Origin of the sequence: Caulobacter sp. 17J65-9 (assembly GCF_010975005.1) — a bacterium.
Lineage (GTDB): Bacteria > Pseudomonadota > Alphaproteobacteria > Caulobacterales > Caulobacteraceae > 17J80-11.
In genome coordinates this window covers 1-53986 of record NZ_JAAIVC010000007.1, presented here as the reverse complement: position 1 = coordinate 53986, position 53986 = coordinate 1, and the positions used below count along the sequence as shown (strand labels likewise).

The 53986-nt window shown below is 69.9% G+C and carries 59 protein-coding genes and 1 other RNA gene (1 of these 60 cut by a window edge); 19 read left to right on the top strand and 41 right to left on the bottom strand.

Annotation, left to right across the window (positions count from 1 at the left end; translation table 11 throughout):
- The 3 genes from G3573_RS02715 to G3573_RS02705 all read right to left on the bottom strand — a co-directional run.
- On the bottom strand, positions 1 to 507 hold the start of the coding sequence (locus G3573_RS02715) for an ATP-binding protein (protein WP_163259312.1). It extends 1743 nt beyond the left edge of the window; the window shows 507 of its 2250 coding nt (coding positions 1-507); the start codon lies at positions 505 to 507; the stop codon falls past the left edge of the window.
- A 137-nt stretch (positions 508 to 644) separates the two neighbouring features.
- On the bottom strand, positions 645 to 2153 hold the full coding sequence (locus G3573_RS02710) for an aldehyde dehydrogenase family protein (RefSeq protein WP_163259311.1): 1509 nt from the start codon (positions 2151 to 2153) through the stop codon (positions 645 to 647).
- Positions 2154 to 2213: 60 nt separating this feature from the next.
- The gene (locus tag G3573_RS02705; protein ID WP_163259310.1) at positions 2214 to 2603 is read right to left on the bottom strand and encodes a group III truncated hemoglobin; all 390 of its coding nucleotides are present in this window, start codon (positions 2601 to 2603) and stop codon (positions 2214 to 2216) included.
- A 102-nt stretch (positions 2604 to 2705) separates the two neighbouring features.
- Here G3573_RS02705 and G3573_RS02700 point away from each other — a divergent pair, with 102 nt between their 5' ends.
- Positions 2706 to 3398, top strand: a complete 693-nt coding sequence (locus tag G3573_RS02700; RefSeq protein ID WP_163259309.1) for a hypothetical protein — start codon at positions 2706 to 2708, stop codon at positions 3396 to 3398.
- 238 nt (positions 3399 to 3636) lie between these two features.
- Positions 3637 to 4524, top strand: a complete 888-nt coding sequence (gene rpoH, locus G3573_RS02695; RefSeq protein WP_163259308.1) for an RNA polymerase sigma factor RpoH — start codon at positions 3637 to 3639, stop codon at positions 4522 to 4524.
- A gap of 81 nt (positions 4525 to 4605) precedes the next feature.
- Here the strand turns inward: rpoH and G3573_RS02690 are convergent, their stop codons facing one another.
- The 5 genes from G3573_RS02690 to G3573_RS02670 all read right to left on the bottom strand — a co-directional run bounded on the left by G3573_RS02690 (position 4606) and on the right by G3573_RS02670 (position 8925).
- A complete protein-coding gene (locus G3573_RS02690; protein WP_163259307.1) occupies positions 4606 to 4956 on the bottom strand; it encodes a hypothetical protein in 351 nt (116 codons plus the stop codon).
- A 6-nt stretch (positions 4957 to 4962) separates the two neighbouring features.
- Complete coding sequence (locus G3573_RS02685; protein WP_163259306.1) at positions 4963 to 5775, bottom strand: response regulator; 813 nt, start codon at positions 5773 to 5775, stop codon at positions 4963 to 4965.
- 88 nt (positions 5776 to 5863) lie between these two features.
- Positions 5864 to 7153, bottom strand: a complete 1290-nt coding sequence (locus G3573_RS02680; protein WP_163259305.1) for an adenylosuccinate synthase — start codon at positions 7151 to 7153, stop codon at positions 5864 to 5866.
- Between the two features lie 139 nt (positions 7154 to 7292).
- Positions 7293 to 8462, bottom strand: a complete 1170-nt coding sequence (locus tag G3573_RS02675; protein ID WP_163259304.1) for a phosphoserine transaminase — start codon at positions 8460 to 8462, stop codon at positions 7293 to 7295.
- Between the two features lie 154 nt (positions 8463 to 8616).
- The gene (locus G3573_RS02670; protein WP_163259303.1) at positions 8617 to 8925 is read right to left on the bottom strand and encodes a hypothetical protein; all 309 of its coding nucleotides are present in this window, start codon (positions 8923 to 8925) and stop codon (positions 8617 to 8619) included.
- A 199-nt stretch (positions 8926 to 9124) separates the two neighbouring features.
- Here G3573_RS02670 and G3573_RS02665 point away from each other — a divergent pair, with 199 nt between their 5' ends.
- Positions 9125 to 11077 (top strand): methyl-accepting chemotaxis protein, encoded by a 1953-nt coding sequence (locus G3573_RS02665; RefSeq protein WP_163259302.1) that lies wholly within the window; start codon positions 9125 to 9127, stop codon positions 11075 to 11077.
- A gap of 182 nt (positions 11078 to 11259) precedes the next feature.
- The gene (locus G3573_RS02660) at positions 11260 to 11628 is read left to right on the top strand and encodes a hypothetical protein (protein ID WP_163259301.1); all 369 of its coding nucleotides are present in this window, start codon (positions 11260 to 11262) and stop codon (positions 11626 to 11628) included.
- Positions 11629 to 11699: 71 nt separating this feature from the next.
- Here G3573_RS02660 and G3573_RS02655 read toward each other — a convergent pair whose 3' ends face one another.
- Both G3573_RS02655 and G3573_RS02650 read right to left on the bottom strand, forming a co-directional pair.
- A complete protein-coding gene (locus tag G3573_RS02655; RefSeq protein ID WP_163259300.1) occupies positions 11700 to 12509 on the bottom strand; it encodes a PhzF family phenazine biosynthesis protein in 810 nt (269 codons plus the stop codon).
- A gap of 23 nt (positions 12510 to 12532) precedes the next feature.
- Positions 12533 to 13075, bottom strand: coding sequence for a surface-adhesin E family protein (locus G3573_RS02650; protein WP_163259257.1), 543 nt, complete (start codon positions 13073 to 13075; stop codon positions 12533 to 12535).
- Between the two features lie 138 nt (positions 13076 to 13213).
- On the opposite strand from G3573_RS02650, the gene G3573_RS02645 reads away from it, so the two are divergent.
- Positions 13214 to 13663, top strand: coding sequence for a GNAT family N-acetyltransferase (locus G3573_RS02645; RefSeq protein WP_163259299.1), 450 nt, complete (start codon positions 13214 to 13216; stop codon positions 13661 to 13663).
- A gap of 62 nt (positions 13664 to 13725) precedes the next feature.
- On the opposite strand, the gene G3573_RS02640 is transcribed toward G3573_RS02645, so the two are convergent.
- The 17 genes from G3573_RS02640 to ruvC form a co-directional block, all read right to left on the bottom strand.
- Positions 13726 to 14298 (bottom strand): nucleotidyltransferase family protein, encoded by a 573-nt coding sequence (locus G3573_RS02640; protein WP_163259298.1) that lies wholly within the window; start codon positions 14296 to 14298, stop codon positions 13726 to 13728.
- Positions 14295 to 15113: a bifunctional hydroxymethylpyrimidine kinase/phosphomethylpyrimidine kinase gene (gene thiD, locus G3573_RS02635; protein WP_163259297.1), complete on the bottom strand. Its 819-nt coding sequence runs from the start codon at positions 15111 to 15113 to the stop codon at positions 14295 to 14297. Before thiD ends, G3573_RS02640 begins: the two co-directional genes overlap by 4 nt.
- 65 nt (positions 15114 to 15178) lie before the next feature.
- Positions 15179 to 15988, bottom strand: coding sequence for a dihydropteroate synthase (gene folP / locus G3573_RS02630; protein ID WP_240454471.1), 810 nt, complete (start codon positions 15986 to 15988; stop codon positions 15179 to 15181).
- Positions 15989 to 16064: 76 nt separating this feature from the next.
- Entirely contained in the window at positions 16065 to 16538 is a 474-nt protein-coding gene (locus G3573_RS02625; protein WP_163259296.1) for a YbjN domain-containing protein, read from the bottom strand.
- A 132-nt stretch (positions 16539 to 16670) separates the two neighbouring features.
- Positions 16671 to 18593 carry an ATP-dependent zinc metalloprotease FtsH gene (ftsH, locus tag G3573_RS02620; protein WP_163259295.1) on the bottom strand — a complete coding sequence of 641 codons (1923 nt, stop codon included), beginning with the start codon at positions 18591 to 18593 and terminating at the stop codon, positions 16671 to 16673.
- The gene (gene tilS, locus G3573_RS02615) at positions 18593 to 19945 is read right to left on the bottom strand and encodes a tRNA lysidine(34) synthetase TilS (protein WP_163259294.1); all 1353 of its coding nucleotides are present in this window, start codon (positions 19943 to 19945) and stop codon (positions 18593 to 18595) included. The genes ftsH and tilS overlap by 1 nt, the downstream gene beginning before the upstream one ends.
- A complete protein-coding gene (locus G3573_RS02610) occupies positions 19936 to 20805 on the bottom strand; it encodes a tetratricopeptide repeat protein (RefSeq protein ID WP_163259293.1) in 870 nt (289 codons plus the stop codon). Before G3573_RS02610 ends, tilS begins: the two co-directional genes overlap by 10 nt.
- A 110-nt stretch (positions 20806 to 20915) precedes the next feature.
- Positions 20916 to 21455: a peptidoglycan-associated lipoprotein Pal gene (gene pal / locus G3573_RS02605; RefSeq protein ID WP_163259292.1), complete on the bottom strand. Its 540-nt coding sequence runs from the start codon at positions 21453 to 21455 to the stop codon at positions 20916 to 20918.
- A gap of 113 nt (positions 21456 to 21568) precedes the next feature.
- Positions 21569 to 22900: a Tol-Pal system beta propeller repeat protein TolB gene (gene tolB, locus G3573_RS02600; protein ID WP_163259291.1), complete on the bottom strand. Its 1332-nt coding sequence runs from the start codon at positions 22898 to 22900 to the stop codon at positions 21569 to 21571.
- A 92-nt stretch (positions 22901 to 22992) separates the two neighbouring features.
- On the bottom strand, positions 22993 to 23796 hold the full coding sequence (locus G3573_RS02595) for a hypothetical protein (RefSeq protein ID WP_163259290.1): 804 nt from the start codon (positions 23794 to 23796) through the stop codon (positions 22993 to 22995).
- 9 nt (positions 23797 to 23805) lie between these two features.
- Positions 23806 to 24276, bottom strand: coding sequence for a protein TolR (gene tolR / locus G3573_RS02590; protein ID WP_163259321.1), 471 nt, complete (start codon positions 24274 to 24276; stop codon positions 23806 to 23808).
- 9 nt (positions 24277 to 24285) lie between these two features.
- A complete protein-coding gene (gene tolQ / locus G3573_RS02585; RefSeq protein ID WP_163259289.1) occupies positions 24286 to 24999 on the bottom strand; it encodes a protein TolQ in 714 nt (237 codons plus the stop codon).
- 71 nt (positions 25000 to 25070) lie between these two features.
- Positions 25071 to 25529, bottom strand: a complete 459-nt coding sequence (gene ybgC / locus G3573_RS02580) for a tol-pal system-associated acyl-CoA thioesterase (protein ID WP_276208663.1) — start codon at positions 25527 to 25529, stop codon at positions 25071 to 25073.
- Between the two features lie 2 nt (positions 25530 to 25531).
- The gene (locus G3573_RS02575) at positions 25532 to 25930 is read right to left on the bottom strand and encodes a hypothetical protein (RefSeq protein WP_163259288.1); all 399 of its coding nucleotides are present in this window, start codon (positions 25928 to 25930) and stop codon (positions 25532 to 25534) included.
- A gap of 38 nt (positions 25931 to 25968) precedes the next feature.
- Positions 25969 to 26994 carry a Holliday junction branch migration DNA helicase RuvB gene (gene ruvB, locus G3573_RS02570; protein WP_163259287.1) on the bottom strand — a complete coding sequence of 342 codons (1026 nt, stop codon included), beginning with the start codon at positions 26992 to 26994 and terminating at the stop codon, positions 25969 to 25971.
- The gene (ruvA, locus tag G3573_RS02565; protein WP_163259286.1) at positions 26991 to 27608 is read right to left on the bottom strand and encodes a Holliday junction branch migration protein RuvA; all 618 of its coding nucleotides are present in this window, start codon (positions 27606 to 27608) and stop codon (positions 26991 to 26993) included. The genes ruvB and ruvA overlap by 4 nt, the downstream gene beginning before the upstream one ends.
- Positions 27605 to 28108: a crossover junction endodeoxyribonuclease RuvC gene (ruvC, locus tag G3573_RS02560; RefSeq protein ID WP_163259285.1), complete on the bottom strand. Its 504-nt coding sequence runs from the start codon at positions 28106 to 28108 to the stop codon at positions 27605 to 27607. The genes ruvA and ruvC overlap by 4 nt, the downstream gene beginning before the upstream one ends.
- Positions 28109 to 28220: 112 nt before the next feature.
- Here ruvC and G3573_RS02555 point away from each other — a divergent pair, with 112 nt between their 5' ends.
- Positions 28221 to 29630, top strand: coding sequence for a M20/M25/M40 family metallo-hydrolase (locus G3573_RS02555; RefSeq protein WP_163259284.1), 1410 nt, complete (start codon positions 28221 to 28223; stop codon positions 29628 to 29630).
- Positions 29631 to 29652: 22 nt separating this feature from the next.
- Here G3573_RS02555 and G3573_RS02550 read toward each other — a convergent pair whose 3' ends face one another.
- Positions 29653 to 30345 (bottom strand): MgtC/SapB family protein, encoded by a 693-nt coding sequence (locus G3573_RS02550; protein WP_163259283.1) that lies wholly within the window; start codon positions 30343 to 30345, stop codon positions 29653 to 29655.
- A 153-nt stretch (positions 30346 to 30498) separates the two neighbouring features.
- On the opposite strand from G3573_RS02550, the gene dcm reads away from it, so the two are divergent.
- Positions 30499 to 31638 carry a DNA (cytosine-5-)-methyltransferase gene (gene dcm, locus G3573_RS02545; RefSeq protein ID WP_163259282.1) on the top strand — a complete coding sequence of 380 codons (1140 nt, stop codon included), beginning with the start codon at positions 30499 to 30501 and terminating at the stop codon, positions 31636 to 31638.
- Here dcm and G3573_RS02540 read toward each other — a convergent pair.
- Together G3573_RS02540 and G3573_RS02535 are read right to left on the bottom strand one after the other, a co-directional pair.
- Entirely contained in the window at positions 31635 to 32210 is a 576-nt protein-coding gene (locus G3573_RS02540; RefSeq protein WP_205598030.1) for a hypothetical protein, read from the bottom strand. The two genes, dcm and G3573_RS02540, sit on opposite strands and share 4 nt — an antisense overlap.
- 377 nt (positions 32211 to 32587) lie before the next feature.
- Positions 32588 to 33361 (bottom strand): YebC/PmpR family DNA-binding transcriptional regulator, encoded by a 774-nt coding sequence (locus G3573_RS02535; RefSeq protein WP_163259280.1) that lies wholly within the window; start codon positions 33359 to 33361, stop codon positions 32588 to 32590.
- A gap of 150 nt (positions 33362 to 33511) precedes the next feature.
- Here G3573_RS02535 and G3573_RS02530 point away from each other — a divergent pair, with 150 nt between their 5' ends.
- Positions 33512 to 33697 carry a hypothetical protein gene (locus G3573_RS02530; RefSeq protein WP_163259279.1) on the top strand — a complete coding sequence of 62 codons (186 nt, stop codon included), beginning with the start codon at positions 33512 to 33514 and terminating at the stop codon, positions 33695 to 33697.
- A 4-nt stretch (positions 33698 to 33701) separates the two neighbouring features.
- Here the strand turns inward: G3573_RS02530 and G3573_RS02525 are convergent, their stop codons facing one another.
- The 5 genes from G3573_RS02525 to G3573_RS02505 form a co-directional block, all read right to left on the bottom strand.
- On the bottom strand, positions 33702 to 34538 hold the full coding sequence (locus G3573_RS02525) for a TIGR00282 family metallophosphoesterase (protein ID WP_163259278.1): 837 nt from the start codon (positions 34536 to 34538) through the stop codon (positions 33702 to 33704).
- Complete coding sequence (locus tag G3573_RS02520; RefSeq protein ID WP_163259277.1) at positions 34539 to 35129, bottom strand: 5-formyltetrahydrofolate cyclo-ligase; 591 nt, start codon at positions 35127 to 35129, stop codon at positions 34539 to 34541.
- 51 nt (positions 35130 to 35180) lie between these two features.
- A non-coding RNA gene (gene ssrS / locus G3573_RS02515) (6S RNA) lies at positions 35181 to 35344 on the bottom strand.
- Positions 35345 to 35559: 215 nt separating this feature from the next.
- The gene (locus tag G3573_RS02510; RefSeq protein WP_163259276.1) at positions 35560 to 35886 is read right to left on the bottom strand and encodes a cell division protein ZapA; all 327 of its coding nucleotides are present in this window, start codon (positions 35884 to 35886) and stop codon (positions 35560 to 35562) included.
- A 4-nt stretch (positions 35887 to 35890) separates the two neighbouring features.
- On the bottom strand, positions 35891 to 36157 hold the full coding sequence (locus G3573_RS02505) for a DUF4164 family protein (RefSeq protein ID WP_163259275.1): 267 nt from the start codon (positions 36155 to 36157) through the stop codon (positions 35891 to 35893).
- Positions 36158 to 36260: 103 nt separating this feature from the next.
- Here G3573_RS02505 and tkt point away from each other — a divergent pair, with 103 nt between their 5' ends.
- Together tkt and purT are read left to right on the top strand one after the other, a co-directional pair.
- The gene (tkt, locus tag G3573_RS02500; RefSeq protein ID WP_163259274.1) at positions 36261 to 38267 is read left to right on the top strand and encodes a transketolase; all 2007 of its coding nucleotides are present in this window, start codon (positions 36261 to 36263) and stop codon (positions 38265 to 38267) included.
- A 78-nt stretch (positions 38268 to 38345) separates the two neighbouring features.
- Complete coding sequence (purT, locus tag G3573_RS02495) at positions 38346 to 39545, top strand: formate-dependent phosphoribosylglycinamide formyltransferase (protein ID WP_163259273.1); 1200 nt, start codon at positions 38346 to 38348, stop codon at positions 39543 to 39545.
- A gap of 4 nt (positions 39546 to 39549) precedes the next feature.
- Here purT and G3573_RS02490 read toward each other — a convergent pair whose 3' ends face one another.
- Positions 39550 to 40497 (bottom strand): S41 family peptidase, encoded by a 948-nt coding sequence (locus G3573_RS02490; protein ID WP_163259272.1) that lies wholly within the window; start codon positions 40495 to 40497, stop codon positions 39550 to 39552.
- 358 nt (positions 40498 to 40855) lie between these two features.
- On the opposite strand from G3573_RS02490, the gene gap reads away from it, so the two are divergent.
- From gap to G3573_RS02470, 4 genes are all read left to right on the top strand, one after another.
- A complete protein-coding gene (gene gap / locus G3573_RS02485) occupies positions 40856 to 41863 on the top strand; it encodes a type I glyceraldehyde-3-phosphate dehydrogenase (RefSeq protein ID WP_163259271.1) in 1008 nt (335 codons plus the stop codon).
- 71 nt (positions 41864 to 41934) lie between these two features.
- On the top strand, positions 41935 to 43128 hold the full coding sequence (locus G3573_RS02480) for a phosphoglycerate kinase (protein WP_163259270.1): 1194 nt from the start codon (positions 41935 to 41937) through the stop codon (positions 43126 to 43128).
- A gap of 56 nt (positions 43129 to 43184) precedes the next feature.
- Positions 43185 to 44204: a class I fructose-bisphosphate aldolase gene (locus G3573_RS02475; protein ID WP_163259269.1), complete on the top strand. Its 1020-nt coding sequence runs from the start codon at positions 43185 to 43187 to the stop codon at positions 44202 to 44204.
- A gap of 114 nt (positions 44205 to 44318) precedes the next feature.
- The gene (locus tag G3573_RS02470) at positions 44319 to 44945 is read left to right on the top strand and encodes a DUF2799 domain-containing protein (protein ID WP_163259268.1); all 627 of its coding nucleotides are present in this window, start codon (positions 44319 to 44321) and stop codon (positions 44943 to 44945) included.
- A 3-nt stretch (positions 44946 to 44948) separates the two neighbouring features.
- Here G3573_RS02470 and G3573_RS02465 read toward each other — a convergent pair whose 3' ends face one another.
- The 3 genes from G3573_RS02465 to G3573_RS02455 form a co-directional block, all read right to left on the bottom strand.
- Positions 44949 to 45515 (bottom strand): TspO/MBR family protein, encoded by a 567-nt coding sequence (locus G3573_RS02465; RefSeq protein WP_163259267.1) that lies wholly within the window; start codon positions 45513 to 45515, stop codon positions 44949 to 44951.
- Positions 45516 to 45647: 132 nt separating this feature from the next.
- Positions 45648 to 46148 carry a bacterioferritin gene (gene bfr, locus G3573_RS02460; protein WP_163259266.1) on the bottom strand — a complete coding sequence of 167 codons (501 nt, stop codon included), beginning with the start codon at positions 46146 to 46148 and terminating at the stop codon, positions 45648 to 45650.
- A 13-nt stretch (positions 46149 to 46161) separates the two neighbouring features.
- A complete protein-coding gene (locus G3573_RS02455; protein WP_163259265.1) occupies positions 46162 to 46347 on the bottom strand; it encodes a (2Fe-2S)-binding protein in 186 nt (61 codons plus the stop codon).
- 167 nt (positions 46348 to 46514) lie between these two features.
- Between G3573_RS02455 and thiE the strand changes: the two genes are divergently transcribed.
- From thiE to G3573_RS02435, 4 genes are all read left to right on the top strand, one after another.
- On the top strand, positions 46515 to 47180 hold the full coding sequence (gene thiE / locus G3573_RS02450) for a thiamine phosphate synthase (protein WP_163259319.1): 666 nt from the start codon (positions 46515 to 46517) through the stop codon (positions 47178 to 47180).
- A gap of 58 nt (positions 47181 to 47238) precedes the next feature.
- Complete coding sequence (locus G3573_RS02445) at positions 47239 to 48921, top strand: HAMP domain-containing sensor histidine kinase (protein ID WP_163259264.1); 1683 nt, start codon at positions 47239 to 47241, stop codon at positions 48919 to 48921.
- Between the two features lie 130 nt (positions 48922 to 49051).
- A complete protein-coding gene (efp, locus tag G3573_RS02440) occupies positions 49052 to 49618 on the top strand; it encodes an elongation factor P (RefSeq protein ID WP_163259263.1) in 567 nt (188 codons plus the stop codon).
- Positions 49619 to 49672: 54 nt separating this feature from the next.
- The gene (locus tag G3573_RS02435; protein WP_163259262.1) at positions 49673 to 50479 is read left to right on the top strand and encodes an inositol monophosphatase family protein; all 807 of its coding nucleotides are present in this window, start codon (positions 49673 to 49675) and stop codon (positions 50477 to 50479) included.
- A gap of 4 nt (positions 50480 to 50483) precedes the next feature.
- Here the strand turns inward: G3573_RS02435 and G3573_RS02430 are convergent, their stop codons facing one another.
- Positions 50484 to 51458 (bottom strand): glycosyltransferase, encoded by a 975-nt coding sequence (locus G3573_RS02430; protein WP_163259261.1) that lies wholly within the window; start codon positions 51456 to 51458, stop codon positions 50484 to 50486.
- Between the two features lie 80 nt (positions 51459 to 51538).
- Positions 51539 to 53377: an ABC transporter transmembrane domain-containing protein gene (locus G3573_RS02425; RefSeq protein ID WP_163259260.1), complete on the bottom strand. Its 1839-nt coding sequence runs from the start codon at positions 53375 to 53377 to the stop codon at positions 51539 to 51541.
- 105 nt (positions 53378 to 53482) lie between these two features.
- Here G3573_RS02425 and rpmE point away from each other — a divergent pair, with 105 nt between their 5' ends.
- Positions 53483 to 53707, top strand: a complete 225-nt coding sequence (rpmE, locus tag G3573_RS02420) for a 50S ribosomal protein L31 (RefSeq protein ID WP_163259259.1) — start codon at positions 53483 to 53485, stop codon at positions 53705 to 53707.
- The last annotated feature ends 279 nt before the right edge of the window (positions 53708 to 53986 follow it).

The window sequence follows — 53986 nt, the reverse complement described above, 5'->3', positions numbered from 1 at the left end:
GGCGATGGCCAGGATGTAGGGGCGCCCGCCCGGTCCCTCGGCCAGGGTGGCGAAGGCGATGACGCGGCCCTTCTCCACCATGCCCTGCAGCAGGTCGGAGACGTAGGTCTCCCGCTCGCGCAGGTCGATGTCGGCCGGCAGCCGCATGCGCGGCAGGGGCTCGCCCGGCTTGGCCAGGGTGTTGACCAGTTGCTGGCCGTCGAGGTCGGCGACCACCACCCACTTGTCGTCGTGCGGCACCGCCCTGCGGGCCTGGCTCTCGAAGGCGGCGAGATCGCCCGCCTTCAGGTGCGGCGACAGGGCCAGCACCTGCAGCACGCCGGTCACCTCACGAGCCTTGCCGTCGATGGCCAGGGACATGGCCCCGGCCGTCTCTGAGATCTGCCGCTCGGTGGAGGCGCGGTGGCTGCGGTAGGCGTCGACGATCAGCAGGGTCGCCGCCAGGGCCGCGGTCAGCACCAGGGCGATGGTGAGCAGGGTCAGGCGGCCGCGGACCGAGCCCAGCAACTGGCGCCACCGCGAAACGCGGACCGGCGGGCGTTCCGCTTCTGTCGCTTGCGTGGCGCCCGTCGCCGTCATGCACAATCCGATCTCGACGAAGGACCCTATCCCGGACTGGAACAGTGTTCGACCGGGATAACGCCTCAGACGTCGAAACGGACTCCCTGAGCGAGCGGCAACTCCTTGGAATAGTTCACCGTCTGCGTCTGGCGACGCATGTAGGCCTTCCACGCGTCCGAGCCGCTCTCGCGACCGCCGCCGGTCTCCTTCTCGCCGCCGAAGGCGCCGCCGATCTCGGCGCCGGACGGGCCGATGTTGACGTTGGCGATGCCGCAGTCGCTGCCGGTGGCCGACAGGAAGGCCTCGGCCTCGCGGACGCTGTCGGTGAACACGCAGGACGACAGACCCTGGGGCACGGCGTTCTGCAGCTCGATCGCCTCGTCGAAATCGGTCCAGGTCAGGACGTAGAGGATCGGCGCGAAGGTCTCGTGGCGGACGATGGCGCTCTGCGCCGGCATGCGCACGATGGCCGGTTTCACATAGGCCCCGCCGAGGCCGGTGTCGGCCCGGCCGCCGCCGACCACCACCTCGCCGCCCTCGGCCTTGGCGCGATCCAGCGCCGCCTCGAATGCCGTGGCCGACGCCTCGTCGATCAGCGGACCGACCAGGGTGTCGCCCTCCAGCGGGCTGCCGATCTTCAGGGTGGTGTAGGCGCCCTTCAGGCGCTCGACCAGGGCGTCGGCGACGCTGGCGTGGACCAGCAGGCGGCGCAGCGTGGTGCAGCGCTGGCCGGCGGTGCCGACGGCCGAGAAGGCGATGGCGCGCACGGCCATGTCGAGATCGGCCGACGGCGTGACGATCATGGCGTTGTTACCGCCCAGCTCCAGCAGGGAGCGGCCGAAGCGCTCGGCCACGCGCGGGGCGACGGCGCGACCCATGCGGGTCGAGCCGGTGGCCGAAACCAGCGGCACGCGCGGGTCGTCGACCAGGGCCTCGCCCACGGCCTGGGCGCCGACCAGCACCTGCGACAGGTGGGCCGGGGCGTCGCCGAAGCGGGCGGCGGCGCGGTCGAAGATCGCCTGGGTGGCCAGCGCCACCAGCGGGGTCTTCTCCGACGGCTTCCAGATCACGCTGTCGCCGCAGACCAGTGCCAGAGCGGCGTTCCAGCACCACACGGCGACGGGGAAGTTGAAGGCCGAGATCACCGCGACCGGGCCCAGCGGCTGCCAGCGTTCCAGCATGTGGTGACCGGGGCGCTCGGACGGCATGGTCAGGCCGTACAGCTGGCGCGACAGGCCCACGGCGAAGTCGCAGATGTCGATCATCTCCTGGACTTCGCCCAGGCCCTCGGAGCGGATCTTGCCGGATTCCAGGGTGACCAGCAGGCCCAGGTCGTCCTTGGCCTTGCGCAGTTCCTCGCCCAGCAGGCGGACCAGCTCGCCGCGGCGCGGGGCCGGGACCTTGCGCCAGGCGCGGAAGGCGGCGTCGGCGCGGCCGACGGTGTCAGCGACCTGGGCGGCCGACTGGGTGCGGACCGCGGCGATCTCGGCGCCGTCGACCGGAGAGCGCACGGCCAGGTCGCCGCCTTCGAAGGCGGCCCGCTCGACGCCGAGACGGTCCAGAATTTCGCGCGCCTGTTCAGCCGTGGTCATGTCGCCTCTCCGATACTCCGGGTGAGGGCTTAGCGGTCCACGGGCGATTCCGGTAGCCCGTCAGTCGCCCTTGGGCCGGACGTCCTCGGGACGGAAGAACATGGCCAGGCTCAGGCTCTGGCCGATGCGCGCGGCCTTCTCGCGCAGGACCTGGGCCTGGGCGGGCGCGAACAGCTCGTCGGCGGTCTCGCCCCATAGAAACAGCCAGCGATCGAACATGCGCGGCTCCAGCGGCAGCTTCATGTGCGCCGGCATCGGCCGGCCGCGATACCGGCCGGTGGCGAGCGTCACCGACGACCAGAAGTCGGTCAGCTTGGCCAGGTGCTCGGGCCAGTCGTCGATCGCCGCCTCGAACACCGGGCCGATCAGCGGGTCGCGGCGGACCTTGTCGTAGAAGCGCTCCACCTGCAGGGCGAGGGCTTCGTCGGTGATCTCGGTCGCGGGCGTCATGGCCGGCCGCTTCCCACACCGCGCGCGCGACCGCAAGCGAGCCCCTTGCGCGCGCCGCCGGGCGAACGATGATACGGCCGAGCTCCCACCCTCGGATGTCCGATGCGCGCCGCCGTCGCCCTCGCCTGCCTGTTGTTCGTGACCGTCGACACCTGCGCGAGCGCGTCAGCGCCCCTGCCGACACCGAAGCGGCCGCCGACGCCCAGTCCGGCCGGGCTGGTGCCCCTGCCCTGCGACGGCTCCGAGCCCTTGCGCCCGGCCCACGGCTTCTACTGCCTGGGCGACCGCAACTACGTCACCCCCCAGGCGCGCCAGGCGATCATCCGGACGGCGCGAGCGGTCCACAAGGCCTATCCCGACACGGTCGTGACCTTCATGGACGCCTCGTGGCCCAGCGGAAAGAAGCCGTTCCCGCCGCACCTGAGCCACGGCGACGGCCGCCAGATCGACCTGGCCCTGTTCTACGAGAGCAAGGACGGCCGTCGCCTGCCGAAGCCGCCAGGCTCCATCAACGGCTACGAAGACTTCGAGCCGCGGCCCGTGGCCGAACCCGATCCGTGCCCGGGCAAGTGGAAACACCGTCGGCCCGATCCGCCCAAGTCGCGGACCTGGCGGCTGGACGAGGGGCGGTCGGAGTTCCTGACCCGCACGCTGATCAAGGAAGGCCAGGTGCGCCGGGTGCTGATCGAGCCGCACCTGGAAAAGCGGTTCGGCCTGTGGGGGAACGCCAAGGCGCGCTTCCAGGGCTGTCACGCCGCCCGCCACGACGACCACCTGCACGTCGACTTCAGATAGGGTGCGGCAAGGTGCGTCTTGAATGAGAACGCACCATCCTGTAATAATCTCAGTTGCAGTTTCGAAGGCACGATTTCGGCAACACCGAACGTGACTTATTTTCGAAGCGGCGCCTTAAACCGCACGCAACCATCCCTATCTTGGGTCGTTGACGGGGAACGGGCGACTGACCGCGCTGGGGTGGCGCGGCCGGCTTCACGGCTCTCCCGACCACGTGACCGCCCGGGGAGTAAGGTCCATGGCCAACAATTCGCTCGCCGTCATCTCGCCGGAAGGCGGGCTGTCTCGGTATCTCACCGAGATCCGCAAGTTCCCGATGCTGACCAAGGACGAGGAGTTCATGCTCGCCAAGCGTTGGCAGGAGCACGAGGATCCTACGGCCGCCCACAAGCTCGTCACCTCGCACCTGCGCCTCGTGGCCAAGATCGCCATGGGCTATCGCGGCTACGGCCTGCCGATCGGCGAAGTGATCTCGGAAGGCAACGTCGGCCTGATGCAGGCCGTGAAGAAGTTCGATCCGGACAAGGGCTTCCGCCTGGCGACCTACGCCATGTGGTGGATCCGCGCCTCGATCCAGGAATACATCCTGCGCTCGTGGTCGCTGGTGAAGATGGGCACGACCGCCGCGCAGAAGAAGCTGTTCTTCAACCTGCGTAAGGCGAAGAGCCAGATCAGCGCCTTCGAGGAAGGCGACCTGCGTCCCGACCAGGTCGAGACCATCGCGACCAAGCTGGGCGTGACCCACGACGACGTCATCTCGATGAACCGGCGCCTGGCCGGTCCGGACGCCTCGCTGAACGCGCCGCTGCGCTCGGACAGCGAGAGCGAGTGGCAGGACTGGCTGGCCGACGACACCCAGGTGTCGCAGGAAAGCCAGATCGCCGAGAGCGAAGAGCGCAGCCTGCGCATGGGCCTGCTGCAGGAAGCCATGCAGGAGCTGACCGACCGCGAGCGGCACATCCTCACCGAGCGCCGGCTGAAGGACGAGCCGACCACGCTGGAGGAACTGGCTTCGCAGTACGGCGTCAGCCGCGAGCGCGTGCGCCAGATCGAGGTGCGCGCCTTCGAAAAGCTGCAGAAGGCCATGCGCGCCGCCGCCACCGAGCGGAACCTGGTCGACGCGTAAGCTTCAAGCCCGACTGAAACGGAAAGGGGCGCGCCGCCGGCGCGCCCCTTTTTCTTTGTCCTCACCGAAACCCGTCCGCGGTCAGCACGCCGAAACCGATCTGGTCTTGCCGGTGGCCAGCATGATCCCTGCGCTGCACGCGTAAGTGCCGTCGCTATGGCTGAAGCACTCCAGCCCTCCGGCCGACTTCTGCCTCATGCCTTCTTCGCAGGGGCTGTCGACGGCCTTGGCCTGCATCGCGTCATAGACGCGCTTCGCGCTCTCCCCGTCCCAGAACAGCCCGACGCGATCGGACTTCTGGTCGGGCGCGGGATCAGTCATGGACTCGCCGGTGATGACGAGCTGACCGGTCAGCTTCGAGAGTTCGTTGGGCTGGGCCGGCGTCGTATCCTGAGCCGCCAAAAGGGCCAGACCGATCAGCACGCCGCGCATGTCGGCTTACGCCACCCGCGCCTGCTGCGGGGCGTTGGCGGCGAACAGGCCGGTGACGGCGCCGACCGGGCCTTCGACGTCGGCGCGGGTCAGGCGGTCGCTGGCCAGAGCCAGGTCGAGCTGGGCGGCGGCGACGGCCAGTTGCACGTGGCTGCCCTCGACGGCCAGCTGCTTCAGGGTGACGGCCTGCTGGCGCAGGGCGCGGATCGCCTGGCCGGGGTCCTGGTCGAACTGATTGACCGCGGCGCGCAGGATGCGGACGGCCTGGTCCATGGCCTGGGCCTGGGCTTCGCCGGGGGTCTTGGGCTTGTCGGCGTTGCGCTTGCGCGGGCCGGCGTATTCGGCGGAGTTGAAGCGGCGGCGGTCCGGGCCGACGTAGCCGACCGCCTCGATCCAGTCGCGCGGCTTCAGCGACACCGCCTCCAGCCGCTTCAGCAGGTCGCCGGCGGTGAAGGGCTTGCGCAGGAATTCGTGCACGCCGACGTCGCGGGCGCCCTTGATCGACTGAACGGTCGCCTCGGCGGTGACCATGATCACCGGCGCGCGGCGGCAGGCCATGTCGCTGCGGCGCAGCTTGCGGGTGAAGGCCAGGCCGTCCAGCCGCGGCCCCGCGAACTCGATGAAGACCAGGGTCGGGTCGAAGTCGCGGGCCAGGCTGAGCGCGGTCTTCTCGTCCGGCTCGATCATCAGGTTCTTGCCGCCGAGCGCGCGCGCCAGATCGGCCAGCACCTTGGCCGAGGCCGGCTGGGGATCGACGATCAGCACGCTGCGCAGATGCGGCGCAAAGTGCTGAATGAGTTTCGGATCGGCCGCGAACACGGGGAGACTCCCTTACACGGACGTAGGGATACCCGCGTACGGTAAAGACGGCCTTTACGACTGGCCCGCCTTTGCGACTGGGCCGCCTTTACGACTGGAAGGGGTCGCGCATCAGAATCGTGTCGTCCCGCTCGGGGCTGGTCGACAGCAGCGCGACCGGCGCGCCGATCAGCTCCTCGATGCGGCGGACGTACTTCACCGCATTCCCCGGCAGCTCGACCCACGAGCGGGCCCCCACCGTGCTCTCCGACCAGCCGTCCATTTCCTCGTAGATCGGCTCGACCGAGGCCTGGTCCTTCATGCCGGCCGGCAGGTAGTCCAGGGTGCGGCCGCCCACGCGGTAGCCGACGCAGATCTTCAGCTTTTCCAGGCCGTCCAGCACGTCCAGCTTGGTCAGGGCCACGCCGTGGATGCCGTTGATGGCCACCGACTGGCGCACCAGCACCGCGTCGAACCAGCCGCAGCGACGCGCCCGGCCGGTGACGGTGCCGAACTCGCGCCCGCGCTCGCCGATCTGGCGGCCGATGTCGTCGTGCAGTTCGGTCGGGAACGGGCCGCCGCCCACGCGGGTGGTGTAGGCCTTCACAATGCCCAGCACGTAGCCGACCGCGCTCGGGCCCAGGCCCGAGCCGGCCGCGGCCTGGCCGGCGACGGTGTTGGACGAGGTGACGAACGGATAGGTGCCGTGGTCGACGTCGAGCAGCGAGCCCTGCGCGCCCTCGAACAGGATCTTCTTGCCCTCGCGGTGGGCGGCGTCGAGCACGCGCCAGACCGGCTGGGAATACGGCAGCACCTTCGGCGCGATCTCGAGCAGGGCTTCGATCAGGCCCGGGCCGTCCACTTCCGGCAGGTCCAGCCCGCGGCGCAGCGCGTTGTGGTGCGCGAGCAGGCGCTCGACCTTGATCTCCAGGGCGGCGCGGTCGGCCAGGTCGGCGACGCGCACGGCGCGACGGCCCACCTTGTCTTCGTAGGCCGGGCCGATGCCGCGGCCGGTGGTGCCGATCTTGCCGGCCCCGGCGGCCTTCTCGCGCGCGGCGTCCAGATCGCGGTGGATCGGCAGGATCAGGCAGGCGTTGTCGGCCAGGCTGAGCACCTCGGGCGTGATCTTCACGCCCTGGGCCTCGATGCGGCCGATCTCATCCAGCAGGGCCCAGGGGTCGACCACCACGCCGTTGCCGATGATCGACGGCTTGCCCTGCACCAGCCCGGAGGGCAGCAGCGAGAGCTTGTAGGTGATGTCGCCCACCACCAGGGTATGGCCGGCGTTATGGCCGCCCTGGAAACGCACCACCACGTCCGCCCGGTTCGACAGCCAGTCGACGAGCTTGCCCTTGCCTTCGTCGCCCCACTGGGCGCCGACAACCGCGACGTTCGCCACCTTCGCTCCGATCGCTGATCAAATTCCACACACGTCGAGCCGCTCGGCCAGGGGCCGGCGGCGCACGCGGGGCGAGCCTATAGACCAGTCTCGCGCCGCTGTCCTCCCGTCGCGGCCCTATTGTCCACCGAAGCGGCGATCAGGCCGGCTGCGGCTCCACCATCGAGGCCGCGAAAGCCCAGTCCAGCCAGGGCGTCAGCGCCTCGACGTCGGCCGCGTCGACCGTGCAACCGCACCAGACCCGCAGGCCCGGCGGGGCTGAGCGATGGCCGGCGATGTCGAGCGCGACCCCTTCCCGCTCAAGGGCCGAGCAGAACCGCTTCACGAAGGCCGTGCGTTCCTGGTCGTCCAGGCCGGTCACCCGCGGATCGACGAACTGCAGGCAGACCGAGGTCTCCGACCGGACCGTCGGGTCGGCGGCGAGGAAGTCGATCCAGGGCGTGCGCGCCACCCACTCGGACAGAATCTCGAAATTCGACTGGGTGCGGCGGATCAGCTCGGGCACGCCGCCGACACGGGCGGCCCAGCGCAGGCCGTCCAGCCAGTCCTCGACCGTCAGCAGGGAGAAGGTGTTGATCAGCGCGCCTTCGAAGATCGCCTCGTCGGCGCGGCCGTCCTTGCGCAGGCGCAGGACCTTCGGGATCGAGCGGCCGGGATCGAAGGTGTTCAGCCGCTCGACCGCGCGGGGCGACAGCACCATGAAGCCGATGCCGGCCTCGCCGCCCAGCGCCTTCTGGAAGGAGAAGGTGGTCACGTCCAGCCGGTCCCAGGGCAGGTCCATGGCGAAGGCCGCCGAGGTGGCGTCGCAGATGGTCAGGCCGGTCCGGTCGGCGGCGATGAAGCCCGGGCCGGGCATGCGCACGCCCGAGGTCGTGCCGTTCCAGGGGAACACCAGGTCGGCGTCCGGGCGCACCTTGGACAGATCCGGGACCTGGCCGTAGGGCGCCTTCAGCACCTCGGCGTCGATCTTCAGGTGCTTGACCACGTCCTCGGCCCAGGTGTGGCCGAAGTTTTCGAAGTCCAGCACCTGCACCGGGCGCTCGCCCAGCATGTTCCACAGCGCCGCCTCGACCGCGCCGGTGTCGGAACCGGGGATCAGCGCCACGCGGAAATCGTCGGGAATGCCCAGGACCTGTCGGGTCAGGTCGACCGACTGCTGAACGCGGGCCAGCGCGGACGGCGCGCGGATGCCGCGCCCGACCAGGGCCCCGGCCAGGGCGTCGGGCGACCAGCCCGGGCGCTTGGCGGTCGGGCCGGACGAGAACCACGGCCGCTCGGGCCGACGCGAGGGTTGGGCGGACGGGTTCATGGCTTTGGCGTTCCCTGGGGAGAGAGTCGGCTGCGCCTGAACCTAGGCGCACGAGCCCCTCAGGGACAGAGGCCGCGCCAAATGAAAAGCGCCCCCGCACGTTCGCGCGGGGGCGCCTTCATACTTAACAGCTTCGCGGCAGAGCCGCGTCAGATCAGTTGCCGCCCGGGAACTTCAGCGGAACCTTCACCACGCCCGACTTGCTGCCCATCGGCAGGGCGTCGGCGATGCACAGGGCGGCCTTGTCGAAGCCCTTGCCCGCGGCGCTGTCCTCGACGACCTTGCAGCCCGAGAGCTTGCCGGCGTCGGCGGTGCACTCCAGCATCACGCTGGCGGCGTCCTTGGTGTTGGCGAAGCGCGACAGACAACGGTCCATCTGCTCCTGGAAGTTGGCAGCGTTGACCGACGAACCGGCGAACAAAGCACTGGCGGCGATAAGGCCGGCGACGATAGACTTCTTCATGATGTGGCTCCCCTACTAGAAGCTGTTGCTTTCCAGTGGAGGGATGCCACGGTCATCTTAAAAAAACCCTGACGCAACGCGGCCATTTCACGGCAATTTATGCCTAACGGAGGTATGAATTCGTTAGGGATGTTAGGGTTAAGTCCTCCCTGAAATCCTAGAGTCGCTCGCGCGCGGCTCACCGGGGGGAGAAGAAATTATGCGTCTGGTACGGCTCGCCGACCTGCCTTTGATCGTGAAGGTCGGCTTTGCGCCCGCTTTCGCAGTCGTCATGCTCGCCGCCATGGCCGGCGGCGCGGTTTGGACCCAGAAGTCCCAGTCGGCCGAGCTGGCCGGCGTCGTCCAGACCGACATGCCCCGCAGCCTGAAGCTGAAGGACATCTCGGAGCGGATCACCGCCGTCAACGGCGAGCTCTACGCCGCCATGACCAAGAAGGCGACCGCCACCGATGAAGGCCAAACCGGCGCGCGCATGAAGGCGCTGCTCGCCCAGATGGACGGCATCGACAAGGACCTGAAGTCGCTCGAGGCCAGCTCGCCGGCCGACCAGAAAAAAGCCATCACCCAGCTGCGCAAGGACCTCTCCGACTGCCGCAGCGGGATCGAGATGGTGGAAGGCATGCTCGACGTCGATGTCGGCATGGCCAGCAGCTACCTCAGCGCCTTCGAAGACAGCTACAAGGCGATGAACAAGACGCTCGGCAAGGTCGTGAGCTCGGCTCAGGCCGCCACCGACAAGCGCGCCGCGCACAGCCTGGAAAGCGCCGAAGGCGCGGTCGGCCTGATGATCATCGGCGCCGTGCTGACCCTGCTGACCGTGGGCGGCATCGCGACCTTCCTGGTGCTGAACCTGCGCCGTGAAGTCCGCCGCATCGCCGCCGCCACCGAGGCCCTGGCCCGCGGCGACGACCGCGTCGAGCTGGACCGCCTGCAGCGCAAGGACGAGCTGGGCGCCGTCGTCAGCTCGCTGGTGGTGTTCCGCGACAACCAGCGCAACCTGGCCGAACTGAAGGCCCAGCAGGACAGCGAACGCGCCGCGGCGGAAGCCAAGCGCCGCGTGGACGAGCAGACCGCCGCCGCCTCGGCCGAGTCCCAGGCCTTCGTGGTCAACTCCCTGGCCCAGGGCCTGGAGAAGCTGGCCTCCGGCGACCTGACCTTCCGCCTGAACGATCAGTTCGACGGCGACTACGACAAGCTGCGCGGCGACTTCAACGCCGCCGTCGGCCAGCTGGAACAGACCATCCGCACCATCACCGCGGCGACCTCGAACATCCAGTCGGGCACCGGCGAGCTGTCGGAAGCCGCCTCGGACCTGTCGCGCCGCACCGAGCACCAGGCCGCGACCCTGGAGCAGACCGCCGCCGCGGTCGAACAGATCACCGCCACGGTCAACGGCACCGCCGAGGGCGCCTCGCACGCCCGCGAAGCGGTGGAGACCGCCAAGGTCGACGCCGAGCAGTCGCGTGAAGTCGTGGGCCGCACGGTCGAAGCCATGAGCGCGATCAACGCCTCCTCGCGCCAGATCAGCCAGATCATCGGCGTGATCGACGAGATCGCCTTCCAGACCAACCTGCTGGCGCTGAACGCCGGCGTGGAAGCGGCCCGCGCCGGCGACGCCGGCAAGGGCTTCGCGGTCGTGGCCTCGGAAGTGCGCGCCCTGGCCCAGCGTTCGGCCGAAGCCGCCAAGGAGATCAAGTCGCTGATCTCGGCCTCCTCGACCCAGGTCGAGCAGGGCGTGTCGCTGGTCGGCGAGACCGGCAAGACGCTGGAGCGCATCGTCGCCCGGGTCATCGAGATCAACGGCGTCGTCGCCGAGATCGCCGCCTCGGCGCGCGAGCAGGCGTCGGGCCTGGCCGAGGTGAACACCGCGGTCAACGAGATGGACCGCGCCACCCAGCAGAACGCCGCCATGGTCGAGGAGACCACCGCCGCGACCGCCTCGCTGGCCCAGGAAGCCGGCGAGCTGTCCCGCCTGGTGGCCCAGTTCCGCGTCAACGGCCTGGAAGCCCGTCAGCGCACCGCGCCGCGCGCCCCGGCCGCCGACATGCGCCGCCCGGCTCCGCAGGCTCCGGTCATGCGGGCGGGCGCCGGGCGCGCGGCCACGGCCGCCAAGCTGGCCTACGCCCCGGACGAGGGTTGGGAAGACTTCTGATCGCCCCAAAGGCGCGGAAATGAGAAGGCCCCGGCGGACCACCGCCGGGGCCTTTCTCTTTTCGCCGACCGGAGAAATCTGAACGTAAGCTGACTATGCGGGTTCAGGTTCGGGTCAGCCGCACCGTGGTCATCTGCTCTCGAAGCCGCCACGGAGGCGGCCCGATCCGAAGGAGTAGACCCATGAAGAAGGTTCTCGCGTCCGTCCTGTTTGTGTCCGCCCTGGCCACCGCCGCCCCGGTCCTGGCCGCCCCCGGCGGTTGGCAGTCGATCAACGAGCGTCAGGCCCGCCTCGACCAGCGCATCGACGTCGGCGTGCGCAACGGCTCGCTGAGCCGCAACGAAGCCCGAAGCCTGCGCGCCGAGTTCAACCAGATCGCCCGCCTCGAAGCCCGCTATCGCCAGACCAACCACCGCCTGGAGCAGTGGGAACGTCGCGACCTCGACGCCCGCTTCGATCGCCTGAGCGCCCGCATCAAGGTCGAGCGCAACGACCGTGACGGCCGCGGCGGCTACCACGACGACCGCTACGACCGTCGCGGCCGCCCCTGATCGGAATCCCCTGGGCTTAAGCCCTTCGAACTGAGCGCCGCCGCGGTCTCCCCACCGCGGCGGTTTTCATTTCAGAGCCGCAGCCGGCTCTCGATGACCGTGACCGCCTGGCCGCGCAGCAGCACCCGTTCGCCGCGCATGGCGGTGGAGATCTCCCCGCCCCGGCCCGGGAAGGCCTGCAGGAAGCGAACCTCGGGCCGGCCCAGCTTGTCGGTGTAGAGCGGCGCCAGGATGCAGTGGGCCGAGCCCGTGGCCGGGTCCTCCGCCACGCCCGAGCCCGGCGCGAAGAACCGGTCGATCACGTCGAAGGCCGCATCGTCCGACAGGGCGGCGACCACGATGTTGCCGGGTCCGCCCGTGGCCTCGCCGGCGATCCGGTTCAGCGCGGCGATGTCGGGATCGAGCCCGCGCACCGTCGCCGCACTGTCCAGCACCGCGATCAGATAGGCGCCGGCCCAGACTTCCACCGGCGCCACGCGCAGCGCCTCGGCCAGACCGGCCGGGACGTTGGTGCGCCGCGGGGGATCGGCCGGGAAGTCCATTTCGTAGCCGTCGGCCGAGCGGCGCACGATCAGCGGCCCGGAGCGGCTGTCGAAGGTCAGGGCCTCGGCGTCCACGCCCAGCTCGGCGAACAGCACGTGGGCCGACCCCAGGGTCGCGTGCCCGCACAGCGGCACCTCCATCCCCGGGGTGAACCAACGCAGGCCGAACCGGTCGGGCAGGTCGGTCTTCAGCAGGAAGGCCGTCTCGGCCTGGTTGTTCTCCTTGGCCAGCGCCTGCATCCAGGCGTCGTCGGGCCAGGCCTCGAACGGCTCGACCACGCAGGCCGGATTGCCGCGGAAGGGGGCGGCGGCGAAGGCGTCGACAGTCCACTGGCGCATGCCCGCGCCATAGCATTGCGGCGTTACTTGGCGAAGCGCTTCTGGAACTCGGCCACGATGTCTTTCAGCGGGCCCTCGGCCAGTTTGGCGTCGGGCGTCGCGCCCTTGCAGGCCAGGGCCTGGAAGCCGGCCTCGGTCGACTTCGGCTCGACCGCCTGCCACTCGCCGACCGTCTCCTCCGAGGCGACCGGCTTGCCGCTCGCGTCCAGCCCCAGCACCGCGCCCTCGCGCCGGCGCGGCTGGGTGCAGTCGTACTCGTTGTTGGCGACCAGGAAGTGGACCGGCGCGCCGTCGCGCGACATCGGTGCCTTGGTGGCGAACAGGGTGGCGATCTGGGCTGAGTTTCCGTCCGGCGCGCGGCGGATCGAGCCGGCGTCGTAGGCGGCGCCGCCGGTCGCGTCGGCGGCGACGATCACCCAGCTGTTGCGCGGCGTCGGCGCGGCGACCACGGACGAGGCGGCCTCCACTGCGGGCGCGGGCGCCGGGGAAGGCGCCGCGATCGGGGCCGGAGCGTTCGCAGGCGTGGCGGCGAGGCCGGCCAGCGCGGCGAGAACGATCAGATACATCTGGGCCCCTCACGATTGCCGCCGGCATCAGGCGGCGGCTTCGCGGCCATAGTGAGGCCGCGCGCGCACAGTTCAATTGCGCCGCACCTGCGACGAGGGCGGTGGCGCCAAGGGAGCGGCCGCGGTAGGCCCCGTTCCATGACCGACGAGTTGATCCTCACCGACGACCGCGCCCGCATCGACCTGGCCCGCGCCTTCCGCTGGATCTCCGGCGAAAGCTACTGGGCCAAGGACATTCCCTTCGCCGTGTTCCGGCGCGCGGCGGAGAACTCGCTGTGCGTCGGCGCCTTTCAGGGGCGGGAGATGGTCGGCTTCGCGCGCGTGGTGACCGACCGCGCTACCTTCGCCTGGCTGTGCGACGTCTGGGTGGACGCGCCGGCCCGCGGACGCGGGGTGGGCAAGCGGATGATGGCGTATCTCGCCGACCATGCCGACCTGCAGGGCCTGCGCCGCTGGTCGCTGGCCACCCGCGACGCCCACGAGCTGTATCGCCAGTTCGGCTTCACGGCGGCCAACGCCGAACGCGGCATGGAACGGCTGGACCCGCAGATCTACGCCCGCGCGCTCGGCCGGCCAGACGTCCGCTAGAGCGCGACAGCCAAAAGTGGACGCCGGTTTCGGCGGCCATCGCGCTCTACCTAAGAAGGCCTCTAGGCCAGGACGGCGATCTCCGGCCAGCGCGCCCGGGCCGACGCCACCGCCGGCGCCCAGCCGCGCGCGAGCGGCCGGTTCGGGTTGGGCCGCAGGCGTAGCGCGAAGACGTCCTCCAGCCCGAACGGCGCGGCGACGCTGACGCGGTCGTCCGCCTCCAGGCGCACGCCCACGGCGAAGGTCGGCGATACGAACCGCTCCAAAGCCTCGGCCGTATGGGTCAGCGGCGTGTAGGCCTCGCCGAACTTGCCCTCGAACCACAGGTGCACGCGCGCCTGGTTGCGCAGCTCGACCATGTCCGCCAGCGGCTCGGCGAAGGCCGCCGACGCCCGCTTGATGAACACGTCCTCGGCGTCCCACGAGGTGTCCGGATCGAAGTAGCCGACGTCGTAATCCTTCACCCCATAGTCCGGGTCGCGGCCGGTCAGGGCGTTCCAGACGGTCTGGTAGACCGCGCCGGAGAAGATAAGCCAGTCGGGCAGGTCGAGGCCCCGCACCGTGCGCAGCACGTGCATCAGCCGCGGGCTGGCGCGCACCAGGTCGGCCAGCCGCCCTTCCAGCTCGGCGCTCATCGCGCGTCGCGCAGCGGCCAGGCGTGGTCCAGCGGGCCGTGGCCCTTGCCCAGGCCCGGCGCGCGTCGGATGGCCTCGGCCGTGTAGGCCCAGGCGTTGGCGACCGCCTCGGTCAGGTGCAGGCCCTGGGCCAAACCGGCCGCGCAGGCCGAGGCCAGGGTGCAGCCGGTGCCGTGGGTGTTGCGGGTGTCCAGCCGCTCGCCTTCGAAGGTGGTCTCGCCGGCGGGGGTGACCAGAACGTCCACCACCAGCTCGCCCGGCACGTGGCCGCCCTTCATCAGCACGGCGTGGGCGCCCAGCTCCAGCAGCCGCTCGCCGACGCGGCGCTGGTCGTCCAGCGAGGCGACGCTCAGCCCGGTCAGGGCCTCGGCCTCCGGCGCGTTGGGGGTCAGCAGGGCGGCGCGCGGGACCAGCAGGCTGCGCACCGCCTCCACGGCGCGGCTCTCCAGCAGCGGCGAGCCGCCCTTGGCGATCATCACCGGGTCGATCACCGCCGGCACGCCGTGCGCCGGTCCGTCCAGCAGGCGGGCGACCAGCTCGACCACCTCGACCGTGGCCAGCATGCCGGTCTTGATCGCGTCGGCGCCGATGTCGTCCAGCACGACGCGCGCCTGGGCCTCGATCACGTCCAGGGGAATGGGGTGCACGCCGTGGACGCCCAGGGTGTCCTGCACGGTGATGGCCGTAACGGCGGTGGCCGCGAAGCCGCCCAGCGCGGTCACGGACTTGATGTCGGCCTGGATGCCGGCGCCGCCGCCGGAATCCGATCCCGCCACGATCAGGACGCGGCCTTTGAAGTCCACAGAGTCTGACATGGGCGCGTTCTACCTACACCGGCGCCGAATGCGAGAGGGGAACGCGAGGCGGGCCGATCGGCTCCTTAATCCGCCTGCAGCGCCGCCCACGTCTTCACCGCCTGGGCGGTCTCGCGCACGTCGTGCACCCGAACCGCCGCCGCGCCCTGGGCGACGCCGTACAGCGCCGCGGCCAGCGAGCCGCCCAGCCGGTCGGTCGCCGTCGTCGCCGACGGGTCCAGCGCCTGCACGAAGCGCTTGCGGCTGACGCCCAGCAGCACCGGGAAGCCCAGGTCGCAGATGCGGTCGAGGTTGCGGATGAGCGCAAGATTGTGGGCCGGCGTCTTGCCGAAGCCCACGCCCGGATCCAGCCAGATCTTCTCGCGCGTCACACCGGCCGCCATCACCCTCTCGGCGCGCTCCGCCAGGAAGGCGCGGACCTCCGCGACCACGTCGTCGTAGTGCGGGGCGTCCTGCATGGTGCGCGGCTCGCCCTGCATGTGCATCAGCACCACCTCGCAGCCGAGCGCCGCGGCGACGGCCGGGGCCTCCGGCGCGAAGCCCAGGGCGGCGACGTCGTTCCACATGTCCGCGCCGGCCTCGACCGCCGCGCGAGCCACGCCCGGTTTCATGGTGTCGATCGAGATCCGCACGTCGCTTTTCGCCCGGACCGCCGCGATCACCGGGACCACGCGCGCGATTTCCTCGGCCTCGTCGACGGCGGGGGCGCCGGGCCGGGTGCTCTCGCCGCCGATGTCGAGGATGTCCGCCCCCTGCCCGACCAGCTTCAGGGCGTGGGCGACCGCCGCCTCGTGATCGAGGAAGCGCCCGCCGTCGGAGAAGCTGTCGGGCGTGACGTTGACGATGCCCATGACCAGCGGGCGGGAGGAAGGCATGCGAACTCGTCTGCGGCGCGATCGGGCCCGGTCCTTCTAGGCCCGATCAGCGCCTGCGCAAACGCCCGGCTTGGGGTCAGCGCCAGTCGATGAACTCGGCGAAGTCGCCCAGCATGCCGGTCCACACCGAGAAGTCGTCGTCGAGGCCGGACATGGTGCGCCCGGCGTTCACGTTGACGTCGTACTGGACGTAGGGGTCGCTATCGTCGTCGAGGTAGACCTTGAGATAGCGGTTCTTGCGGTTCCATTCGTTGGCCTTGGCGAGCGAAAGGCCGTTCTTCAGGTCGAACCCGGCCGAGAACTGGATCGCTTTGCAGCGCGGCCCCTCGCAATCGTAGAAATAGACCTTGAAGTTGATCCCTTCGGCCGCGCTGTCGATCATGGGATCGCCGGCGTCGTCCTTGGACAGTTCGGCGCGGTAACCCTTGTCCTTGAGCCAGGCGGCGACTTCCGGGCCGGTCATCCCGCCGTCATGGATGGTGGCGGCGCTCGCGGTTCCAGCGGCGAAGACGGCGGCGGCCACGGCGAGGCCGGCGACAGCAAATTTCATGATGTGTCCCCCCGGCGCGGTTACGGCGCCGCAAGCAACTTAGCAGCGAGGGGGCGCGCGCGCCAACGCGGCGAAAATGCAGAAGGGGCGGCCCGTCAGGACCGCCCCTCCGTCAGTTCAGCAATCGGACCTTCAGGCCTTGGGCGCTTCCTCGGCCTTGGCGGGTTCCGCCACCGGCTCCGGGGTCGCCACCGGGGTGATCGGCACCGCCACGGCCGGGCCGGCCGGCGCGGCTTCCTCAGTCTCTTCGCGGTTGGGCTTCACGCCCTTGAAGAGGTTGAGGATCTCGTCGCCGCTCAGGGTCTCGTACTCCAGCAAGGCCTTGGCCAGGGTGTGCAGGTCCTCGATACGCTCGTTGAGGATCCGCTTGGCCTCGTCCCAACCTTCCTGGACCAGGCGCTTGACCTCGTTGTCGATCTTGCGCGCGGTCTCCTCGGAGACGTTCTGGGTGCGAGCCACCGAGTGACCCAGGAACACCTCGTCCTGGTTCTCGCCGTAAGCGACCACGCCGAGTTCGTCGGAGAAGCCCCAGCGGGTGACCATGGCGCGGGCCAGCTTGGTGGCCTGCTCGATGTCCGATGAGGCGCCGGAGGTGACGTTCTCCTTGCCGAAGATCAGCTCTTCAGCCACCCGGCCGCCCATCATGATGGCCAGGCGCGAGGTCATCTGCTGGTACTTCATCGAGTAGCGGTCGCCCTCGGGAAGCTGCATGACCATGCCCAGCGCGCGGCCGCGCGGGATGATGGTGGCCTTGTGCACCGGGTCGGCCGAGGGGACGCTCAGCGCCACCAGGGCGTGGCCGCCCTCGTGGTAGGCGGTGTTCTTCTTCTCGTCCTCGCTCATCGCCATCGACTTGCGCTCGGCGCCCATCAGGACCTTGTCCTTGGCGTCTTCGAAGTCGCGCATGGTGACCATGCGGCGGTTGCGGCGGGCGGCCATCAGGGCGGCTTCGTTGACCAGGTTGGCCAGGTCGGCGCCGGAGAAGCCCGGGGTGCCGCGGGCCATGGTCTTGACGTTGACGTCGGCGGCGAGCGGCACGTTGCGCATGTGCACGCGCAGGATCTTCTCGCGGCCGTTCAGATCGGGGTTGGGCACGACCACCTGGCGGTCGAAGCGGCCGGGGCGCAGCAGCGCCGGGTCCAGCACGTCCGGACGGTTGGTGGCGGCGATCAGGATGATGCCTTCGTTGGCTTCGAAGCCGTCCATCTCGACCAGCAGCTGGTTCAGCGTCTGCTCGCGCTCGTCGTTGCCGCCGCCCAGACCGGCGCCGCGGTGACGGCCGACGGCGTCGATTTCATCGATGAAGATGATGCACGGCGCGTTCTTCTTGGCCTGCTCGAACATGTCGCGCACGCGGCTGGCGCCGACGCCCACGAACATTTCGACGAAGTCCGAGCCGGAGATCGAGAAGAACGGCACGCCGGCCTCGCCGGCCACGGCGCGGGCCAGCAGCGTCTTACCGGTGCCCGGAGGTCCGACCAGCAGGGCGCCCTTGGGAATCTTGCCGCCGAGGCGCTGGAACTTGGCCGGATCCTTCAGGAAGTCGACGATCTCGGTCAGGTCTTCCTTGGCCTCGTCGACGCCGGCCACGTCCTCGAAGGTGACGCGGTTCTTGTTCTCGGTCAGCAGCCGGGCCTTGGACTTGCCGAAGCCCATGGCGCCACGGGCGCCGCCCTGCATCTGGCGCATGAAGAAGATCCACACGCCGACCAGCAGCAGGATCGGCAGCAGGCCGCTCAGCACCTGCAGGAAGAACGAGGGGCGCGACGACTGGAACTTGATGTCCGCGCCGGCCTTTTCGAGCCGCTGCAGCAGGTCGTCCTGCACCATCGGCGCGCCGACCGTCAGCTTCTCGTTGGTCTTGGTCGTGGCGGTGACGGTGTCGCCCTTCACCACGACGTCCTTGATATCGCCCTTGTCGGTGCGAGCCAGGAGTTGCGAGTAGCTGACTTCCTTGACGGCGTGCTGTCCGCCGACGCCCTGGCTCATGACGCTCCAGAGCCCGAGAAGGACCAGACCGATCACGCCCCAGATGGCGAGATTACGCAGGTTCATTAAGACCTCGACCGTTGTTCCCCGGCGACCGGGGGTGTCTCAGGCTCCGAACATAGGGATACGAGCCTTAAGACGCTATGCGCCGAAACGCCGTTCTCTCGTTCGTGTGCGATCACGCCGCAGGCCCGGAACAATCTCGACTGGGCCAAAGCGCGAACCCACGCCCCCCGCGCTGCAAGAACCGGGCGAGCCTGGCCGTCCCGAACCAGCACCGGCACGCCGGGCCGGGCCGCGGCGGGCACAGCTCTTAGCGCCGCCCGGTCGGCGGCGTCCAGCCGGGCCGCCAGCCCTTTCAGCGGACGGACTTCGCAGGCGTGGTCGGCGACGATTTCGAACCGGCCGTCCCAAACCGAGGCGACGCCGGGGGCGAGCGTGACCGGCCTCAGCCCGCCGCGCGCCGTCTCGCCGGCGTCGCGCAGGATCCGAAGTCGGGCCTTTTCCGCCTCGACCCGCGCCCCGGCCAGGGTGGCGGTGAAGACATCCTCTGCGGCCAGGCGGGCGAGCAGGGCGTCGAGCCTCGCCCCGCGCGGCGGCCGCGCACCACCCGAGGCGCAGACCAGGGCGGCGGACAGGAAGACGCGTCGAGCTTCGGGATCACAATCGGTCAGGGCGGTGCGGGCGATCGCGAGGCCGCCGGCGCCGTCGTCCGCGCAGGCCCGCGCCAGGGTCTTCACCCGGTCGTCCCGGCCCGGGGCGATTTCAGGACGCGCTTTCGCCGGGGTGAGATCACCCTCGGACAACCGCTGGCGCGCGCGGGCGCGGGCGAAGCGCGGGTCGGCGTTGGCGGGGTCCTCGATCCACCGCAGCCCCCGCTCGCGCAGGACATCCCGCAGCTCGGCGCGCGACACGCCCAGCAGCGGCCGCAGCAGCATGACCTCCCGCCCCTCGGGCCAGGCCGGCGAGGGCGACCATTCCCGCACCGCGCCCAAGCTGGAGCCCTCGGCCCGCATGGCCTCGCCTTCCACGACGTCGTCGGCGGTGTGGCCCAGCAGGATCACGCCGGCGCCCTCGGCCCGGGCGGCCTGCGCCAACAGCGCATGGCGGGCGGCGCGGGCGGCGGCGGGCAGGCCGGTCTGGGGCTTCTCGCCGGTCCAGGCCAGGGCGCGGTGAGCCGCCCCCAGGCGTTCGGCGGTTTCGGCGGCGAAGCGGGTCCAGGCGGCGCTGTCGGGGTTCAGCCCGTGGTCGACGCTCAGCGCCAGCACCGGGCGGGCGCGCGGGCGCGCCCAGTCGAGCGTCAGGGCCAGCAGCGCAACGGAATCGCCGCCGCCCGAGAGGGCGACGGCGATGGGAGCCTTGCTGCGATGGTCCAGCCGGCCGTCGAGGACGGCCGCGACGTGCTCGGTCAGACGCACTTGGCCTTGGTCTTGGCCGCGGTCGCGCGGGTCTTGAGCGCGGCGCTGGCGCCTTCGGCGTAGCGCTTGTTGTATTCGGCCAGGGCGGCGCAGGCTTCCTTGTTGCGGCCGGCGCCGGCGAGCGCGGTCGAGAACTTCACGGCCGCTTCCGGCGCCCACTTGGTCTTGGGCCAGCCCTTCAGGGCGTAGGCGTAGGCCACGGCGGTGGCTTCGCGGTCCGAGCCGGTGAAGCGGATTTCGCCCAGGTTGTACCAGGCCTCCGCCGTCTCCGGGCTGTCCGTCCAGGCCTCCACGAAGGTCTCGAAGGCCTTCTCGGCGGCGGCGTAGTCGCCCTCCAGCATCATCTGCTTGGCGGCCTTGAAGTCCGACGCCGAGCTGCCGGTCGACTTGGCCGGGGCCGGCGCGGCGGCCGTGTCCATGGTCGCCATCTTGCTCTCGAGCGCGGCGATGCGGGCCAGCAGCGGGTCGATCTGGGCGGCCGAGGCGTTCTGGGCCTGCCGGGCCTTGGTCAGCTCGAAGTTGGAGCTCTCCAACTGGCCGTTGACGCGCTGCAGCGCCTCTTCGAGGTCGGCGACCTTGCCGGACAGGCTGGCGACCTGCCCCTGCAGGGCCACGACTTCCGGATCGGGCTGGATGACGAAGGGTTCGCCCTGCTCGTTATACTGGCCGAGCGCCTTCTCCATCTTGCGGACGTTCTTCTCCAGCCGCTCGAGGCGCTTCTTGTCCCACTCGATGGCGGGCGGCTCGACCGCCTGCACGGCGACGGGCTTGGTCTGAGCGGCCAGCGGGCCGGCGGCCAGGGTCGCGGCCAGCACCGCGCCCAGAGTCAGGACCGAGATGGAGGAAAGAGCTTTTCTCATGGACCTGGAGGCTCCCACGGCTTTCAGACGACTTTGCGGCACGGCCGCGCCCAAGAAAAGAGGGGGCCGGATCGCTCCGGCCCCCTCCCCGTCTCATTCCGTCGTGCGGATTAGCGCGCGCCGGAGGTGATGGCGGTGTGGGCGTTCCGGTTGCGGGCCCAGGCGTCCTCGTTGGAGCCCGGATCGATCGGACGTTCCTTACCGTAGGAGATGGTCTCGATGCGCGAGGCCGAAACGCCGCGGCTGACCAGGTAGTCGCGCACGGCGTTGGCGCGGCGGGCGCCCAGGGCCATGTTGTATTCGCGGGTGCCGCGCTCGTCGGCGTTGCCTTCGATGCGGACGGTCACGCCCGGGTAGCGGGCCAGCCAGGCGGCCTGGGCGTCCAGAACGCCGCGGGCTTCGTCGCGCACGGAGTACTGGTCGAAGTCGAAGTACACGCGGTCGCCGGCGTTGATGACGAAGTCCTGCTCCGAGCCCGGGATCGGGCCGACCGGCTGCTGCTGGACCGGCGGCTGCGGCTGCGGCTGCGGCTGTTCGACCGGCGGCTGCGGCTGCGGCTGGATCGGCTCCGGGGTCGGCTTCTTGGCGCAGGCGGCCATCGAAGCGGCCATCAGCGCGACCAGGGCGACGCGAGAAACGACGTTTTTCATTTTTTTACTCTCCTTGTTCCCGAGTTTCCGACCGAGCTTACACACAGTCGGCGACGGTTCCGTCACGCTTGAGCTACGTTCTTAGAACGCGGTTTCGGAATCTTCAAATCCACTTAGTCGAGCAGCGGCGACCAGGCCGGGTCCGAGGCCGAGCCCGAATAGGGGGCCTGGCGCTCGATCCGCCCGGTGACGTCCACGATCCAGAGGCGCGGCGGCACGCCCGGAGCTTCGCGGTGAAACATGATGTAGCGGCCGTTGGGGGCCCAGGTCGGGCCTTCCTCGAAGTAGCTCGAGGTCAGGATGCGCTCGTCCGAGCCGTCCGGCTTCATCACCCCGATGTGGAAGCGGCCGCCCTCCTGCTTGGTGAAGGCGATCCAGTCGCCCTTCGGGCTCCACACCGGCGTCGAATAGCGGCCGTTGCCGTAGGAGATCCGGCGCGCGCCCGAACCGTCGGCGCCCATGACGTAAAGCTGCGGGCTGCCGCCGCGGTCGGAGTTGAACACGATGGAGCGGCCGTCCGGCGAATAGGACGGCGAGGTGTCGATGGCCGGGTCCGCGGTCAGGCGCGAACGCGCCCGCGTGCGCAGGTCCATGGTCCAGATGTCGGAGTTGCCGGCGCGTTCGATCGAGAACGCCACCTTGCTGCCGTCCGGCGAGAACCGCGGGGCGAACACCGCGCCCTCGAACTGGCCCAGCGACTCCTGGCGGCCGGTCTCGATGTCGAAGAGGTAGATGCGGGTGAAGTTGTCGCCCAGCGCCATGTAGGTGATCTTCTGGTCCGAGGACGAGAAGCGCGGCGTCATCACCTGGTAGGTGCCGTCGGTCAGGTACTGCGGGTTGGCGCCGTCCTGGTCCATGATGCCCAGCACCTTGCGGCGCTTGGTCTTCGGACCGCTCTCGGCCACGAACACGACCCGCGTGTTGAAGTAGCCGCCCGCGCCGGTCATCTGCTCGTAGAGCCGGTCCGAGATCATGTGCGCGATCTTGCGCCAGTTCTCCGGGGTCGAGGTGAACTGCAGGCCCGTCGGCTCCTGCCCGGGCTTGCCGGCGAGGTCGACGCCCTTCTCGCCCGCCACGTTCCAGAGGCGGAAGTCGACCCGCAGCCGGCCGTCGGCGTCGACGACGGAGCGGCCGTTGACCAGGAACTCGGCGTTGATCACGCGCCAGTCGGCGAAGCGCGGCTGGACGCTGATGTCCAGATTGCGCTCGATGAAGGCGTTCGGATCGATCGGGCGGAAATAGCCGGAACGTTCGAGGTCGTCGGAGACCACCTTGGCGATCTCGGCGCCGTACTGCCCCTGGAAGGCCGGGATGGCGATCGGAACCGGCTTGATCACGCCCTGCGTGACGTCGACCTCGATCTGCGCCCAGGCTGTCGCGGGCGCGAAGGTCCCGAACACGGCGAGCGTGGCGAACAGGGCGACGAGCGGGCGGGGCAGGCGCATAGGCTGGCGTATCCTCGTTTTCTCGACCTTAGCAGCCAAGGCGAATTGGTGGAGTCGGAAAGCGGCGAAGATTGGGCGCGACGGCGCCGCGCTCAGCAGGCGTTCTTGCCGATGAAGTTCACGGTGATCTGCTGATTGAGGAGCTCCGAGGGCAACTCGGTGTACGGTTGCCCCTTGCCGATCGCAGCGTCCGCGCGATCGGCCGCCGCCATCCAGACAGCATCGTTGTTCCGGTTGACCCAGCGCGGCCCGTCGCTGATGCGGCCGGTGTTCGACAGCTTGAACTGCATCTTGATCACGACCTGATCGACGCCTTCAGCCGCGCAGTTCACGTTCCACAGGTCCTGGAGCTTGGCGACAAGCCCGTTCAGCGCCGGCCCCGTGTCGACCTGGGCCGTGCCGGTGCGCGACGTGCCCTTGGCCGCATTCGGGTCCTGGCTCGACTTCGGCTTCGAGCTCGAGCGCGACAGGTCCTTCACGAAGTCGAGCGGGCTGGTCTCCGCCTCCTTCACCGGCTTCTTCACCGGCGCCTTGTCGGCCTTGGCCGGCTTCGGCTCGGGCTTGGGCTCCGGCTTCTTCGGCTCAGGCTTGGGCGGAACCGGCTTGGGCTCGGGCTTGGGCGGGACCGGCTTCGGCTCGGGCTTGGGCGGCTCCGGCGTCGGCGGGGTCGGCTCCGGCGCGGGCTCCTCGGCCGCCGGCGCGGGCGTCTCGTCCATCTCCGGATGATCGGCCGCGGGCGCGGGGGCCAGGGCCGGCATGTCGGAGACGATCTGCACCGGGACGGCGTTCAGCACCTTGCGCGTCTCGTCCGGCCACTTCAGCAGCGCGAAGCCGAACACGGCCACATGCAGCAGGGCCGATCCGATCAGGGCCGGGGTGAGACCGTTCTTGCGCATCGCCACGCGTTAGCCGGCGTCCGGCTTGGACGCCTTGTCGGCGCCGTTGCCGGCCGTGTCGGTGATCAGGTTGATCTTGGTGAAGCCCGAGGTCGACAGCTTGGCCATGACGCGGGCCACGGCCTCGTACGGCGCGCCGCCGTCGGCGCGCACGTAGATCGGCTTGTCGAGAACCTCGCCGGCCAGGGCGGTCAGGCGCGGGGCCAGCTCCGCATAGTCGATGGCGGTCTCCTGGATGAAGATCGCGCCGTCGCGGCGGATGGAGACGGTCAGCGGCTCTTCCTTGGAGTCGGAGAGCGCCTGGGCCTCGGTCTTCGGCAGCTCGACCTCGACGCCCACGGTCAGCAGCGGGGCCGAGATCATGAAGATGATCAGGAGCACCAGCATCACGTCGACCAGCGGCGTGACGTTGATTTCAGACAGGGTCTGGCGGCGGCGGATGCGCCGGCGGCCACGCCCGTCGCCGCCCTGCAACGACATGCCCATGGATCAGGCCGCCCGCTCGTTGAGGCGGTCGCCCAGCTTCTTGGCGACGGCGACGCCCAGGTCGTCGGCGAAGCTCTCCATGCGGCCGGCGAACTTCGACGCGTCCAACGAGAACTTGTTGTAGGCGATGTAGGCCGGGATGGCCGCGCCCAGGCCGATGGCGGTGGCGAACAGGGCTTCGGCGATGGCCGGGGCCACGGTGGCCAGGTTGGTGTTGCCCGACGCGGCGATGGCGTCGAAGGCGTGCATAATGCCCCACACCGTGCCGAACAGGCCGATGAACGGCGAAGAGGTGGCGACCACCGCCAGCACGCCCAGGCCGTCTTCGATCTTGCGGTTCTCACGCGCGATCACGGCGTCCAGCGCCCGGTCGATGCGCTGCATCAAGAGCGCCGTCTGGGTGTCGCTGAGCGGGCCGCGGGCGCGGGTCTCGCGCCAGTCCTTCAGCGCGGTGACCAGCAGCAAGGGCAGCGGGTGGCGCGGGCTGTCGCCCGCCTGGGCGGCCAGGTCGTCCAGCGAACGACCGGTTCCGGCCGCGGCCTCGAAGGCGTCGGCCTGCCGGTTCAGGGCGCCGAAGCGGACGGTCTTGTCCAGGATCACGGCCCACGACCACAGCGAGGCGATCGCCAGCCCGATCATGACCAGTTTCACGACCCAGTCGGCCTGCATGAACAGGCTGATGATGTTCAGGGTGTCAGGGTTCACGCCCTCGGCCATGAACAGCTCCCGTATGAAGTTCGCCAGGTCGGCTAAGCGCGACCATATTCAACAGATCGAACGCGACAAATCTACGGCGCGTCGGGCAGAAGCCACGGTCGCAGATTGTCGATCATCTGCCTGGGCGGTCTGCGCGGGCGCCCCTGCAGGTCGATGCAGGCCGCGTCGACCTTCGCACGACACACGATTTCGCCTGCCCGTTCAATCGATTGCGAAATGATAAGGCGCGGCCCTTTGACCCGGTCGTAGGCGGTGCGCACCACCAGGGCGTCGTCGATGCGCGCGCCGCGCAGATAATCGATCTCCATGCGCACGACCACGAAGGCCAGCGGATCCTCGCGTTCCAGCAGCTCGGTGTGGCCCGAGGACACGACCCGGAGGAAATCCGACCGGCCGCGCTCGAAATAGCGCAGGTAGTTGGCGTGGTAGACCAGCCCGGTGAAGTCGGTGTCCTCGTAATAGACCCGGACCGGCAGCAGGTGGTCACGGCCGACGAAATGGCCGGCCGTGGCGACGAGATCGGCGCTCATGCTCAGGGCTGCGCCGTCCAGGCCGCGCCGCAGGTCGCCTTCTGGAAGGCGTTCCACGCCGCGCCCTTGTCGGCGCCCAGGACCACCTGGCCGTTCTGGAACACGAAGCTGGACGCGCGCACCGGCTGGCCCGGCTTGGTCGCCTTCAGGCCGTAGTAGCCGCACACCACCTGGGCGCCGGGCTCGGTGACGTAGAGCAGGTCGACGTCCTTGCCGAGGCGGGTCTTCAGCGCGCCGCGGGCCTGTTCGGCGCCGGCCGACAGGGCCACGGCCGGACGCTGGGCGGCGGCGCGCTTCGCGGCGCCCTGCTTCAGCACCCACACGCCCACCGCGGCGGCGGCGAGCAGCCCGAAAATCAGGATCCAGGTCCGCCGGGTCGGCTTCACGGTCATCTTGCGCATACGGTCCTCCTGCGGCCGGCGCGAACCGACCATATTCGTCAGTCTTCGAAAAGACCCGCCTGCCCGGGCTTGGGCGCCGGGGCGGTCAGGCCCAGGTGCGCGTAGGCCTTGGCGCAGGCCATGCGCCCGCGCGGCGTGCGCTGGATGAAGCCCTGCTGCAGCAGGTAGGGCTCGATCACGTCCTCGACTGCGTCGCGCGCCTCGGCGATGGCGGCGGCGATGGTGTCCATGCCGACCGGCCCGCCGCCGTAGTTCTCGATCAGGGCGCGCAGGTAGCGGCGGTCCAGGCTGTCCAGCCCGACCTCGTCGACGTCCAGACGGGCCAGCGCACGCGCGGCGCACAGCCGATCGATCACCTCGGCGCCCTCGGCGCTGGCGAAGTCGCGCACCCGGCGCAGCAGCCGCCCGGCGACGCGCGGGGTGCCCCGGGCCCGGGTGGCGATCTCCGCCGCGCCTTCGTCGGACAGGGGCGCGCCCATCTTGCGCGCGGCCCCCAGGATCACCCGCTTCAGCTCGTCGGGCGTGTAGAACTCCAGCCGCAGGGGAATGCCGAAGCGGTCGCGCAGCGGCGTGGCCAGCAGGCCCGCCCGCGTGGTCGCGCCGACCAGGGTGAAGGGGGCCAGGTCGATGCGCACCGAGCGCGCCGACGGCCCCTCCCCGATCACCAGGTCCAGCACGTAGTCCTCCATCGCCGGATAGAGGATCTCCTCGACCGCCGGGGCCAGGCGATGGATCTCGTCGATGAACAGGACGTCGCGCGGCTCGAGGTTGGTCAGGATGGCCGCCAGGTCGCCGGCCTTGGCCAGCACCGGGCCGGCGGTGGCGCGGAAGTTCACGCCCAGCTCGCGCGCGACGATCTGGGCCAGCGTGGTCTTGCCCAGGCCCGGCGGGCCGAACAGCAGCACGTGGTCCAGGGCTTCACCGCGGCCGCGGGCGGCGTCGACGAACACCTGCAGGTTGGCCTTGATCGGCTCCTGGCCGACGAACTCGCTGAGCGTCTGGGGCCGCAGCGCCTTATCGTAGGTCTCGCCGCCCTGGGCTTCCCCGGAGATCAGCCGGCTCACCGCCCCAGCTCCTGCAGGGCGGCCTTGATGACGGCCGAGATGGCGGCGTCCTCACCCAGGCGGATCAGCGCCTGGTCGACGGCGCGGCGCGCGTTCGGCTCGGACATGCCCAGGCCCAGCAGGGCGGCGACCGCCTCGCCCGAGACCGACGGCGCGGCCGGCGTTGCGGCGGCGGACGGCAGCGCGCTCGGCTGGAACGCGCCGACCTCGGTCAGCTGCTTGTCCTTCAGCTCGACGACGATGCGCAAAGCGAGCTTCGGCCCGACGCCGTTGGCGCGGCCGACGGCGGCCTTGTCCTCGCGCGCGACCGCCTGGGCCAGTTCGGCCGGACTCAGCACGTCCAGCACGCCCAGCGCCGCCTTCGGACCGACCCCCTGGATGCTCTGCAGCGCCCCGAAGGTGCGCCGCTCGTCGCGGGCCAGGAAGCCGTAGAGCCTGGGACCCTGGTCCTGCGACCACTGGGTCTCGACGTGCAGCAGCACCTCTTCGCCCGGCGCGGGCAGGCGCGAGAGGGTGCGCACGCCGCAGCGCACGACGTAGCCCACGCCGCCGGCGTCCACGAGCGCCTCTTCGTCGCCGACCTCGGCCAGCACGCCTCTCAGACGACCGATCACGCCGCACTCCCGAAATTACGAACCTTGCGCGCATGCGCATGCGCCACGGCGACGGCCAGCGCGTCGGCGGCGTCGGCCTTCACGTCGCCGGCGGTGGGCAGCAGCCGTTTGACCATGAACGCGACCTGGGTCTTGTCGGCGCCGCCGGTGCCGACCAGCGCCTTCTTCACTTCCGTCGGCGCGTACTCGGCCACCGACAGGCCGGCGCGGGCCGGCGCGATCAGGGCGCAGGCGCGGGCGTGGCCCAGTTTCAGGGTCGAGGATCCATTGACGTTGACGAAGGTCTCTTCGACCGCGGCCTCGTCGGGCGTCCAGGTCTCGATGACGTTGGTAATCTCTTCGAACAGATGAAGCAGGCGCTCGGCGAAGGGCGCGCTCTCGTCCGGCGCGATGACCCCGTGGGCGACCCAGGACAGCCGCGAGCCCTCGCTGCTGACCACGCCCCAACCGGTGCGGCGCAGGCCGGGGTCGAGCCCCAAAATTCGAATCTTGTTCGCCATGTGTTCCTGCATAAAGCCCCAGCTTGGCTAACCGGAAGTAAAAACGGCGAGGCCTTGCGCAGGCGGGGCGGTCGGGCGTTACATCCCCCCACAATTCGGGGGAGTCCCACCAATGAAGTTCTGGATGAAGGCGGCGGTCGCGACCGCGGCCCTGATGCTGCCCGCCGCGGCCAACGCCCAGGCGCCGCGCGCCGACCAGCAGGCGTTCCGCGGCCTCTACAAGGAGATGGTGGAGATCGACTCCTCGCAACCGAACGGCAGCTGCACCGCCGTCGCCCAGGCCATGTCCGCGCGCCTGAAGGCGGCCGGCTTCGCCGACGCCGACCTGAACGTCGTCACTCACCCCGATCATCCGAAGGAAGGCAACCTGGTCGCCGTGCTGCACGGCACGGACGCCAAGGCCAAGCCGATGCTGCTCCTGGCCCACATCGACGTGGTGGCCGCCAAGCGCGAGGACTGGACCCGCGATCCCTTCGCCCTGATCGAGGAGAACGGCTGGTTCTACGGACGCGGCACGAGCGACGACAAGGCTCAGGCCGCGATCTGGACCGACAGCCTGATCCGCATGAAGCAGGAGGGCTTCAAGCCCAAGCGCGACATCAAGATGGCGCTGACCTGCGGCGAGGAGAACGGCGCCTACAACGGCATCTCGCACCTGATCGCCGAGTACCGGCCGCTGATCGACGCCGGCTTCGCCCTGAACGAGGGCGCCGGCGGCCTGCTGGACGCGAACGACAAGCCGGTGTCGCTGGAAGTGCAGTCGGGCGAGAAGGTCTATCAGGACTTCCAGCTGGTCTCGACCAATCCGGGCGGCCACTCCAGCCGGCCGGTGAAGGACAACGCGATCTACCACCTGTCGGCGGCGCTCTCGAACATCGGCGCCTACGAGTTCCCGATCCGCTTCAACGACACCACGCGCGGCTACTTCACCCGCATGGCCCCGCTGGTCGATCCCAAGGCCGGCGCCGCCATGAAGGCCCTGGTCGCCGATCCGGCCAACGCGGACGCGCTGGCCGAAGTGACCAAGGATCCGATGTGGAACAGCATGCTGCGCACCACCTGCGTGGCCACGCTGGTCAACGCCGGCCATGCGCCTAACGCCCTGCCCCAGCGCGCCACGGCCAACGTCAACTGCCGCATCCTGCCGGGCACCCAGGTCGAGGAGGTCCGCAAGACCCTCGAGCAGGTCGCCGGCGATCCGAAGGTCAGCGTCGCGGTCAACGGCCCGATCAGCCCCGTCGGCCCGGCCCCGGTGCTGACGCCGGAGATGATGAAGCCGCTGGAGCGCGAAGCCGCCAAGCTGTGGCCGAACGTGCCGATCGTCCCGATCATGCAGACCGGCGCCACCGACGGGAAATACCTGATCGCCGCCGGCATCCCGACCTACGGCGTGGAAGGCCTGTTCACCAGCTCGGACGGCGACGGCATTCACGGCCTGAACGAGCGGGTGCGGGTGAAGTCGCTCTACGACGCGCGCGACTTCCTCTACGCCCTGGTCAAGGACTACGCCGTCTCGAAGTGAGGCCCGAACTCACCCCGCGCGATCAGTCGTCGCGCGGGGTGATGGCGTATTCGACCACGGCCGGGTCGGCGCGCAGCGACGTCGACAGGCCCCGGACGCACTCGCGCGAACCGCGCACCTTGGCCGAGTGCGTGATCAGCCGTCCGTGCTCGATCAGGCGATGGGCGACGCCGGAGCAGCGGCAGTCGCGATCGCGAAGGTACTGAACGAATTCGGCGTCGCTGGGGGCTTCTTCACGCGCGTAGCTGACCTCCAGCACGACCGTGGTCTTGCGTGGCAGGTTCTCGTCGATCCAACGCCAGCCGACCAGCACCAGCAGGACCACAGCGGTCCCCACGCAGGCCAGCGGATAGAGCCCGATCCCGAAGAGCACGCCGATCGCCGCCGACGCCCACAGCGACGCCGCTGTGGTCAGCCCTTGCACCGAAAAGCCCTGCTGGAAGATCACCCCGCCGCACAGGAAACCGATGCCGGTCAGTATGCCGTGCGCCATGCGGGTGGGGTCGGCGGTGATGTTCTCGCCGGGGATGAACCCCACCGACCAGCGCCCCTGATGGGCCGCGGCCACCATCAGCAGCGCCGAGGTCACGCACACCAGGGTGTGGGTGCGCAGGCCGGCCGGACGTCCGCGCACCTCGCGCTCGAAGCCGATCAGGCCGCCGCCGATCAGAGCAGCGACGACGGGCCAGATCAGGTCCGGCTCAAGCTCCCACATCCGCCGCTCCTCTCCGGCGGTGAACGGCGCCGCTCGCAGCGGCGTTCCGCGAACCAAGGGAGATCGAATTTGAGTGAAGCCGTATCGCGAATCCCAACAAACTGGGCAGCACTCGCATTGACGAGAACGGAACAAGAACGTAGCGTCACAACTATGAAGATCACGGGGCTGTTTGCTGGGATCGGTGGACTTGAGCATGGCCTTGCTCAAGCCGGTCACGAGACGGTCGCAGTCTCAGAAATTTGGGATCCCGCCTGCACCGTGCTGCGGGCGCGAGTTGATGCTCCGAACCTCGGCGACGTTACGGACATCAAAGCCATTCCAGCGGAAACGGAACTCCTGACTGCGGGATTTCCCTGCCAGGACTTGAGCCAGGCGGGAAAAACAGCCGGCATTGAAGGTCGGCGATCGGGCCTCGTCGGAGCCGTGTTCGATATTCTGGACCGGCAACCCGTCCCGTGGGTTTTGCTGGAGAATGTCTCGTTCATGCTTCGGCTGGAAAGAGGCGCAGCAATGCACCGGCTCGTGACCGAGTTCGAAGAGCGCGGGTATCGGTGGGCTTACCGCGTTATCAACTCGCTTGCGTTCCTGCCGCAGCGCCGGGAACGGGTGTTCTTCCTCGCCAGCCGTGAGGGGGACCCGAGCAGCGTGCTTTTCGACGGCAATGAGAGCCCGCTAGAGACGCCGACCAGCCTCGCTCAGCTCGCGCACGGCTTCTATTGGACCGAAGGGATTCGGGGGCTCGGTTGGGCGGCTGATGCGATCCCCACATTAAAGAACGGATCGACCATCGGGATCGCATCCCCGCCCGCCATCTTGCGTCCGACTGGCGAGTTGATCACCCCCGACATTCGAGATGCTGAACGCCTTCAAGGGCTGCCTGAGGACTGGACGAAGCCCGCTGAACTCACCGGCCGCGCATCTTGGCGCTGGTCGCTTGTAGGAAATGCAGTGAGCGCACCTGTCGCAGAATGGGTGGGCACACGTCTTTTGGGCACCCAGGGGCGCACTGATTTCATTTCAGCCGAGCTACCGCAGTCTTGGCCTCGCGCCGCCTACTATGACGGCAGCGAACGTCGCGCTGCGCTCGTGAGCGATTTCCCGGTCGTTCGTGCGCGCGCGCCTTTGCATGACTTCTTGAACTATCCAGGAAAGCCGCTTTCAGTACGAGCGACAGCTGGCTTCCTGGAGCGTACAGGGCGTAGCCAGCTTCGCTTTCCAGCCGGCTTCCTCGATCGCGTGCACCGGCATCTGTCCGCAATGCAGGCCGCCGGGCTCGCGAGGGCCGCTTAAAGCTCCTTGAACCGACTAGCGTACAGGGCGGCCAGACGGTCGATCATGCGCTCGTAGTGATCGATGTCAGCCTTCGTCGGCGCGGGCGGACCTTCAACCACGCTGACCGGCGAACCATCGTTTCGACAGTCCACGACCACCACGCCAAGCGCGTCGTATCCATCTTCGTCGATCTTCGCGCGACGCGGCAGTTCCCGGACCTTAGCCAACGTGCGGGCCGTATCCGCCGGTTGGCGATGAACATTCGTCCTGCCGTTCGAAGGCGTGACGAACGTCGTCGCGGCGTTGATCATGACGAAACCGGCGGCCAGCGCCTCTTGGGACGCGCCATGGACAGTCTGCTGACTGGAGTTCAGCTCATCATAGAGCCGGGGCAACGCCTTAACATGAGCCGTCATGCACGCCTTTGCCTCCAGCGCCACCAAGACGGCTCCAACAGGCGCTCGACGCAACGCCCCCGCAAGTTTCACCTGATCCGCCGGAAGGTCCGCCGCAATGCCGTATGAAGCCGCAAGATCGAACAGGCTCGTATCCGTCGCCTGACCGGCCGCAGTGCACAGGACGAAGTCCAAGTCTTTCTTTCGTGAAAGGCGGAAGTCCCGCATTTCATGGTTTAGACCGAAAAAGACCCGACCATCCCGCGCGTGGCGAGCCAACAGCGGGCATCGCTCAATGAGGTCAGCCAACACAAAGACACAGGCGATCTTCGAATGGTGATCGCTTCGTGAATGGTATTGCCACCAGCGACCCGTAGCCCGCTCCAGGACGTTAGGTCGGCTTAGCGCGGTGGCGATGCGTGCAGGCCCGCTCAAGAATCACCCCTAGATTGCGCCCGAACGCTGGACTGCTTCGCGACCTCAGCCAAGCCGGTCCACCACGCCGTTCCCGAAACGAAAAAGGCCCCTCCGGGCGGAGGGGCCTTCTCGAAACGCTGTGAAACCGTCTCGCCTCAGCCGGCGAGGCGCTCCAGGTCCTCGTCGCTGATCTCGAAGTTGGCGTAGACGTTCTGGACGTCGTCGTCGTCGTCCAGCGCGTCGACCAGCTTCATGACCGTGGCCACCGCGTCGCCGGTCACCGGGGTCAGCGACTTCGGCTTCCAGATGATGGCGGTCGACTTCGGCTCGCCCAGCTTGGCGGTCAGGGCCTCGACCACCTCGTTGAGGTCTTCGAAGGCGGTGTAGATCGTGTGGCCCGGCGCGTCCTCGTAGATGTCCGGCTTCACCAGGTCGCTCTCGACGTCCTGGGCGCCGGCCTCGATGGCCGCCTCCATCACCGCCTCTTCGCCGCCGGCTTCGGCGCGATAGACGATCTGGCCCACGCGGTCGAACATGAAGCTGACCGAGCCGGTCTCGCCCAGGTTGCCGCCGTTCTTGCTGAAGGTGGAGCGCACGTTGGACGCCGCGCGGTTGCGGTTGTCGGTCAGCACTTCGACGATGACGCCGATGCCGCCCGGGCCGAAGCCTTCGTAGCGGATTTCCTCGTAGGCGTCGGCGTCGCCGCCGGCCGCCTTCTTGATCGCCCGCTCGATGTTGTCCTTCGGCATGGACTCGGCCTTGGCGTTGTTCACCGCCAGGCGCAGCCGCGGGTTCATGGCCGGGTCGGGCATGCCCGACTTGGCCGCCACGGTGATTTCGCGCGACAGGCGCGAGAACAGCTTGGAACGGACGGCGTCGGCGCGTCCCTTCCGGTGCATGATGTTCTTGAACTTAGAATGCCCGGCCATGTGGTCGCTGTCTGAGCTCTTTGCTGGGTTTCCAGGCGGCCCCCGCCGCCCGGTGAAGGGTTTCGGAGCCTAAGTAGCGAACCGGAACCGCGCGCGGAACCCCCGTGCGACCACGGGGTTCAGACAAAGGCCCCGCCCGGAGACGCGTACATGACCCCGATCGACGCCGATTACATGGAAGAGCTGGCCGGTCCGGAGATCGTGCACTGGTACGAGCGCCCCGGCTGGCCGCTGGGCGACGTGACGCCCGCGGTGGCGCTGGCGTCCGCCTTCGCACTGGGCGCCCTGGTCGGCGCCGGCGTGCTGCTGGCGGTGGAGCGCCTGCGCCACCACTGAACGGTCAGGCGAAGGCCGCCGCCACTTCCGGAACGTGCTGCGACAGCCGACCGCCCACGCGGATCGGCTCGACGCGCACGGCCAGACCCGTGCGGTCGTCGGTCTCGACATAGACGCCGCAGATGGTCGCCGGCCCCGAGGCGGGCGTGTAGCGGCTCTGCGAAATGCGGGTGGTGAACCGGCGCAGCGGCTCTTCCTTCTCGTTGCCGATCACGCTGTCGTAGTCGGCGCACGCGCCGGCGTCGGTCTGATAGGCGGTGCCGCCGTTCAGGATCTGGCAGTCGGCGGTCGGCACGTGGGTGTGGGTGCCCACCACCAGGCTGGCGCGCCCGTCGCAGAAGTGGCCCATGGCCATCTTTTCCGCGGTCGCCTCGGCGTGGATGTCGACGATCACGGCGTCGGCGGCCAGGCCCAGCGGGCAGGACTCCAGCTCCTTGTCGACGGCGGCGAACGGGTCGTCCAGCGCGTCCATGTGCACGCGGCCCAGCGCGTTGATCACCAGCACCCGCTTGCCGGACTGGGTCTCGTAGAGGTTCGCGCCGCGGCCGGGCGCATGCGACAGGCGCGGATAGTTGGCGGGCCGGATCAACCTGGGCTCACGCTCGATGTAGGTGAGCGCCTCCTTCTGGTCCCAGGAGTGGTTGCCCAAGGTCAGGCAGTCGGCCCCGGCCTCGAACAGGTCGCGCGCGGTGGCCTCGGTGATGCCGAAGCCGGCCGCCGCGTTCTCGGCGTTGATCACCACGAACTCTAGCCCCAAGCGGCGGCGCAGGGCGGGAAGGTGGTCGGCGAGACCCTCGCGGCCGGAGCGGCCCACGACGTCTCCGAAAAAAGCGATACGCATTCAGTCGTCCTCTCGGACCGCAATATAGCCGAGCTCGGTGACGACGCCGTCCAGTTTCTGGTCGTGCGCCTCGATCGGCGTTTGGTCGATTTCCTGGGCGGCGTAGGCCAGGCCCACCGCCACCACGGGCTTGAACGCGCGCAGGGCTTCCAGGGTCCGGTCGAAATGGCCGGCGCCGTAGCCCAGCCGCCCGCCGAAGCGGTCGAAGGCCAGCAGCGGCACGATCACCAGGTCGGGGACCAGGACGGGCGCGTCCTCCAGCGGTTCATGCACCTTGAAGTGCCCGGGCGCGAGCTCGGCCTCGGGGCGCCAAAGGCGAAAGGTCAGCGGATCGTGCGAGCCGCGCGGCGGCGTGGCCGGCAGGGCCAGGCGCGCGCCCAGCCGCATCAGCCGGCGCATCAGCGGACGCGGGTCGATCTCGGTGCGGAACGGCCAATAGCCGGCCACCACCGCGCCGGGCGCGGGAATCCAGAACGCGGGAAACAGCGCCGCCGCCGTCTCGCCGGCCATCGGGTTCAGCGCGAACGCCTGGGCGCGGGCCTCGGCGGCGTGGGCCCTGGCGGCCGCTTTGGGATCGGGGAAATCGGTCATCGGCGCGTTCGGCGAAGCTGTACGCCTGGAACGCGTCCGGAAGAAGAGGGTGGCGGCGCCGCGTAGAACCGTGAAGGCGGTTTCAATCCCCTCGGACCTGGATAGCCAGGTGGGCGCCGTGTGCGCGGGTCCACGGACCCGAACAGGGACAGCTCCCTTCGAGGATGATTAAGGTCCCCGGGATGTGAAGCCTTCGACGTGAGCCGCAGCAAGACCCGCCGGACGTCCAAGGTAGGGGGCGGGGGAAACGATCACAACCCTGCGCGCTGTCGCAATTGAACTTCCGTCATCCCGGCCGCAGCGCAGCGAAGAGCCGGGACCCAGCCCGCGCCACGCCTGTTGCAGGCCGCCATCGCAGCTTCGGGGCCGCGCTTGCTGGGTCCCGGATAAGCGCTGCGCGCTTTCCGGGATGACGGAAAAGGGATGGCCGCTACTCCGCCAGCAGCTTCTCAAGCCGCCCGGCCGCGGCGTTGAGCGCGTCGGCGGCGCGCTTCTCCACGGTTTCGGAACCGGCCATGGTCCGGTCGTGCTCGGCGCGCAGGCGGTTCAGCTGGGTGCGGATGTCCGACAGCTCGTCGGCGACCAGCAGGGCGGCCATCAGGAACAGGCGGATGTCGCCGACGTGGCCGACGTCCTGGGCCACCTGGCGGACGTTGTCGTCGAACTGGCGGGCCAGGGCGCGGACGCGCTCCTCCTGGCCGTCGGCGCAACCGACGTTGTAGGGGCGGCCGTTGATCTCGACGGTGACGGTGGCCACGGGACTATTCCTCGGCGGTCAGGATCAGACGGACGTGTTCGGCGGCGCGACCCAGAGCCGCAGACGCCTCGGCGGCGGCGTCCTCGAGGTCGCGGGCGCGGGCCCGGGCGCGATCGAGGTCATCGGCCAGGCGCGCGCGGTCCTGATCGAACAGATCGCCCTCGCCGCCACGGCTCTGCGCCTTGAGCGCACGGAAGCGCCCCTCCAGCGCGGTCAGCGCCTGGTCAAGCCGGCCGGCCGCGGCGTCCAGTTCACTGGTCGAGTCCGCCATCACGCCCCTCCACCCAAATCCTGACACGAATCTGTATAGAACGCGCGCCGTGCGTCAGGTAAAGCGCGCGCGCCCTGTTTTCCTCGTCTCCGGAGTCCGTTTCATGGCCGACGACCTCGTCCGCGCCCCCGCCCGCACGTCGGTTTCGCCGCAGCGCATGGCCGACGCCATCCGCGTGCTGTCCATGGACGGCGTCGAGCAGGCGGCCTCCGGCCACCCCGGCATGCCGATGGGCATGGCCGACGTGGCCACCGTGCTGTTCACCCGCTTCCTGAAGTACGACGCGCGCAAGCCCGAGTGGCACGACCGCGACCGCTTCGTGCTGTCGGCCGGCCACGGCTCCATGCTGATCTACTCGCTCCTGCACCTGACCGGGGTGAAGGAAGTGACGGCCCAGGAGCTGAAGAACTTCCGCCAGTGGGACTCCAAGACCCCGGGCCACCCCGAGTACGGCCACACGCCGGGCGTCGAGACCACCACCGGCCCGCTGGGCCAGGGCCTGGCCACCGCCGTCGGCATGGCCATGGCCGAGCGCCACCTGGCGAACCGCTTCGGCGACGAGCTGGTCGACCACCGCACCTGGGTGGTCGCCGGCGACGGCTGCCTGATGGAAGGCGTCAGCCATGAAGCCATCGGCCTGGCCGGCCGCTTCAAGCTGAACAAGCTGACCGTCCTGTGGGACGACAACGAGATCACCATCGACGGCGACGTCCGCATCTCGGAAACCGGCGACCAGCTGGCCCGCTTCAAGGCGTTCGGCTGGGCGGTGAAGCGGATCGACGGCCATGACATGGACCAGATCCGTCGCGCCCTGACCTGGGCCACTCGCCAGGACCGCCCGACCCTGATCGCCTGCCGCACCCGCATCGGCAAGGGCGCGGCCACCATGGAAGGCAGCCACAAGACCCACGGCGCGGCCCTGGGCGCGGCCGAAATCGCCGCCACCCGCCAGAAGCTGGGCTGGACCCTGCCGCCGTTCGAGCTGCCGGAAGACATCGTCGACGCCTGGCGCAAGGCCGGCCGCAAGGGCGGCCGTCAGCGCCGCGCCTGGGAAGACCGCCTGAAGGGTTCGGAAAAGTCGGCCGAGTTCCTGCGCGCCATGAAGGGCGAGCTGCCGGCCGAAGCCTTCGCCGCCATCGACGCCGAGATCGTCAAGCAGACCGACGCCAAGCCGGCCGCCGCCACCCGCGTCTCCTCGGGCTCGGCGCTGGAGAACCTGACCCCGTTCATCCCCGAGATGATCGGCGGCTCGGCCGACCTGACCGGCTCGAACAACACCTTCGTCAAGGGCATGAAGGCGTTCGACTATCCGGACTACGACGGCCGCTACGTCCACTGGGGCGTGCGCGAGCACGGCATGGCCGCAGCCATGAACGGCATGGCGCTGCACGGCGGGATCATCCCCTATTCGGGCACCTTCCTGGTGTTCTCCGACTACAGCCGCCCGGCCATCCGCCTGGCCGCGCTGATGGGCGTGCGCGCCATCCACGTGCTGACCCACGACTCGATCGGCCTGGGTGAGGACGGCCCGACCCACCAGCCGGTGGAGCACCTGGCCGCGCTCCGCTGCATCCCGAACCTGCTGGTGTTCCGCCCGGCCGACGCGGTCGAGGTGATGGAGTGCTGGAAGGCCGCTCTGGACGCCAAGACCTCGCCGTCGGTGATGGCCCTGTCGCGCCAGAAGACCCCGGCGGTGCGCACCGTGCAGGCCGAAGAGAACCTGTCGGCCCGCGGCGCCTACGAACTGGCCGCGGCCGAGGCCGGCCCGGCCCAGGTCACCCTGTTCGCCTCGGGCACCGAAGTGGCCATCGCCATGGCCGCCCGCGCCCAGCTGGAAGCCGAAGGCATCGGCGCCCGCGTGGTCTCCACCCCGTGCTGGGAGCTGTTCGAAGCCCAGAACGCCGCCTACCAGCGCAAGGTGATCGGCAAGACCAAGGCGCGCGTCGCGGTCGAAGCGGCGGTGAAGTTCGGCTGGGAACGCTTCATCGGCGACGACGGCGTGTTCGTCGGCATGAAGGGCTTCGGCGCCAGCGCGCCGTACGACCGGCTGTACCAGGAGTTCGGCATCACCCCGGAAGGCGTGGTCGCCGCGGCCAAGTCGCAGCTCTGATCCCGACCGCCTGATCAACGACCCAGGGCCCGTTCCGTCCAAGGCGGACGGGCCCTTTTTCTATCAAAGGATATTCCCATGCGCCTCGGCACGCCGCTGTCGCCCACCGCCACCAAGGTCATGCTGCTGGGCTCGGGAGAGCTCGGCAAGGAAGTGGCGATCGAGCTGCAGCGCCTGGGCGTGGAGGTGATCGCGGTCGACCGCTATCCGAACGCGCCGGCCATGCAGGTCGCCCACCGCTCGCACGTGATCGCCATGACCGATCCGGCCGCGCTGCGCGCCGTGATCAAGCAGGAGCGCCCGCACCTGGTGGTGCCGGAGATCGAGGCCATCGCCACCGAAGTTCTGGCCGAGGTCGAGGCCGCAGGCCTGGCCACCGTCATCCCGACCGCGCGCGCCACCCAGCTGACCATGAACCGCGAGGGCATCCGCAAGCTGGCGGCCGAGGAGCTGGGCCTGCCGACCTCCAGCTTCGCCTTCGCCTCCAGCCGCGACGAGCTGGCCGCCGCCGCCCGCGACGTGACCGGCTTCCCCTGTTTCGTGAAGCCGGTGATGTCCTCCTCGGGCAAGGGCCAGAGCTATCTGGAGAGCCCCGACGACGTCGACGGCGCCTGGACCTACGCGCTGGCCGGCGGCCGGGTCGAGCAGGCCCGCGTCATCGTCGAGGGCCGGGTCGAGTTCGACTACGAGATCACGCTCCTCACCGTTCGCGCCCGCAACGCCGCTGGCGAGATCGAGACCCGCTTCTGCGCCCCCATCGGCCACCGCCAGGTGAAGGGCGACTATGTCGAGAGCTGGCAGCCGCAGCCGATGAGCCCCAAGGCGCTGGAACGCGCCCAGGACATCGCCGCCAAGGTCACCGGCGCGCTCGGCGGCCAGGGCGTGTTCGGCGTCGAGCTGTTCGTGAAGGGCGACGACGTCTGGTTCTCGGAGGTCAGCCCCCGTCCGCACGACACCGGCCTGGTCACCCTGGCCAGCCAGACCATGTCGGAGTTCTGCCTGCACGCCCGCGCCATCCTGGGCCTGTCGGTCGACACCTCGCAGCGCGAGCCGGGCGCCAGCGCTGTCATCTACGGCGGCATGGAGGCCGAGGGCGTCGCCTTCGAGGGCGTGGATCAGGCCCTGAGCGTGCCGGGGGCCGACCTGCGCCTGTTCGGCAAGCCGGAAGCCTTCGAGCGCCGGCGCATGGGCGTGGCCCTGGCGCGCGGCGCCGACGTCGACCAGGCCCGCGAACGCGCCCGCGAGGCGGCCGCGAAGGTGAAGCCGGTCCGGGGCTGACGCCTCAGCGGCCGGCGGCGACCTGCACGGCCCGGGCCAGCGCGGGATCGAGGTTGGCCTTGCGGTCGGCGGCGGTCGTCACCGCCTCGACGTCAGGGCGCACGCCCTGCCCTTCCAGCCGCACGCCGGCCCCGGTGCGGGCGTCGGCGACGCTGACGCTGAGCGCGCCGCCGTCGGGCAGGGAATACTCCTGGGAGGCCAGCACCGCCCCGCCGGTCCGCTCGCCGACGATCCGGCCTCGGCCGGTCTCCTGGATCGCCGCGGCGAACAGCTCGGCGGCGCTGTTGCTGCCCGGGCCGACCAGCACGACCAGCGCCCCCGGCCGCGCGCCCTCGCAGGCCCCGACGCGCTCCTTCACGACGAAGCCGCGGCGCGAGGTGGTCCGCAGGACCACCCAGCCCTCGGGCGCGATGCAGGCGAGACTGCGCCGCAGTTCGGAGATGTAGCCGCCGCGATTGCCGCGCAGGTCGACGACCAGCGGCGCGCCGGCGGGGACGCGCGCGATTTCTCCGGCCAGCCAGCCGGCGGTTCCCCTGTCGAATTCGTCGAAGCCGATGACCCAGGCGCCCTCGTGAAGCTCGGCCGGACGATGACGGGGCCGGGGCGCGGTCTGCGCCGCCGCCGAGGTCTCGCCCGAGGCGGCGTCCGCCCGGCGCTTCAGGTACTCCGGACTGCTGACGAACGCGTGCCGGTCCTTGAGCCGGCCCAGCATGGCCTGGATCACCGCATAGAGCGCCCGCTCGTCGACGGCGGCCGCGGCCTTGGGCCGGAATTCGGCGCCCGTGGCCTTCCAGTCGAGGCCGTGGAAGCCGTGGTCGTAGTAGTTGCGCTCGACCCGCTTCCAGGCGTTGTCGAACACGCGCAGGTTCGCCTCGCCGCGGTCCGCCGCGCTGGCGGGAATCGCTTGCACGAAGAGCGCCGCCGCCAGGGCGGCGAGGAACGCCGGACGCATGGTGTATCCCCCTCGCGACCAGCCTAGCGCTCGGGTCCGTCCGGCGTTATCGACGAGACGTCGCAGCCGCCCGACCGCGCGCAAGCGCCGCAGCCCGCGCCCCGGAGATCCCGTCGGCGAGGCTCATTGCAACAACTTGCATATCTGAAAGCACTGCATCTTACGGCGCCGGGGAGACGCGGCGATGAAACTTGCGTTCAATTGCAAAACCGACGCCGCAACGCTCCCAAAACCGTAGCATTTGGTCACTCGTGTTGAGGTCCCGCAGGGGTTGACTTGACCGCCCCCGGGGGCGAAACGCCGCCGACCCTTTCCGCGCGCGCATGTCGCGCGACTTTCCGCCCCAGAGGACCCGCTCATGACCCTTCGCGTCGCCATCAACGGTTTCGGCCGCATCGGCCGTCTCGTCCTGCGCTCGATCGTCGAGCACGGCCGCCGCGACATCGAAGTGGTCGCCATCAACGACCTGGGTCCCGTCGAGACCAACGCCCACCTGCTGCGCTACGACAGCGTGCACGGCCGTTTCCCGGGCACCGTGACCTCGGGCGAGGACTGGATCGACGTCGGCCTCGGCAAGATCAAGGTCACGGCCATCCGTAACCCGGCCGAGCTGCCGCACAAGGAAATGGGCGTCGACATCGCCTTCGAGTGCACCGGCATCTTCACCTCCAAGGAGAAGGCCTCGGCGCACCTGGAAGCCGGCGCCAAGCGCGTGCTGGTCTCCGCCCCGTGCGACAACGCCGACAAGACCATCGTCTTCGGCGTGAACGACGGCGTGCTGACCGCCGCCGACACCGTGGTGTCGAACGCCTCGTGCACCACCAACTGCCTGGCGCCGGTGGCCAAGGTCCTGCAGGACCTGTGCGGCATCGAGCGTGGCTACATGACCACCATCCACGCCTACACCGGCGACCAGCCGACGCTGGACACCATGCACAAGGACCTCTATCGCGCCCGCGCGGCGGCCCTGTCCATGATCCCGACCTCGACCGGCGCGGCCAAGGCCGTCGGCCTGGTGCTGCCGGAACTGAAGGGCAAGCTGGACGGCTCCTCGATCCGCGTCCCGACCCCGAACGTCTCGGTGGTCGACCTGAAGATCGTCCCGGGCCGCGAAGTGACCAAGGAAGAGATCAACGCGGCCATGATCGCCGCCGCCGAAGGCCCGATGAAGGGCGTGCTGGCCGTGACCAACGACCCGATCGTGTCGATGGACATCAACCACATCGCCGCCTCCTCGACCTTCGCCCTGCCGCAGACGCAGGTGATCGAGGGCAAGCTGGCCCGCGTCCTGAGCTGGTACGACAACGAGTGGGGCTTCGCCACGCGCATGAGCGACACCGCTCTGGCGATGGCCAAGTTCCTCTAAGCCTCTTTTCGTCTCCGTTCGCTCGCCCCGACTGCCGGTCGGGGCGAGCCGCTTTTCAGGGCACGCCCACGATGACCTTCCGCACCCTCGACCAGGCCGGCGACCTCTCCGGAAAGACCGCGCTGGTGCGCGTCGACTTCAACGTGCCGATGCAGGACGGCAAGGTCAGCGACGACACCCGCCTGCGCGTGGCGATTCCGACCATCCGCAAGCTGCAGGCCCTGGGCGCCAAGGTCGCCCTGCTGGCCCACTTCGACCGCCCCAAGGGCGAGCGCGTGCCGTCCATGAGCCTGGCCCCGGTGGCGCCGGCCCTGTCGGCCTTGCTGGGCGAGCCGGTCGCCTTCGCCGACGACTGCGTGGGCGAACAGGCGAAAGCCGCCATCGCCGCGCTGCCGGCCAAGGGCGTCGTGCTGCTGGAGAACGTCCGCTACCACAAGGGCGAAGAGAAGAACGACCCGGCCTTCGCCGCCCAGCTGGCCGAACTGGGCGACCTCTATGTCAACGACGCCTTCTCCGCCGCGCACCGCGCCCACGCCTCGACCGAGGGCGTCGCCCGCCTCAAGCCCGCCTACGCCGGCGAGAGCATGCGCCGCGAGCTGGAAGCGCTGAACGCGGCGCTGGGCCAGCCGAAGCGCCCGGTGCTGGGCATCGTCGGCGGCTCCAAGGTCTCGACCAAGCTGGACCTGCTGAAGAACCTGGTCGCCAAGCTGGACCGCCTGGCCATCGGCGGCGGCATGGCCAACACCTTCCTGTTCGCCCAAGGCCACGACGTCGGCGGCTCGCTCTGCGAGAAGGACCTGGCCGACACCGCGCGCGAGATCATGGCCGAGGCCGCCAAGGCCGGCTGCGAACTGCTGCTGCCGGTCGACGTGGTCGTCGCCGTCGAGGTGAAGCCGGGCGCGCCTGCGACGGTTCGCGCCCTCGACGGAATCACCGCCGACGAAAAGATCCTGGACGCCGGGCCGCAGAGCGTGGCGCGCCTGATCGACGCGATGAAGAACTCCAAGACCCTGATCTGGAACGGCCCGCTGGGCGTGTTCGAGGTGCCGCCGTTCGACGCGGCCACCGTGGCGGCCGCCAAGGCCGCGGCGGAACTGGCCAAGAGCGGAGCAGTTACCGCAGTGGCGGGTGGCGGGGACACGGTCGCGGCCCTGAATCATGCGGGCGTGGCCGACGATTTCACCTTCGTGTCCACGGCTGGCGGCGCCTTCCTGGAGTGGATGGAAGGCAAGGCCCTGCCGGGCGTCGAGGCGCTGCGCGGCTAAGGTCGCTGGACGAGCGACGGCCGAACGAACTGAACGATTATCGAGGGACTACGACTATGGACCTGCAAGCTCTGAACGCGGTGGCGGAAGCCATGGTGGCGCCCGGCAAGGGCATCCTGGCCGCCGACGAATCGACCGGCACCATCAAGAAGCGCTTCGACGGGATCGGTGTCGAAAACACCGAAGAGAACCGCCGCGACTACCGCGAGCTGATGTTCCGCGCCGAGGGCATGAAGCACGTCTCGGGCGTGATCCTGTATGACGAGACCATCTGGCAGAACGCCGCCGACGGCACGCCGCTGGTCGAGCTGATCGCCGCCGCCGGCGCCGTTCCGGGCATCAAGGTCGACAAGGGCGCCAAGCCGCTGCCGGGCTTCCCGAACGAGACCATCACCGAGGGCCTCGACGGCCTGGGCGAGCGCCTGGTGAAGTACTACGAGCGCGGCGCCCGCTTCGCGAAGTGGCGCGCGGTGATCGACATCGCCGACGGCGTCCCGACCTGGGGCGCGGTGAAGGCCAACGCCCACGCCCTGGCCCGCTACGCCGCCATCTGCCAGGCGCACCAGATCGTGCCGATCGTCGAGCCGGAAATCCTGATGGACGGCGCCCACTCGATCGAGCGCTGCGACGAGGTCACCCGCTGGGTGCTGACCACCGTCTTCAACGAGCTGTTCGAACAGCGCGTGGCCCTGGAAGGCATGGTGCTGAAGCCGAACATGGTCATCTCCGGCAAGAAGGCGCCGGTGCAGGCCTCGGTCGAGGAAGTCGCTCAGCGCACCGTCGCCGCCCTGAAGGCCACCGTGCCGTCGGCCGTGCCGGGCATCGCCTACCTGTCGGGCGGCCAGACCGACGAGCAGGCCACCGCGCACCTGGACGCCATGAACCGCATCGGCGGCTTCCCGTGGAAGATGACCTTCTCCTACGGCCGCGCCCTGCAGGCCGCGCCGCAGAAGGCCTGGTCGGGCAAGAAGGAAAACGTGCCGGCCGCCCAGGCCGCCTTCCTGCACCGCGCCCGCATGAACGGCCTGGCCGCTCTGGGCCAGTGGGAAGCCGCGATGGAGAAGGTGGCGGCCTAAACCGCCCCTCATCGCTGAAAAGCTCGAAGGGCCGCGGTTCACGCCGCGGCCCTTTTTGCGTCTCAAGCTTAGCTGTGGTCTTTTCCCGCCGGGGACATCGGGGGGAGCGTTTCCATGCGTCGTCTGTTGATCGTGCCGGCTCTGCTGCTGCTCGGCAGCTGCGCCACGCTGGACAAGAACGAGTGCCTGGCCGGCGACTGGCAGGGCATCGGGCTACGCGACGGCGCCGCCGGCGCGCCGATGAGCCGGGTCGACGACCACGCCAAGGCCTGCGCGCCGCACGGCGTGACGCCCGACGTCACGGCCTGGAAGCGCGGCCGCGAGCAGGGCCTGCTCGACTACTGCCAGCCGCAGCGGGGCTTCCGGGTCGGCGCGGCCGGCTCGAGCTACGCCGGCGTCTGCCCGGCCGACCTGGAGCCCGACTTCCTGGCCGGCTACTCCGACGGCAAGCTGATCTACTCGGCCAAGCAGGACGTGGACCGCGCAAGCTCCGACGCGAGCAACGCCTATTACGAGGCCGAGCGGCTGGAGAAGGAAATGCGCCAGCAGGAGGCCCGGCTGGCCGATCCGAAGCTGACCGCCCAGGAACGTGAGTCGATCCGCGCCGGCCTCAAGCGCCTGCGCAACGACCGCGAGCGGGCGCTGGACGCCATGGAGCGCGCCAAGCGCGACGAGAGCCGCGCCCAGCGCGACCTGGACGACCTGCAGGCCCGCTTCACCGCGATCTACGGCGACGTCTGAGGCTTAGTGCACGGTGTGGCCGCTCGGCGTCTGCGTCGGCCGGTTCTTGCGCCACAGCTCCTCGGTCAGGACGTTGGCGAAGCTGATCCAGCCGGCGTAGGGCGCGACCATGGCCGCGGCCTTGCCGTCGACCTTGCGCGCCGCGTTCACATAGGCCGCCGTCGCCCCCAGCGTGGTCACGGCGGTCAGCACCTGCGCCAGCCGGTGGCGGGGCCCCCAGGCCATCCACAGCGCCTGCAGGCCCTGGATCGCCGCCCATAGCGCGAAGGCGCGGTCGCGCTCGGGCCCGCGCGCGTTCCAGATTCGCAGGCCCGACCAGGTCAGCATGGAGAACAGGGCTGGCCAGACCACGCCGAAGACCGCACGCGGCGGCTGCATGGCCGGTTGCTCGAGCGCGTCGTAGTGCGCCTTCACTTCGGGGTTGCGCGGGGTCGGCGCGTTGCGGCCGGCGATCACCGCCGACAGCGCCACAGCCCCGACACACAGCACCACGCCCAGCGCCACGTGACTGGCGCTGCGATCGCGGCTGTTGAGGAAATCAGCCAAGGCGTCCCGGCCCGCCTGCAACATGGAACTCTCCGTCCGTGGAGCAGGAGTAACAGGTTGCTCCGGCGGCGGTTCCGGCGACGCCTCGGCGCGTGACAGCCGAAATGGACGCCGTTTCGGCGGCCGTCGCGCTCCAGCTCTAAGAAATTCTGCCGATCAGTTGCCGGTGGCCGAGGAGTCCGTCTGGATCTGGCCCATGGCGCTCTGCAGGTAGTTCTGCTCGCCCAGCGACTCCACCAGCGACAGCTGGGTCTCCAGGAAGTCGATGTGCTCTTCGGTGTCGGCCAGGATGTCGGTGAGCAGCCGGCGGCTGACGAAGTCCGAGGCCGCCTCGCAGGCGCGCACGCCTTCGACCAGCAGGGCGCGGCCCTCGACCTCCAGCGCCAGGTCGGCGCCCATGCACTCGACCGCGGTCTCGCCGATGCGCAGCTTGTGCAGGTCCTGGAGGTTCGGCAGGCCTTCGAGGTAGAGCACCCGCTTGATCAGCCGGTCGGCGTGTTTCATCTCGCCGATCGACTCGTCGTAGATGATCTTGCCCAGGTGGTGGAAGCCCCAGCTCTCGAACATCCGAGCGTGCAGGAAGTACTGGTTGACCGCGGTCAGCTCGTTGGTGAGCACCGCGTTCAGAAGCTTCACGATCGCCGGATCGCCCTTCATCAGCCCCGCCTCCTTATTCGGCGGCGAAGCGCAGGGCCTCCTCGGACTCCTGAATCATCCGCCGCATGTCGCACACGCATTTGGCGCACTGGGGCGCCGCGTTGCAACGATCGAATACCTGTTTCGGACGCACGGCGCCCGCGTCGATGGCCGCGCGGACCTCGCGTTCACGGATTCCGTTACAGTTGCAGACGTACACGGGGCGGACCCACTGACTGAGAACGACTCTCGATAGCACAACCGGCCGCATCTGCAAATCGTTCTCAGTCGCGACCCGGCGCCGCACTCGCGACCGGTGGGCCTCAACCGCGGCCTCTTGAGCCCAGCCTCTTGACCCTCACGCCGCGCGCGCCCATTCCCGCGCCGATGACCGAGCCGCTCTGCCGCCTTTACCTGATCACCCCGTCCGCCCTGCCCGACCTGGCGGGCTTCCTGCGCGACCTGGAGGCGGCGCTGGGCGCCGGCGACGTCGCCGCCCTGCAGATCCGGCTGAAGGGAGCCTCCGACGACGCGATCGCCGAGGCGACCCGGGCGATCCTGCCGCTGGCCCACGCGCACGGCGTGGCCGTGATCATGAACGACCGGCCCGACCTGGCCCGCGCGCTCGGCTGCGACGGCGTCCACATCGGCCAGGGCGACGCGTCCTTCGCCGACGCGCGCAAGGCGGTGGGCCAAAACGGCATGGTCGGCGTCACCTGTCACGACAGCCGCCACCTGGCCATGGAGGCGGCCGAGGCCGGCGCCGACTACGTCGCCTTCGGCGCCTTCTTCCCGACCACGACCAAGGAAGCGCCGACCCGCGCCGAGCCGGAAATCCTGTCGATCTGGCAGGAAACCATGGAAATTCCGTGCGTTGCGATCGGCGGCGTGACGGTCGAGAACTGCCGCCCGCTGGTGCGGGCGGGGGCCGACTTCCTGGCGGTCAGCGCCGGGGTCTGGGCGCGCCCGGACGGCCCCGCGGCCGCCGTGCGCGCCTTCCTGGCCGAGATCGAGGCCGGGCTGAAAGAACGGAACCCGTTCAATCAAAATTAGAATCCTCGTGTTCTGTTAGCCGGCCAAGATCGAGAGTCTGGCGAGGAGGCCGGACCTAATGGCCGAGGCCTACGCAGGAACCACCCAACACGCGCCGGAAGCGGCGGCGGGTCCCCGTTCGACGTCGGAGCTCCGCTCCGCGCGCGTCACCGCTTGCCTGGTCGCCGCCGTGCTCGTCCTCGTGCTGGGCGTGGCCGCGATCCTGACCACGCGCATGACCGGCCTGGTCGCAGCGCTGTGGGGCGCCGGCGGCGTGGCCGTGGCCGGCTGGCTGCGCGGCCCGCGCAGCGCCGAGTTCGACGCCGCCTACGCCCTGTTCATCACCGTGGCCTTCGCCACCGCCAACGTCCTGGTCGGCAATTCGCTGACCCAGACGGCGATGTTCACCGTCGCCAACATGCTGGAGGTGGCCACCGCCGTGTTCCTGGCCCGCCGGGTGGCCCCGCAGGGGTTCGACCTGTCCAGCCTGAACGGCCTGGCCCGCTATCTGCTCGCCGTCCCGCTGGTTTCGCCGCTGCCCGGCGCCCTGTTCGCCGGCGCCGGCCTCGCCGCCGCCGGGCTCGGCGACTTCCGTCACACGGTCGAGACCTGGTGGTTCGGCCACGCCCTGGGCCTGGCCGTGGTCGGCACCGTGGGCCTTTCGGTCACCCCCGAGCGTCTCCAGGAATGGCGCCAGCCCCGCCGCCTGCTCGAGGCCGCCGCCATCCTGCTGGGCATGGCCGTCGTCACGGCCGTCGCCTTCCTCCAATCCAAATATGCGATCGGCTTCCTGATCACCCCGATGCTGCTGCTGGCGGCGGTTCGCCTGCGCCTGTTCGGGGCGGCCAGCGCCATCCTGATCGTGGCGCTGGGCGCGATCGCCGGCGTCATGCTCGAGACCGGCCCCGCGGTGCTGGGCGCCTTCAGCATGGTCGAGACCAAGCTGCGCGTCACCCAGCTCTACGTCCTGCTGGGCTGCGTGCCGATCCTGCTGGTCGCCGCCCTGCTGGACGAGCGCGACCGCCTGGCCGCGGCCGCCCAGGCCGGCCTGCTGCGCGCCGAGGCCGCCAGCGCCGCCAAGTCGCGCCTGCTGGCCAACGTCAGCCACGAGATCAAGAGCCCCGTCGCCGGCGTCATCGGCATCGGCGAGCTGTGGGCCTCCGGCCAGCTCGGCCCGGTGTCGCCGACCCAGGCGGAAATGTCCGAAATGCTGGTGCGCACCGCCCGTCAGGTCGAGGCCCTGGCCAACGACCTGCTGGACGTGGCCCGCGCCGAAGCCGGCCGCGTGGCCGTCACCCTGCGCTCGGTGGACCTGGACGGCCTGGCCGAGGACGTGCGCCGCGCCGTGGCCGTGCGGCCGGAATCCGCGGGCTTGCGCTTCGTGGTCGAGCCCGCCCAGGACCGCCTGGTGGCCCTGGCCGACTCCGTGCGGCTGTCGCAGGTGGTCACCAATCTGGCGACCAACGCCGTGAAGTACGGCCGGTCCGGCGGCGTGGTGATCTTCCGCCTGTCCCGTCCGGACGCCGAGACCGCCCGCATCGAGGTGATCGATCGTGGCCCGGGCATCTCGCTGGAAAAGCAGACCGAGCTGTTCGAGCCGTTCAACCGGCTGGGCATGGAGAAGTCGGAGATCGAGGGCCACGGCATCGGCCTGGCGCTGGCGCGCCGACTGGCCGAACTGCAGGGCGGCCGCATCGGCTTCGAGAGCCGCCCGGGCGAGGGGGCCCGCTTCTGGGTCGACCTTCCCGCCGCCCAGGCCTGAGGCCCGGCGCGAGGGCGGCGCCGTTCAGCGCCCGCGCTGATCGCCGCCCCGAAAATCCGGCTTCCCCTTTTTCCGTTCGCACTCTAGGTTCCGCGGCCGAATTTCAGCCCCTTTCGCGGGACCGCTTCCCATGAAGATCAACGCCAACGGAATCAAACCGGGCATGGTGCTCCAGCACGACGGCGGCCTCTGGGTCGCGGTCAAGACCGCCCACGTGAAGCCGGGCAAGGGCGGCGCCTTCGCCCAGGTCGAAATGAAGAACCTGATCACCGGCACCAAGCTGAACGAGCGCTTCCGGTCGGAAGACACGGTCGAGCGGGTTCGCCTGGAGCAGAAGGACTACACCTTCCTGTACGACCAGGGCGACGTCCTGGTGTTCATGGACAAGGTCTCCTACGAGCAGATCGAACTGCAGAAGGACTGGGTCGGCGAAGAGCGCGCCCAATTCCTGCAGGACGGCATGGAAGTGACCATCGAGTCGCACGAAGAGCGTCCGATCGGCCTGTCGCTGCCGGAATACGTCACCCTGGAAGTCGTCGAGACCGAGCCCACCGTGAAGGGCCAGACCGCTTCGTCGTCCTACAAGCCGGCCATCGCCAACAACGGCATGCGCATCATGATCCCGCCGTACATGACCACCGGCGAGCGCATCGTGGTGTCGACCGAGTCCGGCGAGTACGTCCGCCGCGCGGACTAACCTTTTTACCGCTCGCCTCGTCCTGGACGGGGCGAGCGGAGTTTGGATGCTGACGTGAGCACGCCCTCCGCCCTGCTTCAGGTGATGATCGACGCGGTCCGCAAGGCCGCCCGTCCGCTCGCGCGCGACTTCGGCGAGGTCCAGGAGCTGCAGGTCTCCCGCAAGGGGCCGGGCGACTTCGTCACCGCCGCCGACCTGAAGACCGAGGCCGCCCTGTTCGAGAGCCTGCTCAAGGCGCGCCCGGGCTACGGCTTCCTGGGCGAGGAACGCGGCCTGGTCGAAGGCACCGACAAGACCCACACCTGGATCGTCGACCCGATCGACGGCACCACCAACTTCGTGCACGGCATGCCGCACTTCGCGGTCACCGTGGCGCTGGAGCGCCGCGAGGCCGACGGCCGCACCGAGATCGTGGCCGGCGTCACCTTCAACCCGATCCTGAACGAGCTGTTCTGGGCCGAGCGGGGCAAGGGCGCCTTCCTGAACGACAAGCGCATCCGCGTGGCCGGCCGCAACCGGCTGGACGACGCCCTGATCGGCACCGGCGTTCCGTTCGTCGGCCGTCCGGGCCACGGCCAGTTCCTGAAGGAGCTGCACCAGCTGACCCAGCGGGTGGCCGGCGTGCGTCGCCTGGGCTCCTCGGCGCTGGACTTCGCTTGGGTCGCGGCGGGCCGCTACGACGCCTACTGGGAGCGCAACCTGAAGCCCTGGGACGTGGCGGCGGGCATCCTGCTGGTCACCGAGGCGGGCGGCAAGGTGACGACCATCGACGAGGACGGCGACCCGAAGAGCGGCGTCTCCATCTGCGCCGCCAACCTCGACCTGCATCCGCAGCTGATCGAGAAGCTGCGCGGCGCCTAAGGCGCTAGGCCCGACGCGCCGCCGCTCCGAAGAAGGCGGCGCGCCGGTCGCCCGGCATGCTTTCCACCGCCCTGACGCCCCGGCGCATGCCGCCGGCGAACCACAGCCACGCCAGCGCCCCGGTCACGCCGTAGCGGCGCATGAGGGCGCGCCGAAGCTCGCCCGCCGCCCAGACCCCGCACCGCCAGGCGTTGTCCTTCGCCTGAGCCCGCCAGGTCGCGTAGGGGCCGGGCCAGCCCAGCGCGTTGACCAGGCTCTCCGACACGCCCAGCCCCTCGGCCATCCTCAGCAGATAGAGCCGGCTCATGCGACTGGCGGGAATCTGATGGCGGAGCACGCAACCGGGCGCGTACCACAGCGCGTAGCCCGCGCCCCGCACCCGCTGGGAGATCTCCACGTCGCCGCCGGAGATGAGCTGGCCGCCGGTCCGGTCGGCGAGCAGGGACTCCCGCGTCCAGCCGCAGGCCTCCAGGGCGGCGCGGCGCAGCAGCATCCCGGCCCCGGCCAGGTTGTCGACCTCGCACAGGACCGCGCCGTGGTCCTGCTCGGCGAAGCAGAAGCCGAACCCTTTCAGAAAGGCCGGTTGCGGGACCTCGAAGTCGAGCACGATGCGCCCGCCGAAACCGCCCGCCTCGGGCTGCGCCGCGATGGCGGCGGCGGCTCCCGCGATCCAGTCCGGCTCGAGCAGATTGTCGTCGTCGACGAAGGCGATCCAGTCGGCCTCGGTCTCGCGCGCCCCGCGCCGGCGGGCGGCGGTCACGCCCGGCTCCGGCTCCAGCACCCGCCGCAGGCCCGGCACGCGCCCGCGCCAGGCCTCGACCACGGCGGCCGTGTCGTCGGTGCTGGCGTTGTCCACGACCAGCACCGACCAGGGCATCGGGGCCGCCTGCTGACGCGACAGCGCCGCGAGCGTCGCGTCCAGGTGCTGGGCGCGGTTGTAGGTGCAGACGACGACCTGCACGGCTGCCGGAGCGGGCATCGGATCTCCCAAGCGATCCGTACCAACGGCTAAGCCCCGCCCCCCGTTTCCTCCCCTGGGGTTTTCACCCAGGGGAGAGTTCAGGCCCCCTGGAACTGCAGTTCGGCCAGGCGCGCGTAGAGCCCGCCGCGGGCGACGAGGTCGGCGTGCGTGCCCTCCTCGACCACCCGGCCCTGGTCCATGACCACGATGCGGTCGGCGCGCAGGACGGTGGCCAGCCGGTGGGCGATGACCAGGGTCGTGCGGCCCTTCATGGCCTCGTCCAGCGCCTGCTGCACCAGCCGCTCGTTCTCGGCGTCCAGCGCGCTGGTGGCCTCGTCCAGCAGCAGGACCGGCGCGTCGCGCACCAGGGCGCGGGCGATGGCCAGGCGCTGGCGCTGGCCGCCGGACAGCGAGCGGGCCCGCTCGCCCAGCGGCGTCTCCAGGCCCTCCGGCAGGGCTTCGAGGAAGGCCAGGGCCTGGGCCTCGGCGGCGGCGGCCACCGCCTCGTCGCGCGAGGCGGCCTCGCGGCCGAAGCGGATGTTGTCGAGCGCCGAGCCCGAGAACAGCGGCGCTTCCTGGGCGACCAGGGCGATGCGCTCGCGCACCGCGCGCGGATCGGCCTCGCGCAGGTCCACCCCGTCCATGCGGATGCGGCCGGACTGCGGATCGTAGAAGCGCAGCAGCAGGCGGAAGACCGTGCTCTTGCCCGCGCCCGAAGGACCGACCAGGGCGACCGTCTCGCCCGGGCGGACGTCCAGGGTGAAGCCGTTCAGGGCCGGCAGGTCCGGGCGCCCCGGATAGGCGAAGGTGACGTTCTCGAAGGCGGCCTCGCCCCGCGGCTTGACCGGCAGGGCGACCGGCTGGGCGGGGGCGGCGATCGACGGCCGCTCACGCATCAGCTCGTCGATTCGCTCCATGGCCCCGGCGGCCTTCTGCACGTCGCCCCAGGCCTCGCCCAGCGAACCGACCGAGCCGGCCGCCAGGAAGGACAGGAAGACGAACTGGGCCAGGGCGCCGGCCGACATGTCGCCGGAGATCACCGCGCGCGCGCCCAGCCACAGGATCACCGCGATGCCGCAGAACATCAGGGTGATGACCAGGGCGGTCATGGAGGCGCGGGCGCGGATGCGCTTGAGCGAGGCGGCGAAGGCGCCCTCGACCGCCGAGCCGAACTGGGCGGTGGCGCTCTGCTCGCGGCCGAAGGCCTGCACGGTCTCCAGCGCGTCGAGGCTTTCGCCGGCGTAGCCGACCGCGTGAGCGAAGCGGTCCTGCGACTGGACAGTCAGCTTCTTCACCGTCCGGCCGACCAGGAACATGGGGGTCAGCACCAGCGGCCCCAGCAGCAGCACCAGCCCCGTCAGGCCCGGGCTCACCCAGAACAGAACGATGATCGCGCCCACCAGCATGACCAGGTTGCGCAGCGCCACCGAGATCGAGGTGCTGAGCAGGGTCTCCACGATCTGGATGTCGGTGGTCATGCGCGACAGGACCTCGCCCGTGCGCATCTTCAGGAAGAAGGCCGGATCCAGGGTCATGACGTGGGCGTAGACCGCCTTGCGCAGGTCCGCGACCGTGCGCTCGCCCGACTTGGTCACGTAGAAATATCGGAGCGCCGTCGCCAGGGCCAAGGCCATGGCGACGCCGCCCAGCAGCAGGAACCAGCGGTCGATTCCCGCGCCCCCGGCGGCGAAGCCGTGGTCGACCAGCAGGCGCGAGGCGCCGGTGAGACCGAGCGTCGCAGCCGACGAGCAGAACAGGAACAGCAGGGCCAGGCCCGTGTCGGTCTTGTGCCGCAGCATGAAAGGCAGCAACCGCCCCAGCGGGCGCACGTCGCGCTTCTTCTCGCGCCGGCGGGCTTCGTCGGCGATCTGACCTACAACCATCGCGCCGGGATTGGGCCGGCCCCGGGCCTCGGACGCGGCCTCGGTGGAACTCATGTGCGCCTCTTGCCTTTCTGAGCAGGCTGCGTGTATAGAGCCGCGCTCCCGCCGGGACCACCGGCGGGTTTTCCATTTACGCGACTATCTTTGGGCGCCGCGCCGATGAAACAGGACATCCACCCCGACTACCACTTCATCACCGTGGTGATGACGGACGGGACGACCTATCAGACGCGTTCGACCTACGCCAAGGAAGGCGCGACCCTGAACCTCGATATCGACCCGAAGACCCACCCGGCGTGGACCGGCGGCAACCAGACCCTGCTGGACCGCGGTGGCCGCGTGTCGCGCTTCACCAACAAGTTCGGTGGCTTCCTCAAGAAGTGACCCGGCCGCATCAGCGGACGAAGAAAAGAGCGCCGGTCGTCGACCGGCGCTTTTGCTTTTTGGGCCTCACAGCCTAACGTTACCGCGCATTAACGCGGCGGTCATAATGAGGCCGCGCTTCCGGGATTTCGGATGGGAATGATCCGAGCGCTTCTGATCTCAAGCGCCGCCGCCGCGCTCGTCGCCGGCACGGCCCAGGCCCAAAGCCAGACCCCGAGCCGGACTCCGGCCCCGGCGCCGGCGCCGGCGGGCCAGCCCGCCCCGGCCGCGGGCAAGCCC

What these genes read in the sequence shown, in the direction of transcription:
- G3573_RS02710 (WP_163259311.1), bottom strand. Translation starts at nt 2,153, where the DNA reads ATGACCACGGCTGAACAGGCGCGCGAAATTCTGGACCGTCTCGGCGTC.
- G3573_RS02705 (WP_163259310.1), bottom strand. Translation starts at nt 2,603, where the DNA reads ATGACGCCCGCGACCGAGATCACCGACGAAGCCCTCGCCCTGCAGGTG.
- G3573_RS02700 (WP_163259309.1), top strand. Translation starts at nt 2,706, where the DNA reads ATGCGCGCCGCCGTCGCCCTCGCCTGCCTGTTGTTCGTGACCGTCGAC.
- rpoH (WP_163259308.1), top strand. Translation starts at nt 3,637, where the DNA reads ATGGCCAACAATTCGCTCGCCGTCATCTCGCCGGAAGGCGGGCTGTCT.
- G3573_RS02690 (WP_163259307.1), bottom strand. Translation starts at nt 4,956, where the DNA reads ATGCGCGGCGTGCTGATCGGTCTGGCCCTTTTGGCGGCTCAGGATACG.
- G3573_RS02675 (WP_163259304.1), bottom strand. Translation starts at nt 8,462, where the DNA reads ATGAACCCGTCCGCCCAACCCTCGCGTCGGCCCGAGCGGCCGTGGTTC.
- G3573_RS02670 (WP_163259303.1), bottom strand. Translation starts at nt 8,925, where the DNA reads ATGAAGAAGTCTATCGTCGCCGGCCTTATCGCCGCCAGTGCTTTGTTC.
- G3573_RS02665 (WP_163259302.1), top strand. Translation starts at nt 9,125, where the DNA reads ATGCGTCTGGTACGGCTCGCCGACCTGCCTTTGATCGTGAAGGTCGGC.
- G3573_RS02660 (WP_163259301.1), top strand. Translation starts at nt 11,260, where the DNA reads ATGAAGAAGGTTCTCGCGTCCGTCCTGTTTGTGTCCGCCCTGGCCACC.
- G3573_RS02655 (WP_163259300.1), bottom strand. Translation starts at nt 12,509, where the DNA reads ATGCGCCAGTGGACTGTCGACGCCTTCGCCGCCGCCCCCTTCCGCGGC.
- G3573_RS02650 (WP_163259257.1), bottom strand. Translation starts at nt 13,075, where the DNA reads ATGTATCTGATCGTTCTCGCCGCGCTGGCCGGCCTCGCCGCCACGCCT.
- G3573_RS02645 (WP_163259299.1), top strand. Translation starts at nt 13,214, where the DNA reads ATGACCGACGAGTTGATCCTCACCGACGACCGCGCCCGCATCGACCTG.
- G3573_RS02640 (WP_163259298.1), bottom strand. Translation starts at nt 14,298, where the DNA reads ATGAGCGCCGAGCTGGAAGGGCGGCTGGCCGACCTGGTGCGCGCCAGC.
- thiD (WP_163259297.1), bottom strand. Translation starts at nt 15,113, where the DNA reads ATGTCAGACTCTGTGGACTTCAAAGGCCGCGTCCTGATCGTGGCGGGA.
- folP (WP_240454471.1), bottom strand. Translation starts at nt 15,988, where the DNA reads ATGCCTTCCTCCCGCCCGCTGGTCATGGGCATCGTCAACGTCACGCCC.
- G3573_RS02625 (WP_163259296.1), bottom strand. Translation starts at nt 16,538, where the DNA reads ATGAAATTTGCTGTCGCCGGCCTCGCCGTGGCCGCCGCCGTCTTCGCC.
- ftsH (WP_163259295.1), bottom strand. Translation starts at nt 18,593, where the DNA reads ATGAACCTGCGTAATCTCGCCATCTGGGGCGTGATCGGTCTGGTCCTT.
- G3573_RS02610 (WP_163259293.1), bottom strand. Translation starts at nt 20,805, where the DNA reads ATGAGAAAAGCTCTTTCCTCCATCTCGGTCCTGACTCTGGGCGCGGTG.
- pal (WP_163259292.1), bottom strand. Translation starts at nt 21,455, where the DNA reads ATGAAAAACGTCGTTTCTCGCGTCGCCCTGGTCGCGCTGATGGCCGCT.
- tolB (WP_163259291.1), bottom strand. Translation starts at nt 22,900, where the DNA reads ATGCGCCTGCCCCGCCCGCTCGTCGCCCTGTTCGCCACGCTCGCCGTG.
- G3573_RS02595 (WP_163259290.1), bottom strand. Translation starts at nt 23,796, where the DNA reads ATGCGCAAGAACGGTCTCACCCCGGCCCTGATCGGATCGGCCCTGCTG.
- tolR (WP_163259321.1), bottom strand. Translation starts at nt 24,276, where the DNA reads ATGTCGTTGCAGGGCGGCGACGGGCGTGGCCGCCGGCGCATCCGCCGC.
- tolQ (WP_163259289.1), bottom strand. Translation starts at nt 24,999, where the DNA reads ATGGCCGAGGGCGTGAACCCTGACACCCTGAACATCATCAGCCTGTTC.
- ybgC (WP_276208663.1), bottom strand. Translation starts at nt 25,529, where the DNA reads ATGAGCGCCGATCTCGTCGCCACGGCCGGCCATTTCGTCGGCCGTGAC.
- G3573_RS02575 (WP_163259288.1), bottom strand. Translation starts at nt 25,930, where the DNA reads ATGCGCAAGATGACCGTGAAGCCGACCCGGCGGACCTGGATCCTGATT.
- ruvC (WP_163259285.1), bottom strand. Translation starts at nt 28,108, where the DNA reads ATGGCGAACAAGATTCGAATTTTGGGGCTCGACCCCGGCCTGCGCCGC.
- G3573_RS02555 (WP_163259284.1), top strand. Translation starts at nt 28,221, where the DNA reads ATGAAGTTCTGGATGAAGGCGGCGGTCGCGACCGCGGCCCTGATGCTG.
- G3573_RS02550 (WP_163259283.1), bottom strand. Translation starts at nt 30,345, where the DNA reads ATGTGGGAGCTTGAGCCGGACCTGATCTGGCCCGTCGTCGCTGCTCTG.
- dcm (WP_163259282.1), top strand. Translation starts at nt 30,499, where the DNA reads ATGAAGATCACGGGGCTGTTTGCTGGGATCGGTGGACTTGAGCATGGC.
- G3573_RS02535 (WP_163259280.1), bottom strand. Translation starts at nt 33,361, where the DNA reads ATGGCCGGGCATTCTAAGTTCAAGAACATCATGCACCGGAAGGGACGC.
- G3573_RS02530 (WP_163259279.1), top strand. Translation starts at nt 33,512, where the DNA reads ATGACCCCGATCGACGCCGATTACATGGAAGAGCTGGCCGGTCCGGAG.
- G3573_RS02525 (WP_163259278.1), bottom strand. Translation starts at nt 34,538, where the DNA reads ATGCGTATCGCTTTTTTCGGAGACGTCGTGGGCCGCTCCGGCCGCGAG.
- G3573_RS02520 (WP_163259277.1), bottom strand. Translation starts at nt 35,129, where the DNA reads ATGACCGATTTCCCCGATCCCAAAGCGGCCGCCAGGGCCCACGCCGCC.
- G3573_RS02505 (WP_163259275.1), bottom strand. Translation starts at nt 36,157, where the DNA reads ATGGCGGACTCGACCAGTGAACTGGACGCCGCGGCCGGCCGGCTTGAC.
- tkt (WP_163259274.1), top strand. Translation starts at nt 36,261, where the DNA reads ATGGCCGACGACCTCGTCCGCGCCCCCGCCCGCACGTCGGTTTCGCCG.
- purT (WP_163259273.1), top strand. Translation starts at nt 38,346, where the DNA reads ATGCGCCTCGGCACGCCGCTGTCGCCCACCGCCACCAAGGTCATGCTG.
- G3573_RS02490 (WP_163259272.1), bottom strand. Translation starts at nt 40,497, where the DNA reads ATGCGTCCGGCGTTCCTCGCCGCCCTGGCGGCGGCGCTCTTCGTGCAA.
- gap (WP_163259271.1), top strand. Translation starts at nt 40,856, where the DNA reads ATGACCCTTCGCGTCGCCATCAACGGTTTCGGCCGCATCGGCCGTCTC.
- G3573_RS02480 (WP_163259270.1), top strand. Translation starts at nt 41,935, where the DNA reads ATGACCTTCCGCACCCTCGACCAGGCCGGCGACCTCTCCGGAAAGACC.
- G3573_RS02475 (WP_163259269.1), top strand. Translation starts at nt 43,185, where the DNA reads ATGGACCTGCAAGCTCTGAACGCGGTGGCGGAAGCCATGGTGGCGCCC.
- G3573_RS02470 (WP_163259268.1), top strand. Translation starts at nt 44,319, where the DNA reads ATGCGTCGTCTGTTGATCGTGCCGGCTCTGCTGCTGCTCGGCAGCTGC.
- G3573_RS02465 (WP_163259267.1), bottom strand. Translation starts at nt 45,515, where the DNA reads ATGTTGCAGGCGGGCCGGGACGCCTTGGCTGATTTCCTCAACAGCCGC.
- bfr (WP_163259266.1), bottom strand. Translation starts at nt 46,148, where the DNA reads ATGAAGGGCGATCCGGCGATCGTGAAGCTTCTGAACGCGGTGCTCACC.
- thiE (WP_163259319.1), top strand. Translation starts at nt 46,515, where the DNA reads ATGACCGAGCCGCTCTGCCGCCTTTACCTGATCACCCCGTCCGCCCTG.
- G3573_RS02445 (WP_163259264.1), top strand. Translation starts at nt 47,239, where the DNA reads ATGGCCGAGGCCTACGCAGGAACCACCCAACACGCGCCGGAAGCGGCG.
- efp (WP_163259263.1), top strand. Translation starts at nt 49,052, where the DNA reads ATGAAGATCAACGCCAACGGAATCAAACCGGGCATGGTGCTCCAGCAC.
- G3573_RS02430 (WP_163259261.1), bottom strand. Translation starts at nt 51,458, where the DNA reads ATGCCCGCTCCGGCAGCCGTGCAGGTCGTCGTCTGCACCTACAACCGC.
- G3573_RS02425 (WP_163259260.1), bottom strand. Translation starts at nt 53,377, where the DNA reads ATGAGTTCCACCGAGGCCGCGTCCGAGGCCCGGGGCCGGCCCAATCCC.
- rpmE (WP_163259259.1), top strand. Translation starts at nt 53,483, where the DNA reads ATGAAACAGGACATCCACCCCGACTACCACTTCATCACCGTGGTGATG.